Origin of the sequence: Chlamydia abortus, assembly GCF_002895085.1 — a bacterium.
In the GTDB taxonomy this organism is placed as follows: domain Bacteria; phylum Chlamydiota; class Chlamydiia; order Chlamydiales; family Chlamydiaceae; genus Chlamydia; species Chlamydia abortus.
Map to the genome: position 1 here is coordinate 288358 of NZ_CP024084.1, position 57671 is coordinate 346028.

A 57671-nucleotide genomic window follows, 5' to 3' on the forward strand; every position below is an offset into this window, starting at 1 on the left:
GATAAAATGCACATAGATGGTTTACGCGTCGATGCCGTAACCTCAATGTTGTATTTAGATTATGGCCGTCAAGAAGGAGAGTGGTCTCCCAATATCTATGGAGGTAGAGAGAATCTCCAGGCTATCGAGTTCATCAAACACTTGAATTCTGTCGTGCATAGAGAATTCCCCGGGGTTTTGACATTTGCTGAGGAATCTACAGATTTCCCGAAGGTGACCCAGGCGGTCGCCCAAGGAGGGTTAGGGTTCGATTATAAATGGAACTTAGGGTGGATGCACGATACCTTTCGTTATATTCAGGTCGATCCTCTATTTCGTTCGTATCACCATAAGGATCTGACCTTTAGCCTTTGGTACGCCTTTAACGAAAGGTACCTCCTGCCTCTTTCTCATGATGAGGTTGTCCATGGTAAAGGTAGCCTTTTACAAAAAATGCCCGGCGATACCTGGACAAAGTTTGCTCATATGCGTTTGCTGCTTAGCTATCACATATGCCAACCAGGGAAGAAACTTCTTTTTATGGGCGGGGAATTTGCTCAGGGAAAAGAATGGACCCCGGACAGCCCTTTAGATTGGCATCTGTTAGATCACCCCGATCACGCGTATTTACACAAGTGCGTAGCACGGATGAACGCGTTATATTGCGACCTGCCGTATTTTTGGAAAGGAGACGGTAAGCAAGGGTCGTTCCGTTGGGTAGATTTTAAAGATACTGAAAATCATGTGATCGCTTACTACAGATTTTCAGGAGAAGATCGAAGTAGCGCTTTACTGTGTGTCCACCACTTTAGTTCGGGATATTTTCCTTCTTATGTTCTATATTGTCAGGACATTCACTCCTGCCAACTCCTATTTAATAGCGATGATTGTTGCTTTGGGGGTTCAGGGAAAGGCAACCGTCAGCCAGTTCTTTGTCTAGATCAGCACGTCTCCTGGGGGATAGATATCGAGCTCCCTCCTCTGGCCACGTTGATTTTCCATGTTGATTTTGTAAATTAACAATCTTCTATTTAATTACGTTTTAAATAATTTTGTTTATTTTTGTTGTGGTTTATTTGTGAAATTGACCAGTGTTTGATATCTAGATTTGTGATTATAATTAATTAATAGTGAATTTTATTTTTATTTTTTAATTTATGTCGATTTCTAGGATTCCAGGCGATGATCACAAAAGTTTGGAGATTTTAGGGGCCAGAGGTCTCTCTCAAATATCTCAGGATAAACAGGTAAGAGCACCTTTACATGATGCTGTGCCTGCTAATGAAGTCGATCAAGATAAAAGGAGTTTTTCTCATTCTGTAGGGTTATTAGCGGGATTGATGGTCTTTGCGTTAGCTATGGTGGTGGTGGTTGTTGCTTTAACTTGCCTGGCGCCTGGAGTGCCTCAGAGTATTGTCTTGGCCATCGCTTTAGGAGGCGTTTCTCTTGGGGGTTTTTCTGTCATGAAAAACATCGTCAATAAGGTTCGTGATCTTTTTGCTCCGACAATGTCCGAAAAACAAAGGATAAAAAGTGCTGCAGGTATAGGAATCGGATTTATCGGATTAGGCTTAGCTATGAAGGTAGGCGCTCATTTTATTCCCGGAGGTTACGGTGGCGTTGTCGGGAATTTAGGTGGAGCGGCTTATTCTAAGGGTAGCCAATCCGGTTTTACAAGCCTAGCACATTATCTATACATCAAATTTGCACGTTCTGAAAAGGCGGCGTCCGGAGAGCCTTTAACACGTATAGAAATTATGCAAGAGGCTAAGAAGTTACATCGGATCAGTCTGAGTCTTTTAGTCGTAGGTGTGGGCTTTGCAGCCTTAGGGATTACTCTTGCTATTGTCGGTACGGTAGTTTTAGGCGGGGTGCCTGCCACAGCCATGCTTGTGCTTGCTCCTCCTTTCATTTCCATGGGGATAGGATTAGTTTTACAAACGTTACTGCACAGTAGTATCGGAAAGTGGAAGAGTTTTTTAGACTCTCAAAAAAATCAAGCTCTTTTCCTTGATACAGGGTTGAAGAATATTCGTGATGAAGATCTTAGAGCTCACGAGATTGCCAAAGAGCCGTTAAACAAAATCATCAAGAAAGAGATAGACATAGAAGAGGAAACCTCGACTTTCGTAAAAACTGAAAAGGTTGTAGAGGATCAGAGAATTACTGCTGAGGAAATAGATAAACGTTTATCGTTAACTCCCGGGCAAAAAGTGATTTTTGCTCTCTCTGTTTTGCTTGTGCTTGCGGGGTTAGCCGCTGTTGTTACTGCAGGATTTGTCGGCATGCCAGCATTACAAGTCCTCCTTGTGGCGACTACAGGATCTTCGGTAGCTTCCACCGTTTTGCCCATGGCCTCTTCGGGTTTGGTGTATAATGTATTTCAATGCAAGACCCGATTACGTATTGCTAAAGCCCGTTGGAAAGAAGCCAAAGCAAAATCTCAATTTAAAAAACAGCTCATTGGGGGAGCAGGTTTTTCTAAAACAGAGCTGAATAAAGCTTGGGTACATGTGGGAAAAGATACCATCCTGGAGACAGACCGTGCTATCCGTGAAGAAATCGCGAATTTTGAGAAAGGCCGCGGGGTAAACAGTGTGATCGTGGCTGGGATTTTTGTCGTTACTGGGGTGGGAATTATGCTTCTGACTCTTATTCCTACTTTAGCTCCGATTATGGCTGGAGTCTTGGCTATAGGATCGACGTTGATGATCATAGGAGCCGCTATGTATTTACAGAAGTTTACAGCGTGGCTGTATAATCGTCTGGTCATGTTAAGAGAGCGTTTATACTCACGCAGAAACTATTTAAGCGATATCTCCAGAAAAATAGACATTTCTACAGAAGATCTTATCGTTGATGCGAATTTAGATGATTTGGATGCGGTTATAGATCTGGATGGGGATGACGATGTCTTTGCCGATGCTTTTGATACTTAGAGGCTTATCTAAAATAGAGTTGCCGTATCATCTCCATCGAGTTTCTCTTTATCTAATTACACTATAATTATCCTTCCTATTCTCTTTACAAGAAAAATTTATCAATTTATTTTTTTAATAATTGGATGTTGATAAAATTAGAATAATAATAATTTATTTTTTATCTTTATACAAGAGGCACACATATGGCGGGGGTAAGCGGAATTGGAGGTAGTGGAGGACCAAGAAACATCCCTCCTCATGATCATGACGATGATAAGCGTTCTGATGCGCATCAATTCGGAGGGCATAACATAGTTTATGGGAATGAGGCCGGTGAACACAGCCCCAGCTCAGTAAAAGATAGAGCACAATTGTTAATGCAAAGTGGTTTTCAGGTACATAATCCTGAAGAAGTTGCATCGAGATCATCTGTTTCACAAAGTGAGGGCACCAAATCTGGGTTCTTCGGACGTATGTGGGATGCCGTAAAGGGAATATTCGGAAAGAAAACACAGAAGGAATCTGTGACAGAGATTTCTGGTCCGGAGATTTCTGGGTATAAAAAATATGGTAGACGTCTTCCCGAGGCGAGAGCTTTACGCACGCATTTCCAATCCCAAGAAGGGGGAATGCGGATTGATTCAGGAGACACAGATATTGCAGATGCAGAAGAAGTGGCTGTAGGGGAATTGGTCGATATAGAACATTCTTCAGATGCAGAATCGTCATCGAAGACTTCAGGCTCTCCAGGATTAGCCAAGCGTGTTCGCGGTTGGTGGGATTACGCTAATAGGAAACAAGAAGAGCCTGTCGATGGTAGAGTCGGTTTGAGTCTTGGTGAATTACAAGATATGGCAGACAGGTTCGCTAAGATGATGAATGAAACGGATAATGAAAGCGAGCGTGTTCTATTTGCGCAATATCGGGATACGTACGAAGGCTATATTCAAGATATGTTGTCTTCGGGAGCGACCTCGTCTTATGATAAATATAGCTTACTCGATGGTTCTTTTGATGAGACGGCTTCAGTACACCATAGGGATGAAATTGGAGAGGCGATATTTTTAGATAGCGATCAGGATGTATCCCAAGCTTCTGAAGCAGATCTTATGCGTATGATGGATACGGGACATAATGCTAATAGTATTTTAGGCGATCTCAGCCCTGAAGTACAGCAAGTCTTAAAAGAAGCGCAGAGCATGCGTGCCTCATTGGATGCTGGGATTTCAGACAATGTCACTCCCCAGTTAAGAGAACGCATTCTTAGCGCTATGCATAGGCTCCTCTCAGGAATCCAAAGCATTCTTACTGTGATCCGGAATAGTTTAATTGCTTTATCTCGTTTAGTAAGAAGTGGTTTAAGAGCGTTAGGCGAATTCGTCAGGCGTCGAGGTACTGTAACAGAGGATCATTATCATGTACCCATCAATGATGCTGATATCTATCCAGGAGCAAGAGAATTGCTTACACAGTACACCGATTCGAGCAGTTCAGATGGGTCCGAGGAGAATTTTGTTATTCCTAGGAGTGTAGTAGAGGCTTGGGCAGATGGCATTCCTGAAGTTGTCTATATGACTCGTGTTGGGGAGGGATTCAGAGTAGATGATGAGCAACTAGCAGAGAACAGAGACGACGTGGTGTATGAGGAGATTCCTGTGAGGAATTTTCTTCCAAGAACGCAGGAAGATGCGGTCTATGAAACGATGCATCCTAGGGGCTTGGGCAGTACGCCCGTAGAGGACGATGAAGTGGTGTATGAGGATATGAGTGGGCAACAAGGCAATACTCAGGAAGAGCCTGTATATGATACGCCACGATCTTCGCCTATATATGACGTTCCAGGAAGTGCTTCGGATCTGTATGATGTTCCTAGGCCTTTTCCTTTGTTGAATGAAGTAGATGATCAAGGTTATATGATACCAAGTGCTATACGAGGTGGCGGCGTTCTTGGCGTAACTCCTGGATTTGGCAATGCTTTAGTTGCTGTTTCTTCAGCAGCCTATTTTGATAGGTTAATTGAGGAAAATGACAGAATGCGCGAAGGCATATGGACAACTCAGAGTTCTGCAGATTTTGGTCTTGAAGAAGCGAGACGGAGTTACGCTCGGGAGGGTCGACCTTTACCATCGTTACCTCCTCTTGAAACACCACCACCCAGTCCTTATGGAAATAATCGGGTGATGCAACTGCTACGTCAGCTGCAAAGTGGTATTAGTAATGCCTGGAAAAGCAGACGTAAATAAGGACTTAACAAGGCTATAGAGTTGTTCTACAGCCTTGTTTTCTATTTCTAAAAGATTAACGAGCTTCCTGCTTTTAGGTAATTAGAGAAAGTAGAAGAGGAAATATCCCCTTGATAGTTGAGAAAGATTTTCAGATAGGGGAAAATTCGACTTTCATTTCCTATTTTGTATGCAAAAGCATGTCTTGAGATTGGCGTTCCTAAGGAAGACCATGTTCCCTTACTTGCGAGTAGTGTTGTCAATACCTTGGGGTGACGTTTCAATACAACGGGTTGATACGTCAGTTGCACTTGCCAGATAGTGGGAAGTTGAGCATTACGTGTCCATTGTATCATGAGGCCCGTGGGTAGGGAAATATTCGTTAACGGCCGTTTTACGGTGAATGCCCTGGGGAAATCACCATGTTCGACGAAGCTGGATAAAGTCGCTCTAAATGCTAGAACCTCTAGAAATGGAGTTATTGAAAAGTCTTTGGTAATGGGAGTGAGGTTGAAGATACAGTTAACACTTCCTGCAAAGCTGTGAGTGTAGAAATCCCCTTCGGACTCTTTGTCGTCTTTTACGTAGAAATGTTTTGCTGTATGAGATCCATAATTATAGGCTAGAGATGCTGATGTAATTATACTCTCATCCAACCAAGGCATCTGTATGAGCGTACCTCCGAAGTAATTTCTTGAAGAGAGCTTATTTTTTGACTCTTTTTCTTTTATATGAACGGATTGTTGAGCAAAGGATACAGATACCCTATGGTTGTTTGTTGTTGTTACTGTTGTTCCTGCGGAATATCCTGCGGACTCCATACGGAATCCTGGCACACCTAGGCGATTCGCTTGGTGGATAGCCGTAACCAAGCCTTGGCCACCCAGTTCGAAATAGGTAGGCGCAGTCATGGAAGAAGGTAGCGTACGTAGCCCCGAAAGAGTAGTATACAAAGTCCCCCAGAGAGCATTAGCAATCAGCGGGGTCATATATTTGGGATTGGGGATGTAGCCGGTAGGCGTCCAATTCGTATACAGGTATCTGTGATTTGTATTTGTAGTTTCAGGAGTTTTCCCATTTGCTGTAGTTTTATATTCCTCCCAATACGGAGACCAGACTCCTTGATATCCATAATGTTGTTTTTCGTTAATAGCCTCGATATCCAAAGCTGTAGTTGTAATTTTCGGAGTTGCGTTATCGCAAAGATAGAGGAGAGGGATACGCGTGATGCCAATGGAGAGATCTAGAGAATCGTAAGGATCTTCATTCTCGCTATCCAAAAGAAGCAGGGGTCCGGAAAGGGTCGCTGATGAAGTATCATCTTCCGAATATGTAGTTATGCCGTTACTCGTAGTCGCAGAGGGATAAATCCAAATTTTTGGAGCTTTAGCACCTTTTTGTAAAAGTGAAGGCAGGTTTAAAGCAAGACGCGTAATTTGAAGATCAGCATTTATAGATCTGGGTGCCGGCTCTTCTGAAGACTTCGGGGCAGTAGGTGCTGAACCAGGCTCAGCCTCTGATCCTTCTTCTGGAGAGGATATGATGAGGTTATTCACTAGACGTGTAGTAAAGAACTCATTAGTTTGAATTCCTGCGCCATTACCAAGACGTAAGATACTGTTATCTTGAGTAATTTTGTTTATGGCAATACAAGCACCGTCTTCAACAGCCAAGATGCCGTGTTTAATTTCTATCGGGTTACGGATATAGGTGGTATAATCCCTGACATGTCTAGAAGAAGAAAAGGGAAGGAACATCGATGAAAAGAGAACAGTTCCTTGTTGGTCTTCTTGCTCATTGAAAACAACACTTGGAGAGTAGTATTGGCATTCGATAGGGTCATAGAACTTTACAGCGTAATTTTTCTTGGCGCCAACTTTTAATGTTACGCTTCTGGTGCAATGCAGTGAGTTCTTAAACAAGTCAAAGTCTCCTATACCAGAGTTATTGACAAAGACGATATCGCCATAATCGGCTGATATATCGCAAGATCCGTTATGGTTGATGAGTATAGCTCCTCCCCATTTACTTTGATTATTAGCAAATTGAACGGGGCCGCTATTTTTAATTGTTACACGAGTACAATATATAGCTCCACCGTTACGGTATGCTATGTTGTTGTTGAAGTAAACTGGCCCGGGATTATCCTCTATATTTAAGTCTGTACAAGTAACGGCTCCTCCGGAGCTATTACTCCCTTTAGTGTCATTGCATGAACTAAAATTATTTGAAAAGACAATCGCGCCTGTATTGTTTTTAATTGTATGGGTGCGAGTGACGTAACAGGCTCCTCCAATAGGAGAAGAGTTAGAAATGAAGTATAAGGGGGCGGAGTTTGCAGAGATTTCACAATTTTGACAATATAGGGCGCCACCTCGAGATGTCATGCGAGCGTTACGAAAAAAAGCACGATTATTCAAGAATAAAATCGGCGAAGAATTTTCACTGATTTTGAGTAATTCATCTGAAGAAATGGCCCCGCCATTCATTTGTGCTATATTGTCTGCAAAGCAAATGGGGCCACAATTTTTAGTTAATTCAAATGTTTTACAGCATATCGCTCCACCGAAGTTGGTAGAGTTTGATTGTGCACTTTCGATGTTAATAGCATGGTTATTAATGAAGTATTGTCTTGATGAATTTTCACTAATATTGCAGCTGCCTGAAGTCCAGATCACGCCGCCTTTTGCATTTGTAGAATTACAGATAAATTTTATATCGCCGGTGTTGTTTCTTAAAGTAAGGGATGATGCATTGAAAACGGCCCCGTTGGATTTTGCTACCTGTTTTGTACAGGCAATATTGTTATAATTCTCAATGGTACAATACCCAGAAGAAGATCTCAAACCCTTCAGAGTATTTTGTGGTTCCGAGATATTTGAGAACATTTCTAGATCGAAAAGATGTTCATATCCGAGCAATTGCTCATTTAAAGCATCTATATCTTTTAGATAGGCTTCTGAGAATAGAGGTAAACAAGACAAGAGAGAGGTAAGAAGATAAGCGTTTAAGAGAGTAGATAATTTCATTTTCATAGAGATACTTATTTTCTAAGTCTAAAATTGTAATTCACTTGTTATGTTTAGGAAGTTGCATAATGTAGATTTTGAAAAGTCGCCCCGATAATTTATACTTAAGCTCATCTTGTTAAAGAAACTTATGGTGTTGTTTATAGTTACAGAACCTGCATGGTAATCCACAGGTGTTCCAGAGGTTATCCATGAGCCTTTACTTATCCATCGCCTGGTGAGAATTTTAGGCTTTTGTCTGTAGATTGTTGGAGTGTAAGCAAGTTGGAATTTCCAATCAGTTTTTAGACTTGCTTCATGTTGTGCATGACAAGAGATTCCTATAGGAAGAGTCACATTGATTAAGGGGTGTTGTGTTTCAAAACTACGGATATGGTCTCCAGTTTCTTTGAAACTTTCCTGGATAGCATGAATGCCAAGAGCTTTTATGAAAGGTCGGAATTGTAGATAAGACACACCGCCTTCTGGAAGCATACAACAGATTTCACTCCCTATAGTATGGCCGTGGAAGTGACCTTCTGAGGCTGTCTTGAGTGTCGGGTTTTTTGTCTTTACACGACTGTGAGAATAGACATAACCTAGAGAAGCAGACGTGAGAATATCTTCATCAAATAGAGGAATCTGTATTTGTGCTCCAGCGAAGTAACAATTAGAAGAGACCTTGTTTTTGAATTTAGATTCTCTTATTTCGCTATAAAATTGAGCAAAACTCAAAGTGAAATTGTGTTGTGTTTCTGTAGATCCTGCGACTTCTGTAGAGTAGCCTTTGGAGAATAGCTGGAATCCTTGTTGAGAGTTACGTGTTTTTTGTAAGACATAGGTGCCTAAACCGCCTCCAGAAATTTCTCTATTGGGTATTTTGTGAGAGCAATGTTCTAAAGTATGTAAGCCTGTTGCTATATTATAGGCGGCTTGCCAAAGAGCATTAGCCACAAGATCTCCACGATATATGGGGTTGGGAATGTATCCTGTGGGTGTCCAATTTGCATACAGGTATCTGTGATTTGTATTTGTGGTTTCAGTTGTATATTGTTCCCAATACGGAGACCAGATACCTTGGTAACCATAGTGATGTGTTTCATTTACGGCTTGGATATCTAGATTTTGAGCATCAATTTTGTTGGATTTGTTATCACAAAGATAAAGGAGAGGGACACGTGTGATGCCACTAGAAAGATCTAAAGAATCGTAAGGATCTTGGTTCTCGCTATTAAGGAGAAGCAGGGGACCGGAAAGGGTGACTTTTGGTTCGTTTTCAGTGATTGCATTTTCCTTACTTGTGTCATCGGGATCAAGCCAAATTTTTGGAGCATTCGCCCCTGGAGCAAGAATGGAGGGAAGGTTTAAAGCAAGTTTCGTTAAGTCTAAACTAGAACCTTCATAGGTCTCTGAAGTTGAACCCGATGTTGATGTACGTTTTTTTAAGGTTTTAATTACTGAATTATTCCCTAGGCGTAAAATACCTTCTTCTTGGGAAATGTTATAGATTCCCAAACCAGCTTTATCTTCTACAGCGACTACTCCATGGGCGATTTTGCATGTGTTTCTTAATAAGCTGAAATAGTTTTGGTCACTAGCTTCATCTGGAGAGACATCCGCCCCTGAGAATAACACTGTCCCTAAATGATGACTTTCAGGATTAAATACTAAACCCAAAGTCGATGGATGTTCATGTTCAACAGGATCATAAAATTTGACGCTATAGCCGTGTCGTGCACCTATTTGTAAATATAAGTTTACGGTAGAGCGTATGGCATTTCTGTTATTACTTTTTACAGATCTATTGTTTCTGAATACAATATCTCCTTGATCTGCTGATAGGTAAAATTTAGAGTTGCCTCCATAGTTTTGAATACCCGCTCCCCATGTGGAGACATTGTTTAAAAATAATACGGGACCATTGTCTTGGATCGTAAGATTTTTAGAATAAATGGCGCCTCCATTTCGTCTGGAAACATTATTTTGAAAAATCACTCCCTTGGAATTATTGGTGATATTGCAGTTAGAAGAGCAGATAGCTCCACCACCATAATCTTGGCTACTATAAATATGATTTACGCCAGAGTTGCTGAGGAATGAGACAATTTCTGAATTGTATGAAATATTACAATTTGTTGTTGAAAAAATACCCCCACCGTAACCAGATTGATTGTTTATAAAAGTTATAGGAGCATGGTTCGATGTAATAGAGCAATTGTTGCTATAGACTCCGCCCCCTTTACTTTCATTTGTAAGACATTTATTATTATTTAAAATGACCGGTTGGTGATTCTCGGTAATTTGTACATCGCCGCTAGAAGAAATCGCCCCCCCCCTGTATTAGGCTGACATTACTTATGAACTCACAAGAGCCTTGATTATTCGAGATGGCGAGTTGTGAGCACTGAATAGCCCCTCCAGCCTGAGTTGCTTCTCTTGCGTCGGGAGTTAGCATAGTCGCATTATTGATAAAGCAACACCGTTGTTTATTCTCTGTAATGTTGCAATTTGTAGAGGATACAGCCCCGCCATTCTGATAAGAAGTGTTTTTTCCAAATACTATAGGTCCGGTATTCTTGGAGATATTCAGATCCTTAGCTGTAACAGCGCCTCCATTGTCTTTAAAATACTGGTAGTTAATGTAGAAATACTTTTGTCCTGTGATATCTATGTCCGTCGTAGCATCATGCAGAAGTCCATAGTTTTCCAGAGACGTATTGATACTACCATCAATTCCAAGAAGCGTTGACAACGGATAACTATAGCCAGATGCGGAGAGGGTATAGGAAGAGGAGGTTGTTTTATCCTTAGCAAGGCAAATGAGCTCGTAAGAGCAAAGACTAAAACTGATCAAGTAAAATAAAGAACGACAATAGGGGCACATACTGGGACAACAAAGATCAGAGACCACACATATTTCTCCTATACTGCAATGAATGTAAGATTGTCTAGTGTTTTATAGATCTATGATAACCTGTACTTTTCAGTGTAGTATGAAAAGATCTCTACACTATGAATAAGCTCTTGTTATCAAGGATGGTGCTGTATTCATTTGAGATAGCGTGCCGGCAGAATAAAAAAGTTTGTTTTGGGAACAAACAAACTTTTTTAGACAGCCTGCATTTATATTTTTCAATACAGGCTAAAGACTTTGTATTTTTAGAGTTTCTAGAGACTTTAGAAGGAAAGTTTGCCCCCAGCAAGTAGATAATGGCTACATGTAGATGAGGAGACATCACAGTGATAATTGCAGTTGATATGCAAGTATTTTAGTAATTGGATCTCATTTTTGAAATTTATAGAAAATGCGTGGTAGCTTACGTCTGTAGGTGAAGAAATCCATACGTTTTTATCTGCAACTAATACCGAGCCAACTAAAGGTGTTCTTCGGACGGCGTTAGGTTTATACGCAACTTCTAATTCCCAAAGTGACGGACAACATCCTTGGAAAACTAGTCGATTATGTAATCCGAAGGGGAGGCTAATATCCACAAGATGTTCGGATGATACGAAAGTACGTATACGAGCGCCATGTTCTTTGAAGCTATTTAGCCTAGAGGACACAGTTTGATAGCCGAAAAAAGGAGTAACAGTGAGGCGGTGATTTGTTTTAGCTCTTAGAGGGAAGTAACAGGAAAGCGAGCTTCCTACCGTTTGGCTTTCGAAGGAACCATGACAAGCTCCTAAAAGCTTACGGTTTGTGTGATTTATCCGATGATTTCCTTCGGTGTAGAAACAATCTCCTGAGAGGATGAGTTTCCCTTGGAAGCAGTTGATTTGGAAGTGACTTCCTACAGATAGGTAAGATGTTGCGACTTCATTATGACTCGCATTTGCGTTAGCATTGGCTTCCTGAATTGCACAACGCACGTCTATTTTACAACGAGAAGCTGATTCTCCGGAGATTCCTAGGTAGTAGCCGCCCCCATCCATATGGAATCCTCGCTTTTCTGCGCTATCTTTTTGGTAAAGACAGAGACCTAAAGCGCCACCTTCAATATTAAAAGCTCGATCGCTCAGAGATTCTAAAGATACCTTAGTGGTATGCATTGCACACGTAGTTGCATAAGCAGATTGCCAAAAGATATTGCTTACGAAATCACCTTTGTGATCGGTTTTTATGTGATCGGTTTGTGTTTGTGTATCTTGAGTTTCTTGAATTTCGGAAGCGTGATCAGTATCTTCAGCGTATAGATTGGCGCATAATGCAAAAGTCAGACTAATAGATGTTAAGTATTTTGTAATTGTGGATTTCATATCGTTTTCTCAGGTCTTATGTAAGTTATCAACGTTATCCCCTTGGATAGTCGGGTGTTAGATAGTCGTACTTAGAGGGTCGAGGTAGTTTTGGGGGATTTCTCTTAGATAATCTACAGATAATCAAACATTTTGGGAATATATAGATTATATTTTGTTTATTCTCAGCCGCATAACTTATTAAAAGTTTTTTAAATTGCGTATATCAATGCGTTTAAAAGTCTCAGTTATTTTAGATATGTATGGATTGCAGCTGATTGTGGTGTGCATCTCAGGCAAGGCGCTACATTGCTCAGAGAACTGACAGATGTTAGATGGTTGACGTGTCGAGAAGAGAATATTGCGTTAGAAAACGCTTAGGATACGATTTTGAGGTAGAGGGCTATGTACAGAAGGAGTGAAAAAAGGAGAGAAATTCCCCTAGGGCAAAGAAAATTTCTCTCGGTAGTAGATTTAGAATGTTCCTTGCAAGCCTGTGATGACACGATGGCTGGCGTAAGATTTTTTTGAATCAAAGACGTAGTCTACAAATCCTGTTGTATGTTGGGAAAGTTCTACACTGTCATGGACCTGTAGATAGAATCCGTTACGGGAAATGAACGCTCCTGTTACAGGAATGCTTTCGTTGTTCGCGAGGATGGTGACTACGTTATGAGGATTCACACGATAAATATCCGGCTTGTAAGCGAGTTTTAATGTCAGTGTTGAAGGGGCTTTTTTAAATGGTGTATGCCATTCTGAAGTGAATCCTATAGGTAGTGCGATGTTATGACCACGACCTCGGGAAAAACTCCTTGGGAGATATCCTTGTTCTGCAAATGCATTTTGCCAACCTCCCATAAATTCTGCAGATATAAACCCTGAGAAATCAAAATCATGAGCCACTTTACGTGTGAGTGTGCACCAGGTTAAGAACGGATGTTCTACCGATACCGCAGCGTAATAGGTATTGTTGTGCCAACGTCCTTTAGATTTTCTAGTTCTTTGGGTGATAGGATTTAGATAGTTGGTTTTTATATGGTTGACTGCGTAACCATAAGCGGCTTCCCAGGAGATATTCGTGGCAGTATTTTCCGTAGCAAGGAGAAACTTTCCAAAGAAAGCGAACACACTGATTTGCTCTGTGCTGTGAGTATCGTAAGGTTTACTCTTGACTTGACCATAGAGCTGACCAAAAGCGAGCCCTATAGAAGCTTCGTCAGGATAGTTGATGCCGATAGAGGCTTGATATCCTCCGTATCGTCCTTTGAATCCTTCGTGAGACTTGTGTATAGGCTGGCGGATATAATTGCCTATAGCCTTTGCAGAAACAAGAACACCTTCGTTTCGGTTGAGGAAGTTTTTTTCTAGAGCTTCTGAAAATACTTGAGTTGCTAAGAAGGAAGTCCACAGAGTGTTCGATACAATTTCACCACGACGTTCGGGATCCAAAATATAAGGAGCACGATGTGTGGGTTCTGGTCTCCATACAACATAAAGAGTCTGATTACTTGTTCCTGATGGGATACCTCCGTTAGGCGTAGGCGCAAGTAGAGGTGTTGTCCATGAGGATGACCAAACTCCTTGGTAGCCGTAGTGCTCGGGAACATCGATAGGTCCTTCAGTGAAGTTATCTTTTGTTGGACCATTACTGTTAGCTCTGAAGTTAGCAAAAGGAAAAGATAAGGATTCTTGTAATAGGGGATTATCGTATAGTTCAGCGCTATCTTCAGAGACTATATCTAGAGAGCCGGATACCGTAACAGATTTAGTTCCCGAGTGTACCTGAGCTGGAGAATAGTCAGGATTTAGGTAGGAGTGTATATCACACCCCAATTTGCTAATCGTGAAGTTGTCAGGAGTTGGATTACTGTTTGTTCTTGACAATAACTCAATACCAGATCCGGAACCTAAAGTTAATCTTCCTGTTTCCGCAGTTAAACCAAGCACTTTCAGCTTAGCGTTGTTAGTTACAATCAGCTGTCCATCTTCGATAACAACCTTTCCGAAAAGAGATGACGTCGTGTTTGCAGGATTTAACTTCTCTGATATGGTCAGAGTTTCTGATGTAAATTTGACTGATCCAGAATAACCCGGAGAGTTCACAGTGATTGTATGTAATGACTTACCATTATTAGTGGGCCCTGTGTTTGTGATAGGATCATGGAAGATCAAATTGGAGAGGCCGGAAGCATTAAGAGCGGTGACCTTGCTATCTCCCTCCATATGGATCGCGTTACGTACTCCTGGACGGCCATCGAGCATATTGCCGATAAAGACCATGTCGCCAGATTTTGCTGTTAAACTTAAAGTAGAGGTCGCAGGATCGGAGGTATTGCCAACAGTGGGACTAATATAAACAGCTCCGCCTTTTTGTGCTCTGTTATTGAAGAACACCATAGGGCCTTGAGCGTTTACTGTCAGGGCTTTGGCACAAATGGCTCCACCATTTTCTTTGGCGGAGTTTTTCGTGATATATGTAGGGGAGGTATTTGCGAAGGTACATGTGGTTGCGTAAATAGCCCCGCCATCGTTTTGAGCGAGGTTGCTGCTTATGTTACAACCGCCAGTATTATCTACAAAAGACACGGATTTTGTTGGTACACAAATGGCGCCTCCACAACCTGAGCCTATGGGTTTAGCAGGATTTGGAGTTTTAGATTGCAAACCTTTGGCTGCGGTATTTCCTAATAAGGCAATAGGGCCGGAGTTATTTTTAAATGTGACAGTTCCATCATAAATAGCTCCACCGCCGCAAGCAGCAAAGTTTTGAGAAAACGAGATAGCCGCAGAGTTATTTTCGATATTGCATGAGGCATTTGTATCATTAAGGAGCGCTGCACCAAAGTTTCCAGAGTTGCTGCCAAAGGTAATTTGATTACGAATCTTCGTAATATTTAAGCTTGTTGTTGTATGAACTGCAGAGCCACAAAAACAGTTTACCGTAACTGAAGTAGGCACAGATTCAGTAACTACAGGAGTGTAGGGGGTTCTGTTATTGGTCACGGTTACTGCTTTTGATGAGGTAATCGTGATGTCTTTTCCTGAGATAAGGCCATGCTTTCCTATAGAGATGTTTTCATTAAGTACAAGCTTGGAAAGATGAGATAAGGTAAGAGCTTCTGCAGCTGAGATTAATGAAGCACCTTCTTTTACAGGGGCATGACATTGTGAAAATGTCAATGAACGTTGTTTCCCAAATATGGTAAGGTTCGAACTCGATCCTAAGAAAGATGAAGGGAACTTCGCTCCATAGACATCTTTGATGAAACAATTAGAGGTAAGGTAAAAAGCTTCTCCTATATCATACAAAGGAGGTGTAAGGTTAGTTTGATTTATGGTTTGGGCAGCAACCCACCCCGAGCTGCATAAGCAAGCCAAAAAGCAAAAAGAAGAAGATCTTAAAGAAAGAGGCATGCCTCAACCCTATCGTTAGTAATATTTAGAATCGAAATTTACTTCCTACATTTATATTGTAATTGCGCGAAGATTCACGTAGTTCGCAACTACCATGGCTAAAGATTTCAATATTATTATTTACGGCTGTGTGAGAAGACCCTTCAATTAACAAACCTTGTCTATCCAGGTTTGTCGCAGGAGTTTTCCACCTAGCTCCGTTTGCTAATAATAACGTTGTACATCCGGGGTTTCTCCTCCACACATCAGGAACATAGGATACAGCTAAGCTGTAGAAATCCGGGTAGGAGTGAGAACGTCTATCTATTTTAAAACCACAAGGAATCGCTAGGTTAATTAAACGAGAAGAACAGAAAGATCGTGCTTCAGCGAGCTGTTCTCTGAAGGAGCCATGTTCTGCGTAACCAATCTGAACGTTCACAAAAGGAACGAATTGATTTAGGTGTAATTTAGTCGTTTGCAAAACAATAGGCAAGCTTCCACCTACTTCTCCTAACCAGCAATTGTTATCCCAATTACCGCTTGCTTCAGGGATGAAGGTATAGCGTGTTTTCATATCTTCATTCGTATGGCTGTAGTTGATTCTTGCAGCGAACGTAGTGAAGATCGTGTTGCTTAATGGGCGTTTTATAGATAGATAAGCACTACCTGCTATAGCTTGTGATTTTGTTGTGGAGACCACGTAGTCTTTAGATTTTCCGAATACCTGAGAGAAAGCTACTCCAAATACAGAATCCGATAGTGTTTGTGAATTTGCTCCGATAACGTAGCCACCACTAATACGGCGGAAACCATGAGATACACAATTGCGATCATGATGGAAAACGTTCGAAATTCCCGCTACCCATAATCCTTTGCCGTAGCCAAAGCCGTCGCAGCTTGCTGTAGCGAGTGCGTTCATAGAGCGTAGATCTATGAAGGCGCCCCATAAGCTATTAGGAACTAAAGAAGCTTGACGTTCCGGGCTGGGAACAAATCCAGTTTTTGTCCAAGTAGCTTTTAATACTTTCTTTTTCTGAGCATCTCCATTTGTTCCGTTTTCCCAACTCAGTTTCCATGAGCCTTGGTACCCATATTGAGGATCTGCATCTCCTCTTGGGGTGAGCTGGAGATCACTTTCCGTGATTTTATTATCACCTGCTGTGGATAGAGAAAGGACTTTGAGCGTGACTGTATTTCGATTGAAGATGTCGTGATTTTCATAAGCATTCCCAGAAACATCGTCTAAAGAAATGTGTTCAGAGATTGTAATTGTACCACTTGTATTTTTTGTTTCAATTTTTGCTCCTTCTCCATCTTGTGTCAGCGAACCAAGATTGATATGGAGATCCTTTATGGAAACAACTCCGTCGCTATTCGCTTGATTGGTTACAGAGGCCGCAGTAGCTGCAGTCGACGAGGTAACGCTACTTACCTCAGCAGCAGTCACAACAGAGGCAGCTGCTGCAACTGCCTCACTAGAAGTAGCATAGGAATGCTCTGTAATAGTTAAGGAGGTCCCATTATCCATGAGGAGGATAGAATCAGATTGTTGATCAAAGGAGACCACAGATAGGCTAGCCTTATCTGCTAAGACGAGTTTCCCACCACCTAGAATCACTTTTTGATAAATAGTTGATGCGTTGGGAGCACTTTCTGCGTTTGCATGAGCTCCAGAAAAGAGCACTGTTCCAATATAATTAGTAAAGGGAGCAGAATTTCCTCTATCTGGGTTGATCGTTAGGGTGTTACTGCCATTAGGAGCTTTTTCAGGAAGAGTAGTTACAATAGGATCATAGAAACAGAGTTTATGATCTCCAGAAGCGGCAAGTAATTTAATGGTCGCTCCCTTTCCTAGAGTAACGGCATTTCTTTTGGGAGATCCACCATTGGTGTTGAGGTTGTCATAGAAAGTCATATTGCCGTAGTCAGCGGATAGGCTTAGCTCTCCATTATCAGCAATATAGATTGCTCCACCAGTTTTTGCGGTATTGTTAGTAAACACCGTTCTCCCTGAAGAAGTGATGCTAACTTTTTCTCCATAAATGGCTCCGCCAGCATTTGCTGCGAAGTTATTAGCAAAGAAGATATCGTGTTGGTTTGTTATAGTTAACCCAGTGAAGACGGGGGCTGCTTTCTTTGTTGCCGTTGCCTGAGTACAATAAATTGCTCCTCCTTGTCCTAATACTTCATTAGAATCTCCGATTTCAGGAGATGCAGTGTTGTTCTGCATGAGCAATTGTACGTTGTTCGAGAAGTTGATATTCCCTTTAGAGTAAATAGCGCCGCCAGATTTAGCGTTATTAGAGTCAAATTGTACAGAGCCGTTGTCTGAGAAGTTGACCACAGTGTTTATAACCCCATTTCCAGGAGGTGGTGGAGGTGGCGGGGTTTGTGGATTCACGGAGTGGATGGCGCCACCGAGCCTGCTTGCAGAATTGGATCTAAAAAGAATGGATGGGCAACGCGTGACATTCAGACTTGTAGAAGCTCCTATAGCACCTCCATTGGCGCCCACGTTACTTAGAAACTTTAATGATTTTGTTACATTGCTAATGTCAACTACTTGTCCCCATAGAGCTCCACCATTGTCCGCTGCACAGTTATCCTTAAATATTAAGTTTTGGATGTTTTTGAAGAATATAGGTGACTTAGAATATACCGCACCGCCTTTGGGAGATAGAATACTGTTTGAATTGTTACGTCCGAGTAATGCGGAACAATTAGAGCAGGAGAAGGTCTTGACTCCTGTGATGGTATAAGAGAACGATTCAGGACTCGACGTAATAAGAGAGCTTAAAGCAGCACCGTTTACCGATGTGCGAAGATTAGTAAAAGTTACATCATGGCCTTTTCCGATAATGGTCATTGATCCAGCGGAATTGAAAAAGCAACTTGAAGGAGTTGCCGCCATGGAGTTGTCGAGATTTAAAATATTCAAGTTTCCTGAGAGGATCGCTGTTGTTCCTTCTGGATTAGACGTTATCGTATAGGGAAACATTTCTCTAAGATCGCCGTTATAAGTTCCGTTAGGAACTACAATTTCCAAAGAAAAGGCTTGGAATGAACAAGGAAGAGTCAGCGTTGTAGAAACTAAGAACTTACGGAAAGACGCTTTCATTTGCTAGACAGGATGCAACAAGATTGATTTTGCTAATAAACAAAAATCATTAAAAAAACAATAGGATAGGGAAAAAACGCAAAGAACGTGCTGGGATTCAAAGCTTTAAATCTTTGTCTGCTAGTTTTGTGTCATACAAGCAGATCTACTTCTCGGAAAGAAAGCAAAGAGAGCCACCGAGATTTTTCCAAGGAGAGAGTACGTTGGTGATGAAAGAAATTCAGAAAGCTCTTTGTCTAGGGTTTCTGAATTTCTTAAAGTTACGTGTTCTCCTAGCGCATCAAAATAAACATTGGCTACCAATATCTCCTGAATAGTATTGCGAGGATTTCCGTAATTCTGTGCAAAATTTTGAAAATAGAGAGACGTTATCTAAAATCGCACAATGTAAGGAAATCTGTGCGGATAAGGCTTGTCGTGAGAGATTTGTTCCTGAGGTCTCCCATACGGCGAAAGGATCATAGGTAGCTGTAATTGTCGCATACGGATTTTTACGATATATATCCGAGATGAACACTACAGAAGTTGTATAGAAAATAAGGTAGCGTAGGGTGTGGCCTTCCAAACGGATGCCGATAGGTACAGAAAGATTCGCTAATGTACTACTGGTAATTTCGTGTTTTTTCACTCCATCTTCTTTGAATTTCCTTTGATAGGCATAAATTCCCTGAAGATTCATGAAGGGGAGGATGTGCTGGAATATATTATGTTCTTCATGGAAGTCAAAGGACAGCGAGGACCCGAGTTCTACACCTATACCATGGGTATTCCAATACCCCTGGGTGATTTCTGAGGATTTTCGATTGATTGTGAGGGTGTTTTTACTATGACTATAGGTTACTTGCGCGCTTAAAATTAGAGGAAGATCTGAAGAAACTTTAGACAAGGACTGAGGATGAACAAAAAAGTTTCCTAAAGACCAATGTATAATAGGTTTTATGGGTAGGCTATGTTGGAGGTATATAGATCCTGCGAGGATATTTTCGTGGTTTTTTGCTAAGGACGCATCTTTAGAAACTCCAAACATTTGGAAAAAGCCTATCGAGAAGATATCTTGGGATGATGTTTGTTGTGAGATCCCTAAAGCATAACCTCCGCTAGTATGGCGAAATTCTTGGTCATCTTTATGATGGTCCTTATGGAAGTATCTCGAAATTTCTGCTACCCAAAGGCCATTACGGTATAGGCTGCCATCAGAGATGGTGTCCATAAGGTTATGTATACCGCGGATGTCTACAAAAGCATTCCATAGGCTATTAGGAACTAGGGAATTCCCTTGACAATCTATCAGGCGTGGTCGGTAGCCTTTCGGCGTCCATACAAGTTCTCCTAGTTTTTTGCAGGTGATGTTGTATGCGCACTTAACTCTCGTGCTGCCGTTTCTACCCATTCAAGATTCCAAGATCCTTGATACCCGTAAGGTTGAGTTGGAACGTCAAGATGATCTACTTGGATACGTGTATTTTCTAATGTTTTAGATTCGATTTTAATTAGGGGAATTCTAAGAGATTGGGCTAATTCTCTGTTTTCATAAAAATCTTCATCTTGCACATCGATGTGCATAGACCCGGAAAAAGATAGTTTTTTGTCTGCCGACAAAAGCACGATTTGCCCGGGGTCTCGAGAAGATAAGGAGCGGTATTTTATTTTCGCATTCTCTGGTAAAGAATCTAAAGCTGAGAGTTTTAACGGTACGGTAATGTTGGAGAGCTCGGCATTGTCTTGGATTCTCATCATTGTACTATGATCGAGAATGAGTGTTAAGTTAGGACGTTGGACAAAGTTCAACACTCCGAGGATGACGCCGTTGTTTAAATTTAGAGTTCCTCCTGCCAGGATAACGTCTTGTAAAATTCCGCTCATATTTACGGTGGCTAGAGTAGAACAGGAATGCAGACAATTTGTCGAAGAGAATAACACGGTGCCATGATGTACAGCCCCATCGGAGATTTGATTGATAAATAGGGGTATTGTGGATTTCGACGTTGAAGTAATCGCATCATAGAATTGTACGGATCTGCCTTTTTTGGCGCCTATATAGCTGATGAAGGCTTGGTTTTCTAAATGGATAGCATTTTTTTCTATATGCCTTCCTCTGATTGTACTATTTCCTGCGAAGATATATCACCCTCTTCAGCGAATAGCCCTAACTCTCCTCCGGAAGCAATAGCAATTGCCCCACCCCCAGGACGTGAATTTTGATCTCCAAAAGCTGTATTATCAATGAATCGGGTAAGGCCCATAGCGGTTAGGTAGAACTGTTTAGTATAGATGGCGCCGCCGCCGTTTACTGAACTGTTATTCGAGAAGGTGATTTCTCGATTTCCATAGAAGGATAGAGGATAAGAGAGTTGATCACCTGGATGAGGTATACAGCAGATAGCCCCACCTTTGTCAGATGAGTAGCATCCTGAAAAGGTGATTGTATCATTAGATCGAAACATGAGAGATCCTCGAGAGACAATCGCACTTTTCCCTTTTCTCGAGCTTGTTGGCTCTAAAAACTTAAGATGAGAAAAGCACGAAAGTGTACAGAAGGTTTCCGACTGGAAAATCATTTTTCCTTCACTACTTGTCGTGATTTTATCGAAGGTCAAACTGCGGTTGTTCCAGTTAAAGAATAGATCTCCTTTGGTATTTTTAAAGCAGCTAGAGTTGGAGGGTGTTGTAGCTGCTACATTTTGTATTAGAACGTCATCAGATAAGATGTACGTGGTACCTTGCTCATTATCAGAAGATTTAATAGGGAAAGCCGCATTATTTATGCCGTTAAAGTTATCCGCAGAGGAGAGTGTTTTTAACACAGCAGCATCTGCTGTGGCAAAACACATATAGGACATAGCATAGCAGCAAAAAATCCATAGATTCGGTCTTTGCGTCATACGTTATTTCGAATGTATATTTTCAGAATATTTTTTTGCTTAGGGGAGGGAAATAGAGAAAAGCCTTTTACCCTATAGAAAAATTTTTGAAATTAATCAAGATCAATCATGGATGTTCTTTGGAAGGTGTTTACACCCAAAGGAATCGAGAGAAATAGATTTCCCATCGAGATGCTCCCTGCTCATAAAGAGCAGGGAAAAGCATTTAGAAGTGGATAGAGCTTCCTGCGTTGGCGTGGTAGCCTCTTGCAGATTTACGTAGTTCTATACTTCCTTGAGTAAATAGATGGATATACGAGGTTAAAGCATAATCCCCAGAACATGCGAATTGTGCCGCATGTCTTTGTAGATTTGTCGCTGTTGTTAACCAGGGTGTAGTCACAACATGGGTCACAATAGGCATCGTAATGTTTTTAGGATTATGGCGGTAAGCATCTCCTACATAGGCAGCAGAAAGTTTATAATGGAGATCTTTAGATAGAGAATCTCCATGAATTTTTATTCCTAAAGGTAGAGAGATATTCGTCAAATAGGTATGACTAAATGCTCTTCGTCTTAAGCCCTTTTCATGGAAGCCTTTTTGATAGATGTATACGCTTTGCACTTTTACAAATGGCGTGGCCTTTTGCAAAAGGCCATCTTTACTTTTTATAGGTAGAGTGATCGATGTGCCTATGTCTCCTGAATAACAATGATTTTCCCAGGAGCTGTGCGTTTGTGTACCATCAGAGTAGCGTACCTTCATGGAGTTATCCCCATAAAAATACCCAGATTGTGACTGGAATTTGACTTGGAAATCCTCAGGAACTTGTTTTAAAATTTTCGGTTTGAACACTGAGGTTCCTGCAAGGAATTTTAGAATAGGCAGCAATTCTGTAGAATATTCAGTATATAGCGACCCCGAAAGAATTTTTTCATGAATCCTTGTCTCTCCATAATCTTTAGCTTGTCCAAATAGCTGGCAAAAACCAAAGCTAAATTTAAAATTATGAAGAGATTGCGAGCTGACTCCTACAGCATAGCCAGAGCTAAAATTACGGAATTTCCGGTTTCTATGTGTTTTCTTTCCTTGAAAGAAGTTGGACAATCCGGCACCCCAGATATCCTTACCAGTAGCAGAGTTGGCTTCACCTTCGATGAGTCTTTGGATTGCTGTGACATCGGCAACCATACCCCAGAGACTGTTAGGTACCAAAGAAGTGTAGCTTTGTGTATCGTCCATAGTAGGAATGTACCCTAAGGGTTGCCAATTTAAATTCGCAACCTTTTCATTTCCAGAGCCTCCTGTTGGAGAATCCTCCCAGGTCAATTTCCATATACCTTGATAACCTAGGTGTGTTTCCTCTTTGTCATTGGTTATATTGCTATTATCAGAAACAGTGACCTGTCCTCTTGTAGCTGATATTTTTAAAAATTCTCTACTCAGTTGTTTGCAAGCTTAGGGTTGTTATAAAAATCAGGATCAGAAACAGTAAAAATAATTGGACCAGAAACATTAACATTTCCAGAACTTCCCGTAGCACTGACTCTTGCAAATGTGGAAGAGTTTAGGTCCTTAATGTTTACCCACAAGTTTTTCAGATCCATGGAGTTTGAAGCTTGTAGCTGTGTGTTTTGTTCCAACATGACGCACGAGTCTGCATCTTTCTGTGTGAAGGATGTTGCAGAAAATAAGGCGCCATCGGAAAAACCAATCTTCCTGCAGTAAGTTCCACGGGAGAGCGAAACAAGAAGATATTGGTTACCTCCTTAGCCTTGGTAGTACTTTTCCCAGAGAAAACCACCGTCCCCGTATAGCTTTTGGATGTTGGTTGGCCATCACCTTCAGCTCGGATCATCAATCTTCCCATGCTAGGAAGAGATGATTTTTCGGGTAATGGGTCTGGGGCATTGATTTTTAGTGTTCCGTCAGCTTCAGTAAGTGTACCTCCAGTCCCAGCCTCCGGTTGAAATGAGATGGGATCATAAAAAATAATGGATCTTCCTTGGGATGCTCGCAAGTCGGTAATTTGAGCTTTTGATCCTATTAGCATTCGGGGTCCCACCATTACTCGTGTTACCTTTGAAGATAATGTCTCCAGACTCTGCGGTTAGGGAGAGAGTCCCGCCGTCAGCAATCGCAATCGCTCCGCCTGTTTTCTTAGCTGTATTATTGGTAAATACAGTTGGGCCACCAGAGACAATCTTGAGGTTTTTAGCGTAGATCGCTCCACCGCATTTGTCTGAAGAGTTCTCAGAAAATGTTAACCCAGAGTTTCCCTCAAAGGTAAAGACACTATTATCAGTGGTTTCCGAGGATTCAACGCTTGAGTGCATTATCCCCATGGGGGATGGAATTGACCCTAGATTAGCGTCCTTGAGTTTAGTTAAAGAGGTTGCTCCTTCTAAAGGAGGTTCCGGTTCCGGCTCAGGTGCGAGGGGGGGGGTGTATAACATATAGCCCCGCCGTTCTCGGTAGAGTGGTTACTTGAGAATACAACGTTCGTGTTATCCTTGACTTGTAGTGAGGAGCCTTGGCAAAAAATAGTTCCCTTACCCTCGGCTATAGCTCCAGGAGAAGGAGCTGAGGCGAATGTAAGGTCAGAGATATTAGATAATTTTCATGTTTTATCTTTTGCTGTATGGCTAATAGCCGCACCCTGTCCTTTGAGGAAGATATTGATAAATTCTAGAGAATGAGAATCACCAGCAAAGGAAAGATCCCCCTTGGTATTGGTAAAGCAGTTGCCTTCGGAATTGCCACTCACAGTTCTTGGAGGTTGTTCTGTTGCTGTAGTCAGAGAGATAATGTTCGCAAAGGAAATATCTGCTTTGAGGGTATATGTAGTTCCTGCCTCATTATCTGTATCTTTTGATGTAAATCCTTGCTCTGGTTGTGTAAATCCATCAAAACTGTCTGATAATTCTGTTTCTGTGGCTGCTTTAGCAACTGCGGATGTTACAGAGGTAGCATCCGGAGACGAATCAGCGAATATAATATGGGTAGAGAGTAGCGACGATGAGAGTAAAAACCCATAAACGGAAAGTTTCATGAGGCATCTTGGATTACAAATGTCTAACCCGCGACATAGAAAAAAATAAAAAATTTCAAGTTTATCAGAGTGTATAAGGAGAGGTAGGGGATACTCCCTGCTCTATAAAGAACAGGGAGAGAGGAAGATCTAAAAATGTATTTTAGCACCGAAATCATAGTTATAACTATGGGAAGAAGAACGGAGTTCGCCATTGCCTGAGGCAAAGACTTCGATGTTAGGTCGAACAGCGAATCGTCCAGAACCTTGAACAACTAGAGCTTTGTTATCGAGATGAGTCGCTGGTGTTGTCCATGGAGCTAATCTTCCAATTAAGAATAACGTCATAGTTTCAGGGTTAATGCGGAAGACATCATGAACATACATGGCAGAAAGATCATAGGCAAGAAGTTTTCTAGGGCAGATACCTTGGATTTTTATCCCTACGGGAAGAGCAAGGTTAGCTAAATATGTACTTGAGAATAAGCAGCGACGCAAACCTTCTTCTGTGAATTTCCTTTGTTCAGAATACACCCCTTGGAGTTTGATAAATGGGGATACATTTTTGAGTATAGAGGGACATTTACTCAAAGTATACACGAATGTAGATCCTAATTCTGTAGCTACGGAGTAATTCGACCAGTTGCCTGTCGTTTTTGTTTGATCTTCGTGAGCAATGGTAAGATTGTTATGGCTATGGCTATAGCTGAGTTGAGCGTTGAAGATCACAGGAATACAAGGAGATGCTTGCAGTTCAGGAACACACTGTTTAGAGTCACCACAGAGGAAACGTAACATCGGTATAGTACCTACGTGATGCGCATACAAGGATCCTGAAAGTGTTTGGTGTTCTACCTGACCTTGAGCATTATCTCTATCTTTACCAAAGAGTTGAGAAAATGCTGCAGAAAATACATTTTCTGACAGCGTATGTTTATTTATGCCGATGGCATAGCCAGAATTGTTATGTTGGAAAACAAAGTTTTTTTCTCCACTCTGAGTATAGAGAAAGTTTTTAATTCCTGTAGCCCAGAATCCTTCAGAACACAGAGAATTCGTAGCTAGAGATTCTATAGTTCTTTCTAAATTGCGGATATCAGAGAAATTTCCCCATAGCGTGTTAGGAACTAAAGGTGTAGTGATTTCTTGCGCACCACCAAAAGGAATGTATCCTGTAGGTCTCCAATGTACAGTGGCCGTTTTCGTGCCAAGAATGGTGACCCCTCCAGATGTAGACCCAGGAACCGTTTTCCAATCTATAGTCCAACTGCCTTGATATCCACGATGGGCGTCAAGGTTTTCTCTTACAGATTCAGGAACATCAACTAAAGAGATTTTTGTGATGTCTTTGTCAGCAAGCTGTAGTAGCTCTTGATCGACGTTATGCGCAAGAGCATGGTGATTATAAAAAGTCTCTTGATCAGCGAAGATCCCCAAAGGACCTGTAATGGTGACGTTATGCGCATCTCCTGAAGAGGCGATATGTGTTGCTGTAGGCTCCACAAACTCATCAAGGCTTAACCACAGGTCTTTAATATCCACGTTTTCTTGGACTTTTATGCTCGAAGTTTGATCTAGGATAATTCTAGATCCTGCAGTTTGTGTGAGCGATTTCGCTTCTAAATGCGCACCTTTTTCTAAAATTAAAGATCCTGCAGCTAGAGTCAAAGGCTGCGTGAATTTAGAAACGTGTTTCATTTTTTTATGAGGACTATGAATGTGCCTGCCTGAAAAAATAATAGAGCCTGTATACGTTGTGGCTCCATTGGCTTTGTTGATTTCTAGGTTGTCAGCCGCTGCGCCTTCAACAAGAATAGGATCATAAAATAGAATAGATTGTGCTTCTTTCGCTTCGAGTTTTGTAAATTTCCCATTTGCCCCTACATAAATCGCATTGTTGACTCTATTCCCTGCGTCTGTGTAGGTATTCCCTCTAAAGATAATGCTGCCTTCATCCGCAGATAAACTCAGCTCCCCAGAACCCGCAATGGAAATCGCCCCGCCTTTTTGCGTGGCATGGTTATTTTCAAATAAAGTATACCCTCCAGCTGTAAGTACAAGATGATCAGTATGTATAGCTCCGCCGGTAGTTGCCGAGGAGTTATTCCTAAAGATCATAGAAGCATTCTTCTCTAGAGTGAGTGTTGTTGCTGTTGCCCCAGTCTTTAAACAATGAATAGCGCCGCCCGCTGCCGTAGAGTGGTTTGTGTCAAAAACTAACCGATTGTTTTCTTTGATGGTGATAGAAGCGATACCATAAATAGCCGCATTGCCAGTGGTAGCTTGGGGAGCAGCAATGAAAGATAGAACATTAAACCCAGACATCGTGATGGTTTTGCCATCCGTATTTGTACTGATAGCAGCTCCTTGAGCTGTAGAGACGATATCTTCAAATATTAAGGAGTGGTTGGCTCCAGTGAATGTGATATCGCCAGTAGAGTTTTTAAAACAGCTGGTATTTGCGGGATCGGTGGATTTGACATGTTGGATAATGACGTCTGCAGTTAGATTGTAGGTAGTTCCTCCTGCTTGTGTAGATTGCTTAGCAGTAAATTGATCGGTCCCTGTAGAACCGTCAAAACCCGCCGAAGAACCTAAGTTTTCAGCGTTTGCAAAAGCTATAGATACAGTAAAAGATGAAAGGATTAAAACCCCATAAATAGAGTTTCTCATAATACATTCCCTGTTGTTTTATAGGAAAAAATGTTTCTCCTTTTAGGAATGGTGATAACTTCGAAAGGTATACCAAATCAAAAAAGCAGATTAATTCAGTGTTTAGTTGCTATTCCTCATGGACACCCCTGCCTTAGAGGTAGGGGTGTACACTGTTAAAAATGCACCCTGCTGCCAAAATCCATGTTGTAACTATAAGAGGAACGGCGGAATTCCACAGTTCCTTGCGCAAAGATATTGATGTGTGATGTAAGAGAAATGTTACTCGATCCTTGCAACAGAGCAGCTTGCTTACTAAGATTTGTTCCTGTTGTTGTCCAAGGGAGTAAGCCTCCAGAGATTAATGAAGTCACGCTCTCAGGATTGCAACGATATAGATCAGTAATGTACATCCCAGTAAATTCATAAGAGAGACGACGGAGTGTTTGGCCTTGAATTTTAAGACCAAGGGGCAATGAGAGATTTTTTAAATTACTGTTGTTAAAAGAACGTCTTTTGATTCCCTGTTCTTGAAATTGTACCTGATGCGCATAGATCCAATGCAGTTTGATAAAAGGAGATACATACTGGAAAAAGGTATGCGATACATCTAAAACAAAAGGAATCGAACTACCGATTTGTGCACTATACCCATAGGTATTCCATGACCCTCGGGTTTGTGTACGGTTAGAATTTTTGACTTTCATGTGGTTACTGTCATAGCTGTAACTCACAAGAACATCAAAATTGATAGGAAGATTCTTGGGAATACTCAGTAAGAGTCGCGGTCTATATGTTGATGTTCCTGCAAGGAATCTCATTATAGGAAGTAAGCGTCTCGAATGCTGAGCATAGATAGAGCCCGATAGGAATGTATCCTTAGATGTGGCAGATCCAAAATCCTTAGATCTCCCAAATAGCTGAGAAAAACTGACACTAAAGATATCATCTTGAAGTGTTTGTATTTTTCCCCCTGCGGTATATCCTGAACTCTTATGACGAAAGCCGTGGTTGTTGTTCGTAGAACCTTGAAGAAAAGAATTGGTCATGGAGGAAATCCATATACCGTTACCTGAAGATACAGCATGTTTCTCAATCGCTTGTTGAGAAAAACGTGTATCTAAAAAGAGATTCCATAAGCTATTAGGCACTAAAGATGTCGTAAACTCTCCAGTTCCCCCTGAGAAAGGAACGTAACCAGAAGGTTTCCAAATAAGGTGCATCTGCTTATTAGGCGCGATAGTCGCCTTCCCAAAGGTAAGTTTAGGTTGCTCTTTCCAAGAGATTTCCCATGTACCTTGATAACCACGATGCGATTCTAACGTCATGATAGGCACTGCGGGAACGTCATCAATAGTGATATTATCGAGATGTGGAGAACTGAGATTTAAACACTCTACAGACAACTCATTTGCTAATACTGTCTGATTATAGAAGATCTCATCATCTATATGCATAACTACAGGTCCGCAAATGTCCACACTAGAAGCATCGTCTGTTGTGGTGATATACGCCGGCTCTTCTGCTATTCTATTAAGATTGAGATGGAGATTCTTTACCGAGATGTTCTGGGTAGCTTGTAACTTCGTCCCAGGATTCATGAATAGTTGGGAGTGAGCACGTTGATCAAAAGACGGAGCTTGTACACATACCCCCTCTTCTAAAACTAATGATCCTGCCGCTAAAGTAAGACCTTGAGAAAATGAAGAGAGTTTACATTCAGGGGAATGAGTGAATAAGTTGAGACTAGAAAATACAATCGCCCCATCGTAAGTCGAGGCTTCTCCTTGCGAGTTATTAATAATTAGCCGATCTGCCACAGATCCCGTGGTTGTAATCGGGTCATAAAAAAATATGGCTTTGTTGTTAGCAGCACGTAATTGAAGAAATTTCGCATTGTCTCCTAGGTGAATGGCATTGGGAGTATTTTGTTTGTTGGCAATTTTAAGGTTTCTTTCAAAGACGATATTTCCTTTATCCGCGGAGAGACTAATTTCTCCATTAGGAGCAATGGCAATGGCCCCACCTTGATCATAGCTAACATTGGATTGAAATTTTGTATATCCTCCTGAGGATAAGATCATTTTCTCCGCATAAATCGCTCCTCCAGAGCTAGTAGCTGCATTACCTACAGTAAGAAACTCTCCGTTATTCCGTATGATTAATGTCGGTGATGTAGCTCCCACATCCGTACTTTTCTCACAACAAATAAAGACGCCTTTCCCTGCAGACTTATTCAGTCCCGAGCTACCTTGAGAATTGTTCTCGATGAGTACAGAGCTATTAGAATAAATGACGCCATTTCCCGTGGCCAATCTTGGCGACATGTAGAAAATCAGTTGTAGAGCCCCGGATATTGTGAGTGTCTTACCATCCGCAGTTGTGCTGATAGCGGCACCTTTCGCTGTTGATGAAATATTATTGAAATAGAGAAGTCGTCGATTCCCAGTAAACGTTAGATCTCCAGCTGTATTAGCAAAACAGCTAGTGTTTGCTGGTTTTAATTGATTTATGTGTTCAAAGGTGATCGCGCTGCCTAGAATATATGTTGTCCCGTCAGCATTATCTGTTTGTTTAACATTGAAAGTTTCACTAGTGGAGCCGTTGAATCCAGTTGCAAGGTTGACAGAGTCGGCATCTGCAAGAAGTTTGGTAGCAGTGGATAAGGCAAAAGAGGAAAACAGTAAAACCCCATAAATAGAGTTTTTCATTAGTATTCCCTGCATATTTTGCGGCTCTACCTGACATAAGGGAAAGAGGAAAATAAAGCAAGAGTTGCTGTATCTTGATGAGGAAAATGCCGAGGCCTATCTTCTGGTTAGATGACCATCTAAAATAAAAAACTTCTAGAAGATCAAGGTTTTAACGATTCGGATAGTTGACGAAATTTACCTATATCTTGCGTGTCTTGCAGGTGATCAGATTTTTCTCCAAAATAAAGAAAAGGGAATAGACCAGAATCCTATGAGACGTATTTTTTTGACTCTTTGTTCGGGATATTCCAAGGAGAGTCAAGGTTATAAGGCCCTACCCCGTGGGAACGGGGTAGGAGAGGTGGATGAGATTAGAACTGGATCTTCGATCCGAGATCTACGTTATAGGTTCGTGAAGATCCCCTGAGCTCGAAACCGAACTGGCTGAAGATTTCTATGTTGTGACTTAAAGACAAGTAGTTTCCTGCTTGTAGCATGAAGGCGCTTCGCGCAAGGTTGTTGGCTTTCGTTACCCAGACAGCAGAGTCGGGGCTTACTAACAGAGAAGTAGTACAGTCAGGGTTACTTCTTACGATATCAGGAGAATAAGCAGCAGTGACATGATAAGAAGCTGTATCGTTGTTAGCAAATCTCTCAAACTTGATGCCGATAGGCAGAGAAAGGTTGGTGAGATTGCTGCTTTCGAAGTATCTTCCCTGATCGCTATTGTTTTCCTTAAAGTCATCTTGGTGCGTATGCACAAGTTGAAACTTCAGGAAAGGTGAGTACATATCGAATAGGAGAGAAGATTCTGTTTGGATAGGCACAGTTGCACCAAGCTCGACTCCGAAACAATCGTTACCCCAATCACCCTTGATTTCTGCATACGTTGTTTTACGAGGAGCGTAAGTAGTCGTCATGTTGGTTTTCATGTCGTTTGAAGCATGACAATAAGTTAACTGTGCGTTAAGGACTAACGGAGCTTCTGCACCGATAGTGTTTTGTAGCAGATTCTGCCAAGCGCTCCAATAGGAGATATGCTGATAATAGAGAGAACCTGCGTAAATGTTGGCGTTGTTTTTCGACACTAAATAGTCTTTGTCCTTTCCGAAGAGTTGGCAGAAAGCCGCACTGAAAATATCATCAGAAGGAGTTTTTGCGTAGACGCCTAAAGCGTATCCGGCGCTATTGTGACGGAACTTGCGTTTAGTATCAGAGCCACTTTTGTGTAAGAAGTTAGCTAGACCGGATACCCAAAAACCTCTATGGTAGTCAGCGCCATTGACGCTAATATCCATTAAGTTTTGTATAGCTCTGAGGTCAGAGAATGCACCCCAAAGAGTATTCGGGACTAAAGGTCCTTGACGTTCTGGGTTAGGGGAGTAGCCAGTTTGTTCCCAAGTTAGAGTGGCTGTTTTTGTAGCTGTTTCGGTGTCCCAAGTTACTGTCCAATTTCCTTGGTAACCGTAATGAGTAGGAGGGACATAATTTGTTAGATTATCTGTAGGCTGTGTGACTGTACTAGCGTTAGTTGTAGCTACTATTGCTGTGAAAGGTTTAGACGTAGCAAGAATAGGATCTTCATAAGCATTGCCATCAGCATCGACTAGATTGACAGCGTTAATAGTTATAGCTTGACTTGCTGTATTTGTTGCGAGTTTAGCAGGAGAGGTACCCCCCCCCCCCCAACGAGGCGATGTTAATATCTAGATTAGTTAGGGTGATGGTTTCTCCACCTGAAGAAGGCGTCTGTAATGTGGTCCCTAGATCCATGACAACGGTAGATCCCGCTTCCTGCGTTACTTGTTTTGCGGTTACAGATACACCATCTTTAAGTACAAGAGATCCTGCTGATAATGTGATGGGTTGGTTGAAAGTAGAAGCTAGGTTTTCCGCTCGTGCTTTTTCTTCATCGGATAATTTTTCACCTGAGAAGACGATCTTTCCTGTATAATCAACAGTTTCTTTTTTATTAATGTTTAGTTCATCAGATCCTCCCCCAGTAATAGGGTCATAGAAGAAAATTCCGAAGCCGTCTTTAGCACGTAGCTTTGTAAATTTCCCTGTGCCGAGATCTATGGAATTTCTTGTTACTGTAGAACTTCCACCACTAGTTTTGATGATTTTGTTCCCATCGAAGGTAATATCTCCGAGATCAGCGGTTAGGCTACATTCACCACTTGAATCTTTTATGCTAATAGCTCCGCCTTTAGGGGATGAACCGTTGGATACAGAGTTGTTAGAAAATAATGTAGGCCCACCTGAGACAATGGTGAGTTTATCAGCATAAATAGCCCCGCCTTTTGAAGTGGAGGAGTTTTCTGAGAAAACCAGATTCTGATTATTTTCTATTTTTAATTCAGCATCACTGCTTCCTTTACACTGGATAGCCCCACCTTCTGCTGTTGAGCAGTTTTTATGGAAGACAAGACTAGAGTTATCTTTTAAAGTTGTGTTGCCTTTAGTCTGTATAGCTCCGTAACCAGTTGTGCCTGGAGGACAATAAGCACATGAAAATAAAGAAAATCCTGAGATGCCTAAGGTTTTTCCTTGACCTTGAACATTAATGGCTCCGGGGTTACTAGCTGTAGTAGTAATATTATCAAAGCAAAGAGTATACCCGTTTCCTAGGAAGGTAAGGTTATCAGTAGCTGAGAAACAACTTTTCTTTAGACCTGAATCTTTCCCTGCAAAGGAGATACACACATTGCCTTCACAAGTATACGTTGTTCCTGATGAAGTTTCTTTTACCTGGAACTCCTCAGAGGTCACATTTCCATTATAGCTATCGGAGGGAGTTAAGGCTGTTTGAGCGTCGTTAGCGAAGCTCAAAGAATTCGAGGCAAATAGGCTCGAGGATATTAAGAACCAGTAGACTGGATGTTTCATAAATTCATGCTTTGGGTGATTTGAGATATCCTAACTCGATCATAAAAATAATTAAAAGTCAAGGTCACCAGCTAGAGTAGACAAAGGGAGGCCCTGCTCCGTGTCTACGGAGCAGGGGAGGTGGATGAGATTAGAACTGGATCTTCGATCCGAGATCTATGTTATAGGTGCGGCAAGAACCTCGGAGTTCGAAACCGAATTGACTGAAGAGCTCCGTGTTGCGAGTTAAAGCCAAGTAATTTCCTGCTTGTAATATGAAAGCATGCCGCGCAAGGTTATTAGCTTTAGTTACCCAGACAGCAGAGGTTGGGCTCACTAACAGAGAGGCAGTACAGTCAGGGTTGCTTCTTACGATATCTGGAGCATAAGCCAGGGTAAGGTTGTAAGAAGCGGTATCCTTGTGAGAGAATTTTTCCAATTTCACACCTATGGGCATAGATAAGTTGGTGAGGTTATTACTTTCAAAGTATCTTCCTTGATCGCTATTGTTTTCCTTAAAGTCATCTTGGTGCGCATGCACAAGTTGTAGCTTCACGAAAGGTGAATACATATCGAAGAGGAGAGATGCCGTTTCTATGGGCGCTTTAGCTCCGAACTCGACTCCGAAACAATCATTTCCCCAATCACCTTTGATTTCTGAATATGTTGTTTTGGGAGGAGCGTAGGTGTCTGTCATGTTTGTCTTCATATTATTAGAAGCATGACAATAAGCTAACTGTGCGTTAAGGACTAACGGAGCTTCCGCACCGAGAGTATTTTGTAGCAACGTATTCCAGGTATTCCAATAAGAAATATGTTGATAATAGATGGAACCTGCATAGACAGTGGAACTATTTTTAGAGACTAAATAGTCTTTGTCTTTTCCGAAGAGTTGGCAGAAAGCCGCACTGAATACGTCTTCTGAAGGAGTTTGCGCGTAGACGCCTAAGGCGTATCCGGCACTATTGTGGCGGAATTTTCGTTTAGTATCTGAGCCACTTTTATGTAAGAAGTTTCCTAGACCGGATACCCAAAAACCTCTATGGTAATCAGCACCATTGACGCTGATATCCATTAAGTTTTGTATAGCTCTGATGTCAGAGAAGGAACCCCAGAGAGTATTCGGAACTAAAGATCCTTGACGTTCTGGGTTAGGGGAGTAACCAGTTTGTTCCCAAGTTAGAGTGGCTGTTTTTTCTTGGGCGCTTGATCCTTGTTTCCAAGTGACCGTCCAATTACCTTGATAACCGTAATGGGTAGGAGGGGTATAGTTTTCTAGATTGGTTGTGGGTTTAGTAATAGAGCCGCTAGACCCAGATCTTACTTCTATTGCTGTGAAAGGCTGAGATGCAGCAAGTATAGGATACTCGTAGGCATTGCCATTGTCATCGACTAGATTGACAGCATTGATTGTGACTGTTTTACTTTCAGTTGTTGCTTCGACTTTAGCAGGATCTGGAGCGACCCCCCCCCCTCCCAATGAGGCGACGTTAATATCCAAATTAGTTAGGGTGATGGTTTCTCCACCTGAGGAAGGCGTTTGTAACGTAGTCCCTAGGTCCATGACAACGGTAGCGCCCTCTGTTTGCGTGAAGGATTTCGTTTCTAGAGTGACACCATCTTTAAGGATTAAAGATCCGGAACCGATTTTTAAGGGTTGTTTGAAATCTGATTTCAGATTGGCCGCAACCTTTTTTTCTTCATCTGATAATCTTTCACCAGAGAAGACGATCTTGCCTGTATAATCAACAGTGTCTTGTTTATTAATATTTAATTCATCAGATCCTCCTCCAGTAATAGGGTCATAGAAGAAAATCCCGAAACCTTCTTTAGCATTTAGTTTTGTAAATTTTCCGCTAGAGCCGAGATCGATGGAATTTCTTGTTACTGTAGGACTTCCACCATTAGTTTTGATGATTTTGTTCCCATCAAAGGTGATATCTCCGAGATCAGCGGTTAAGCTACATTCACCACCTGAATCTTTTATGCAAATGGCTCCACCTTTAGGTGAAGAAGCGGATACGGAGTTATTAGAAAATAACGTAGGTCCACCTGAGACAATGGTGAGTTTATCAGCATAAATAGCCCCGCCGCTTGAAGAGGAGGAGTTTTCTGCGAAAACAAGATTTTGATTATTTTCTATTTTTAATTCAGCTTCACTACTGCTTGCTTTACACTGAATAGCCCCACCTTCTCCTGTAGAGCAGTTTTTATGGAAGACGAGACTAGAGTTATCTTTGATAGTGGTATTCCCTACAGCTTTGATGGCTCCGTAGCCGGTTGCTCCTGGAGGGCAATAGGCACATGAAAATAAGGAAAATCCTGAGATGTCTAAGGTTTTATTGGTACCACTAACACTAATAGCTCCGGGGTGACTAGATTGTGTAGTAATATTATCAAAACACAGTGTGTAACCATTTCCCAAGAAGGAAAGGTTTCCAGCAGTATCAGTGAAACAACTACTGGATAAGCCCGAGCCATCTAACCCCGCATAGGCAATACATATATTCCCTGTACACGTGTATATTGTACCGTTTGAATTGCTAGTTGATAATGGATTGAATGGCTCACTATTCGTGTTTCCATTGTAGCTATGCGCAGAGGTCAAGGTTTTTTGATCTGGTTCCTCGGAGTATAATGAGTTCGAGACGATTAAGCTCGAGGATATTAAAAACCAGTAAACTGGATGTTTCATAAATTCATGCTTTGGGTGATTTGAGATATCCCAAACCGATCATAAAAATAATTAAAAGTCAAGGGGATTGTCTAGACTAGAATAAGGAGAACCCTGCCCAGAGCTGGGCAGGGGGGAGCTTTTTAGAACGCGACCTTAGCGCCAAGATCTACGTTATAATTTCTTGAAGAGCTTCGTAATTCGAAACCAAACTGACTGAACATCTCAACACCAGAGGTTAAGGCAATATGGTTACCCGCGCGAACTATGAAAGCTTGTCTAGCAAGATTCGTAGCTGTGGTTAACCAGGAAACGTCATTGATCGCCAATCCTGTCATACAGCTTGGATTATGACGGTACACATCAGGTATATACATCAGTGTAAGATCATAAGCACTTCTCTCTCCATAGGAGAGTTTCTCAAATTTTATACCTATAGGTACAGAAACGTTGAGAAGATCGCTGCTTTCAAAGACCCGGCCTTCTGTTGTTGGTTCTTTAAAGTCATCTTGGTGCGCATAGACAACTTGTAATTTTGCAAACGGTGCATAACTATCAAAGATAGAAGAACTAAATACCGGGATAGGTACGCTAGTAGACAAAGTTAAGCCCAGGGTATCATTACCCCAAGAACCTTTCACTTCAGGATAGTCTGTATAGGACGTTGTCATGTTGTTGGCCGTGTGGCAATAGGTAATTTGTGCATCCAAGAAAATAGGAATCTCTTTAGAAAACCCTGAACAACACGTGTTAGGCCCATTAAATAACCGCGTGAGATCATCAAACTTGCTCACATGCTGATAATATACAGAACCCGCATAGACGTTTGCGGCGTTCTTGCTTACAAGGTAGTCTTTATCTTTTGCAAATAACTGACAGAAAGCCACACTAAGAGAATCCTCTCTCGAGGTATTTGTTGTGGCTCCTAACACATATCCCGAACTGATATGACGGAATTTGCGATTTTCAGCATTCCGATCTTTATGGAAGAAGTTCCCAATTCCAGAGACCCACAAACCACGACGTGTCTCAAGAATACTATCAACACTACGTTCCAAGACATCTTGAATAGAACGTAAATCTATAAAGGATCCCCAAAGGCTATTGAGTACTAGCGGAGCACGACGTTCAGGATTTGGAACATATCCTGTTTTATTCCAGGTAAAGATTGCTGTTTGTGTTTTAGGATCAGAGTTATTATCTTTGACCCAACTGACAGACCAGTTTCCTTGATAACCATAGTGGGTTTCAGCAACACCAACAACATGACTAGGCACGTTGGTTGTTGTCACCGAACCTTTCCCAGAAAGTTGAATTCCTCCTAAAGCTAACGTATCATTTAGCTTATGGTTTTCATAAAACTTCCCTGTAGGATCAATAACGCCAATAGCACCTGATAAAGTCACATTCTTCCCAGCAGCAACGGCATCGACTACGGCGAATTTTTTCCCATCTAAGGTATTCGGATTAATAGCCAGATTCGTCAGTGTAGCATCTTCTGTTTTTGCGGATAACTTTGTGCCTGCATCCATCAGAATCAAAGATCCTGCTGTTTGCACGACTGTTTTTGCTTCTACTTCCACACCGCTGCGTAACACAAGTTCACCAGCAGCTAAAGTGATAGGCTGTGTAAATGTTGTCTTTAGGTTATCCGCAACAGCAGCTTGTTCTTCAGTGAGCTTTTCTCCTGAAAAAATAATTCTTCCATTATACGTTTTATCACCCTCAGCTTTATTCAAAGTGAGAAGATCAGCAGCATTACCTTCAACTGTGATAGGATCATAGAAAGAAATCGTCTTTCCAGACGCTGCACGTAAGTTGACGAATTTACCATTGCCTTCAATGTTAATGGCATTTCTTTTTATTGTAGCATTGTCTTGTGTGGCCATCAGGTTATTATCAAAAGTAATATCCCCATGTTCAGCGGTTAAGCTACATTCTCCATTGGCAGCAATACCAATAGCTCCACCCTTAGGTGTAGCATGGGTAACTTTGTTATTGATAAATGCCGTAGGCCCACCAGAAGTCAATATGAGTTTATCGGTGTAAATCGCTCCACCTTTTGCTGAAGAAGTATTTTCCTCAAAAATCAAGACTTTGTTATCTCTTATAGTAAGGGTCGGTGCTGAACCTGTTTTGCTACAATGGATAGCTCCACCGCAACCATCAGATGAACCGGAAACAGCATTGTTGCTAAAAGCAACGTGGTTGTTACCTGCAATCGTCATAGAAGCTTCTGAATATACTGCTCCCCCAGAATTCACAGCAGTGTTCCCAGAAAATCTGATTGTGCCTTGGTTGTCCGAAAGATGAGCTATTCCCGTAGCAGCAATCGCTCCACCTTTTTTCGCAGTAGAGTTAGTGGTGAAGCTGATTTCTTTGCTCGAGCCGGTTAGAGAAAAAGCTTTGCAAGAGATGGCTCCACCATTCTCAGCGGAATAGTTCTGATCAAACAGAATACTGGCATTATTCGCTAAGTTTAATGCTCCTCCGGATTTCATAGCCCCTTTTCCAGTATTCACTAGAGAAGATGGGCATTCCTTAAAGCTCAACTTAGAAAAATCTGTCAGCGTAAGAATCTTATCGGCAGTGTTAACGTTAATTCCCGCAGGATTAGCTCCGGCATTCGCGTTCGTTATGGATAAGCTATGGTTGTTCCCTTTGAAAGTTAGGTTGTCTGCAGTCTGAACAAAAGCTGAGGAAGCAAGAGCCGCTGTCTGTCCTACATCTACAATAGAAATATCACTCTCGACGTTGTAAATCGTTCCTCCCGCAGTGCTTGTAGATTGCGGACTGAATGCTCCATTTGCATCGAGAATAGATTCTTGAGTTAAAGCCACTTCTGCATGCAATTGCGAGAAGTGAAAAGATATTGGTATCGTCAGCGTCGACGATATTAAAATCTTATATAAAGAAGGCCTCATTTTATACACTTGTGGTGAAATGAAAAAAACAGTTTCGTTAAATACTCAAAGATACAAAAGAAAGCAAGTCTAATACAGAAAAGACTTGACATGTTTTTGTCATTTTTGGTAAGAGGCCCCTGCGTTCTAGAGAGGACTGCTTGTTAGAATTTGTATCTACCCCCTATGTCCACGTTGTAATTTCTAGACGATCCTCGGAGTTCAAAAGCTCCATGGCAAAATACTTCTAGGTTGTCTGTTAAATGGTGATGATCAGAACCATCAAGGATCATGGCTTGTCGCGATAAATTTGTTGCTCCTGTAGACCAAGCAGTATGTACAGAAGGTAAAAAGACTTTAGATTTTGGAGCATCGCGATAAATATCCGGTTGATATGCAAGCCTGATATTGTAGGTGTTGAGCTTGTTTGTTTTTTCAAATCTCACACCAAGAGGCAAGGAAACGTTGACAAAGTGCGCACTTTGGAAGTTCCTATTTTCAGTTCCTCCTTGGGTTTCTTTGAAATCTTCTTGTTGTACAAAGACTATATGCAGCTTAACAAAAGGAAAGAGTTCTTCAATTGCCGGATGATCCACAAGTATAGGAAGGTAACTTCCAAGTTCACCAGCTACGCAGTGGTTGTTCCATTTTCCTCTCGATGAAGGATTGGGTGTATGCTTTGTCGTCATAGAGTTATGACTTAAGCTATAACTGAGTTGTGCATCAAAGATGATAGGGGACTTCTCAGGCTTGCGTGCAAGTATAGCTCCTTTTCTCTTCGAAAATGTATAGTGGTTAACTAACTTCTCGCATTTTGTATGGATAGAAGCTGCATAGACATGAGATCGAGCATCTGCAAGGCGGTAATCTTTAGATTTCCCTAACATTTGACAGAAAGCAAGATCCATCACTTTATTAGAGATAGGTTGTGTGCTTACACCAACAACATATCCAGAGCTGATATGACGGAATCCTTCTTGTACTTTCGTAGAGTCTTTATGAAAGAAGTTCGAAATCCCTGAAATCCATAAGCCTCTGTGGAAGTCTTCACCTTCGGTGCTAACTTCAACAAGATTTTGAAATGCACGCATATCAATAGCAGAACACCATACGCTATTAGGGACGAGCGTAGCACGTCGATTAGCTGTCGGTATGTAACCCGTAGACACCCATTTCATTTCGAATGAGACTTTTCCACTCGAGTCTTTAACTTCAGTAACTTCCCATTTTCCTTGATAACCAAGATTAGAACTTGTAGCTCCTTGAGGGATGATATTGAAGCCCTCGGTATGGATTTTCTCTGCATCGGGCGCAGAAATATCTAAGAAGTTTAATGTGAAATTCTTATTTAATAAGGGGTTGTCATAGAAATTTTGGCTACTATCTTGGAATTGTAAATCCCCAGTTAAGGTAACACTACCGCTTCCTCCTTTAGCTGCTAGGGTAATGACTTTTCCATTCTCTAAAGAATCTAAGTTCACAGCAAGGTTGGTAATGGTAATCGAGCCATCGGGACTTTCTTCTATTGTAGGAACCACAGCTCCTGCCCCAGAATCGGCTCTTTCTCTGAGGTTGATTAAAGAAGACGCTATGACTTTGGATACAGCCCTGATTACAGGAATCGCATTTTTAGGAGATGGCGGTGTAGACCGACTTTGTAGACCTTCGCTTGCAGGAGTCACATTAGTGATGATGGAGGTTCCTCCATCCATCACGATTAAAGAGCCTTCTTTCTGAGTGAAAGAATCCACAAGAAGACCTGCACCACTGCTTAAAACAAGAGTTCCGGCTTCAAGAGATACATCGTTATGAATAACACTTGTTGCATTTAAAGGATTTTTAGCATCTTCACTTGAGAGCTTCTCTCCTGAAAATACAATTTTTCCGTTATACACTGCAGATTGTTGGGCTGCTTCAGCTGCAACTTTCTGTATTTCTGGATCTTGTGTGTCTGGAGCGTTGATTTTTAGAGGAGTTTTTGTTGGAGCAGGGGCGGGCACAGATACTGCAGACGCTGAAGCGGGGATCCCAGAGGTCGCTTTAGCAAGGGAAGCCTCTGGTTGTTTTGCGGTAACAACTGCAGCAGCAGCCGGTGCTGTAGTTGTGATAGGATCATAGAAAAAGATGGTTTGTCCTGTTTGCGCACGTAGCTGTGAAATTTTAGCGCCACTACCTAAATGAATCGAGTTACACGTAGGTTTACTATTTTCTTTAGCTTGTGATTCAGCTGGTATTTCTGCTTTATTCGCCAAAGTGAAAAATGCTGAGGTCATGCCTGCAGATGCACTACCACTTGCTTGAGAAGGATCTGTTTTCTCTTCAATAGATTCAGCAGCTATGGCTATTTCTTTCTTTGTAGGTAGCGTAATTGAATCAGCTGCTGTAACTTTATTGCCTTGGAAGATAATTGATCCTGTAGTAGCAGTGATGCTGATATCACCACCATCGGCAATATAAATCGCTCCACCTTTTCCCGAGGAGTTATTGGAGAAAGTCATGTTTCCACTAGAGGATAAAACGACTTTCTTAGCATGAATAGCCCCGCCTGTAACTGTAGAAGAGTTATTATCAAATATAACTGAAGCATTGCCTGAGATAGTTAAACAGGGATCAGGAGAAGGTTCTTCTTTTTGTGCGACTTTCGCATGCGTTTCTCCTGATAGTGCGGCTGATTTTAGAGATGGAAGCGTTTGTTTAGGTGGTTGGATAGGCGTAGCAGGAATAGAAATCGGCGCTTTTACGCAATAAATTGCCCCACCAGATCCTTTAGCCTCTACTGGTTCCTCGACAGCAGCTTCTTCCACAGTAACTATTGAAGGCGCGGGGATTTCTTGAGCTTGGTTGCCAGAGAAGACAACGTTTTTATTCCCTGTGATATCGCAGTTGCCATTAACAGAGATGGCCCCGCCTTGCTCTTTAGCATTATTGTTCGAGAAAGTGCACGTGCCAGTGTTATTTTCTATGGTTGCTGATCCGGAAACACGGATAGCTCCACCCGCTGTCTTAGAGGAGTTGCTACTAAATGTGATATTTACATTTTGTTTAAGGATAATGTCAGGAGAATTCGCAGCCTCTTCTTTTTCCGCGCCACCTTGAGTGGCAGGTGCGACATTTGTAGCAGGATCTTCTTGAGATTCTCCATTTGTAGCAGTAGCATCCGCGGGTATTCCTGCATACTTGATTAAAGCCGTGTTAACACTACCTTCAGTATGTGAATTTGCTTTGCTTCCCTCTGCTTGTACACTGAGTTCACCATCACCACTAGTTGCTTTGGGGCCTACATAGATTGCACTATCCGCTTTTGTTTGATCTTGGTTTGTAGCACAAACAAAAGACAGGTCTTTAAATCCTGAAAATGTGAGAGCAGATCCCGCACTGTTGTTTATAGCAGATCCTGGAGCTGTTACGCTAATGTTACTAAAAGTTAACGAGTGATTGCCCCCAACGAAAGTAAGAGAGCCATCCGTATTGGAGAAACAACTTTTGTTAGTTTCACCATTGGCTTGCGATGCTACCGCAGTCGGTGGTGTTTTGGTTTCAGGACTTGGAGAGCCATGCTCATTGGCAACATCCGATGATGCGGTGAAAGATAAGGGGGTATGGGGTAGTGAACTTTCTAAAGTTTCCTTTTCTTTTTCAGTTTCTTTAGCTTCGTGATCTGCTTCTGTCTTTTCTTCTACTTTTGTACTGCCTGCCTCTTCAGAAGATTCTTTATCTTGTTTGTCTTCAGGTGCTCCTTGAGTTCCAGAAGCTCCTGGAGTTCCAACAGTTTCTATAGTTTCAGAAGTTCCTGGAACTTCAGTAGGAGCCGTGACCTCTTCACCTGTATCCACTGTCGGGGAATGTTCTGGTAGAACATGGGGTGGATGATTTTCTTCTTCTTCTCCTTTAGAGTCCTTATTATTTTCTATATCAGAGCTTTGGTCTGTGGTTGGGGCGGATGGAGAATCCGTCTTATCTGTATCTTGAGAGCTATTTTGTGATTCCGCGGTGGATTGTTGTGATTTAGGATCTTGAGTTTTGCTTACGTTGGTAAAGGATACATCACTGGTAAGAGTATAAGTAGTTCCTGAGGCAAAAGAGGAATTTTTACATGTGAAAGGCGTGTCGGATGAACTGCTTCCATCGTAATTATCGCTAGAGCTTAGTGTTTGTTCCCCTGTGTTTTGAGGTGCAGAGGATAGCGCAGCTTTTTCAGTAGCAAGAGATGATAGAGGGAATGTAATCGCTGATGAGATTAACAACCAAGGAACAGAAGACTTCATAACAAGGTTCTTTTGGTGATAAAAAGGATTGCTCAACGCAATAGGTAGTGGAAATTAAAAAATCAAGAGACATTAGACGAGAGGAAACAGGGGAATAACTGGAGAGATATTGGAAATGAAAAATATCAAAAGCTACGGAAAATCTCGCAGCTTTTGATTTTTCTCTTTAACTTCTATAAAACTAGGAGAATTATTTTAGGAAGAAATCTCGATTTGCTTAAGAAGGGAATTTAATTTTTGGGATCACAATGATGAGATGTGTGTCCTTTAGGACAGCAATCTCCATTTTGGTGTTTTCTAGCACGACAACTACAAAAACTGACTAAAGAAATCACCCCAGCGATTCCAATAATAATGTAAGTAATTTGTGTTGCTGTTGCACTTGCGCCCCCGCATAGTCGAGCAATAAGGTTTACTTTATGATGAGTTAATCCTATAATTCCTACGTTCAATGCACCAAGAACAACAATAAGAGAGGATAGTCCCCGAACGAGTTTGCCTAGCATTGCTTTTCTCCTAAGTGATGTATACTTAATTCCATCTTTTAATCTTTTTTATAATTTAATAAAGTTTTTTTTTGTTCTCAGGCTATTGGGGAGACATTGACTTTTTGTATACAAGGAGTTAAGTTGTGCAAGAAGTTTTTTGTTATAAAAACTCAAAGTGAATATTAGCTTCATCGGAATAAACTACCGGGATTAGAAAAATGACACAACCCTATGTAACTAGAGAAGACATTATACTTCTGGCGAAGAGTTCAGCTCTGGAATTAAGCGAAGAGTTTATTCAAGAGTATGAAAGTTCTTTAAATGAAGTCATTAAAACTATGGCAGCATCCATCGCTATGGATGTAACCGACGTGGTTATTGAGGTTGGTTTATCCCATGTGATCAGTCCCGAAGATTTACGAGAAGATATCGTTGCCTCAAGTTTCTCTCGTGAGGAGTTTCTAACTAATGTCCCTGAATCCTTAGGGGGATTAGTAAAAGTACCCACAGTCATTAAGTAGAGATCACAGTTTTAGGAAGATATGTATCAGAAGAGTGCCTTAGAGTTAAGAAATGCCGTAGTGAGTGGAGAGTCTTCAGCTACAGCAATAGCAAAGTATTTTTATAATAGAATAAAAACAGAAGACAATCAGATAGGAGCTTTTCTTTCTCTTTGTGAAGAAAGAGCTTATGAGAAAGCAGCTATCATAGATGCGAAAGTGGCGCGAGGAGAACCTTTGGGGAAACTCGCAGGTGTCCCCATCGGGATAAAAGATAATATTCATATTCGGGGTTTGCGCACCACTTGTGCTTCTAAAATGTTAGAAAATTATATAGCGCCTTTTGATGCTACAGTCGTCGAACGGATAGAAGCTGAAGATGGGGTCATTTTAGGCAAACTCAATATGGATGAGTTTGCTATGGGATCGACAACGCAGTATTCTGCTTTCCATCCTACGAAAAATCCTTGGGGTTTATCCTGTGTGCCAGGAGGATCTTCAGGGGGATCCGCCGCCGCAGTTTCTGCAAGATTTTGTCCTATAGCGTTAGGTTCGGATACCGGTGGATCTATACGTCAGCCAGCAGCATTTTGTGGAGTTGTGGGGTTTAAGCCCTCCTATGGAGCCGTCTCCCGTTACGGTTTAGTCGCTTTTGGGTCTTCATTAGATCAGATAGGCCCTTTAACAACAGTTGTCGAAGATGTCGCCTTAGCTATGGATGTATTCGCAGGTAAGGATGATAGAGATGCAACTTCTCAGAAGTTTTTTACAGGATCTTTCCAAGAGGCCTTGTCTTTAGACGTTCCGAGTTTGATCGGCGTGCCTATGGGATTTTTAGACGGTTTACGTGATGATGTTAAAGAGAATTTCTTTGCCTCTTTAAGTATTTTGGAACGTCAGGGTAGCCGCATTGTTGAAGTGGATCTTAACATCTTAGATCACGCTGTCTCTGTTTACTACATTGTCGCTTCTGCAGAAGCCGCAACAAATCTTGCAAGATTTGATGGTATTCGTTACGGCTATCGTTCTCCAGAAGCGCATAGTATAGAAGATATTTATACGATCTCCCGCGTACAAGGCTTCGGTAAGGAAGTCATGCGTAGGATTCTTTTAGGTAACTATGTGTTATCCACTGAGCGCCAAAATGTCTATTATAAGAAAGGCTCCGCAATTCGAGCAAAAATCATTCAAGCTTTTCAAAAAGCTTATGAAAAGTGTGATGTGATTGCGATGCCTGTATGCTCATGCCCAGCATTCGCCGATGGCGAAATCCTTGATCCTACCTCTCTATATCTCCAGGATATCTATACCGTGGCTATGAATTTAGCCTACCTCCCAGCTATCGCCGTTCCTTCAGGGTTTTCTCGAGAAGGGCTGCCTCTAGGATTCCAGGTGATTGGACAAAAGGGTAAAGATCAACAGGTGTGCCAGGTAGGCTATAGCTTCCAAGAACATTCAGGAATTAAGAATTTATACCCTAAAGGATGTAACAAACTTGTTGATGGAGAGGTGAAATAATGAGCGACGTTTATGCTGATTGGGAATCCGTCATAGGTCTTGAAGTCCACGTAGAATTAAACACAAAATCTAAATTGTTCAGTTGTGCACGCAACCGTTTTGGAGACGAACCTAATACAAACATCTCTCCTGTATGCACCGGCATGCCGGGGTCACTGCCAGTACTGAATAAAGAAGCAGTGAGAAAGGCTGTTTTATTTGGTTGTGCTGTTGAAGGCGAAGTAGCTTTGCTCAGCCGTTTTGATAGAAAGTCCTATTTTTATCCCGATAGCCCAAGGAATTTTCAAATTACCCAATTCGAACATCCTATTGTGCGAGGAGGACATATAAAAGCTATCGTTCACGGTGAGGAACGTCATTTTGAACTGGCTCAAGCGCATATCGAAGATGATGCCGGTATGCTAAAACATTTCGGAGAATTTGCTGGAGTAGATTATAACCGCGCTGGTGTACCTTTAATAGAGATTGTGTCTAAGCCGTGCATGTTTTGTGCTGATGATGCTGTTGCTTATGCCACAGCTTTGGTATCCTTATTAGACTACATAGGCATTTCTGACTGTAATATGGAAGAAGGCTCGGTACGCTTTGATGTAAACATATCCGTACGTCCTAAAGGTAGCGAAGAACTACGCAATAAAGTAGAAATTAAAAATATGAACTCCTTTGCTTTTATGGCCCAAGCTCTAGAAGCCGAGCGTTGTCGTCAGATCGATGCATATTTAGACAATCCAAATGCAGACCCCAAAACTGTTATTCCAGGAGCGACATACCGTTGGGATCCTGAAAAGAAAAAAACAGTGTTGATGCGTCTTAAGGAACGAGCTGAAGATTACAAGTATTTCATAGAGCCTGATCTCCCAGTATTGCAATTAACAGAAGCATATATTGATGAAATTCGTCATACGCTTCCCGAGCTCCCTTTCAACAAATACCAAAGGTATTTGCACGAATATGCTCTTGCCGAAGACATCGCTGCCATTTTAATTAGCGATAAGCATAGTGCGCACTTCTTTGAATTAGCCGCTCAGGAATGTAAAAACTACAGAGCCCTTTCTAATTGGTTAACTGTTGAGTTTGCCGGACGTTGTAAACTCAAGGGTAAGAATCTCGCTTTCTCAGGTATCCTGCCCAGTAGTGTAGCTCAGCTTGTGAATTTTATTGATCAAGGCGTGATTACCGGAAAGATCGCTAAGGATATCGCAGACATGATGATGGAATCTCCTGAAAAGAGTCCTGAGACTATCCTCAAAGAAAATCCTGAAATGTTGCCCATGACAGATGAAAGTGCGTTGGTGGCGATCATTTCCGAGGTGATTACCGCAAATCCGCAGTCTGTCGTAGACTACAAAAGTGGTAAGACCAAGGCGTTAGGATTTTTAGTTGGGCAAATTATGAAACGTACCCAGGGCAAGGCCCCTCCAAATAGGGTAAATGAACTTTTGCTTGTGGAATTAAGTAAATAATAATTGAAAAATCTTATCGTTTGTCTTATGCTATTGCGTATCTAAGGGAACGGAGGCTCTTTTGACGTTTTTAACGTCAAAAGAGCTCTTTTATTTTGCCTACGTCGACGTCCAAAAAACTTAGTTTTTCTTCTTTCGTTTTTTCCTATCGCGTGGGTTTTCTAATTCCGAACCTTCCGTATCAGAAGATTCGTCATCGCTATGACTCTGATCTCTACTTTGTTGTTCTTCGTCTCTACTACGGGATTTTGTTGAAGTTACCGATTCTACGCGACTTACCCTCCGTGGTGTGGAGGTAAGAGGCCCTGGCCTTACAGGCTCGCTAGTCACAGCCTGACCTAAAGGAAGGTTCTGTACAGCAGATGACGACTCCTCTAGAGGTAATGATGACGAGGGAGCTTGGTAGTTAGGAGAAAATGGATTATATAAGTCATGAAGGAATGAGAAGTCCCTAGGTGAAAATAGAGAGTGTTCTTCATTTTCTAAGGATATAAAGTCAGAATCCGCTTCTGAGGCTTCTAGGTGATTGCCAGATGTATGATGCAGCACTCCTTGGGAGTTTTGTCTGACGTATCTATGCCGGGCATTCGTGCGATTTTCTTGATCTGCATGCTCACGTCGAGCCTCGGAAGCAAAATCTCGTCTTCTTTCCTGAGAAACACGTCTGGCATCTCTTTCAGAAGGTGCATTGGGAGTGATAGACTGCTCGGAAATGTCTATAACTTTTTGCTGAGCCTTGATTAAAGCTTGAGTTTTAAAGTGTTGGAACGTGACCTTACTCAATGATACTAACGCCAGACCTATGGTCATAAAGCCCATAAGGAATTGAGGATTCGTCAGAATAAGCGTACTACCTCCCGCAGTGAAGTAGGCAGAGGCAATTAAAGCCGAAGCAATGCCTAGAAGAATAAAGGGTAAAAGAACAGCTGTGATCGTGTCGGCAATTTTTTGTGACTTTGGTGTGTCGGCAATATCAGAAACGAGCATAGTCAATCCCAAAGCACCAAAGATAAACCCGGGAATTAATCCAAAGAGTAATAAACCTTGCCCCTGAGAGGTGACAAGAATACCAATGATCGAGATCACAGCAATAGCAATTATCCCTATGTCAAAGATGTAACGCATCTTGGGATTACGATCAGGAAGAGAAAGCAGCCTGCCAAAAAATCCTGTGGAAGTCGCTCCGATACGCTTACCTATGCTTGTAGGCGATGCAGGTACGTGATTTCTTGGAATCGGTTGGTGTGATTGCCCTAAAGGATCTAAAGGATTGCCCATGTATTCAGCTCTATTTTTCTTTGTATAGTCTTTAGTTGTTAAAACAGTTTTAAATGTGTTAGTTAACAACTGGTAAATTATATTATAAAAGTTATCTTCGTTTAGTTGTGATAGTTTTATTCTTTAACTATGTTAATTTTAGGTAAAGATCCTCTCCTTAGCAAAACTTCAGGTGAGGATTTCCCGAGATATGACCTAGTAAGAACAAAATGAAAAATTCAATATTTTCGTTTTCTGGAGTTTACGCATCGAGGTTTGCGGCTTCAGAAGAATTTTGCTGGTTCTGTGTCGGTGAGAGTTCTACGACGGATGGAGACGAGGTGTTTTCTTCTAAGCTGGCAGTTCTTTTAATCTCTGGAGTTTGTAAAGATCTTACAGGAAATAATTCCCGGTGAATGTTTAAAAGGGTAGCGCTGGCACCCAGAGCTCCGAAGACACCGATCATAAAGAAAACTACTTGTGGAGAGATCATCACTAAACCGAAAACAGTACAGATGATCACCGCAGAAATTAGCAAACTCATCACCCAAGCAGTGAAATAAGAAAGAGCTTGGCTGCAGTCTCTTGATCGGATGGCTGTGATTATGAAGGTAAGGGGAATGGATAATAAGTTAGAGAATGTCATTAAAGGGAAAGTAATAATTTTAATTGTCCCAAAAACAACAGCGGCGAATACTTCAATGGCCATGGCTGTTTTGGGATATTGCTCCGCTTTATTTTGACAACGACGCGCTAAAACCCTCTCAGGAAAAGTAGAATCAAAATAAATCTGTGAGCTTTCTTTACAAACTTCACGACAATTCATTTTCACCTTAAAAATGCGCCTACATTTTAGAATGCGAACATTCTAGATAGTTGTAAAATTTACTACAATCGAAATTCCAACTTACACAGAGGATTCTGGCAGGGCATCGGTAACAGCCCTGTGATTTATACGGTGAAAAATAAATGCTGGGGATTTTCTTCTAAAAAGAAAGTACAGCAGATCCACTGAAGAAAGCCGAAGATTTAAACGGATAACTCGTCACGTTATTGTTGTGGCTATCAGCGAGTGAGATATCACTACCGATAGACCACCCATAGAATAACTTCACGAAGCTGCCTGGCCATGGATAGAGTTTAACATTGCCCTCGATTTCCCGGCCTTGGTATTCAAAGATACCCCGAGAAGAAGGAAGATCATTGGGATGGAGTTTTTTTCTTAATCGCGTGAGGCGATAGGCAGCACCAAAATCACAAACAGAGGTGCAATTATACTCTACAGAGAAGTTGACCGGATAGATGCAGTTGATGGTAAGTTTGTCACTAGGCTTATATGTGGCACCCAGTAAAGGCCAGGCCTTTTCTTGATGCAATCCTGTTTCATTAATGACACCAAAAATCACAGAGAGTTGCTGTGTAGCTTGATATTTCCCAGAGATTACCGCTTGGTAGAGGCTATAGCCCGCCTCAATATTTTCCGGATCGATCAGGCTGGATACAACTGCAGACCATTGCCAATTTTTTAATGACAAGGTGTACACTCCTGCAGACAGCAAGATATAACTATAATACGATTTCTTTTGGAAGGTATAGTACCCTAAAGAGTTAGGATCTCCAACTACAGGCTGAGCATTATCCCAAAGGATACGCGCTCCTACATACCCTGTAGAAAAGATGGCTCCAGTTTGTGATGTGATCGGGAGAGTACACAGTACAGTCGTGTCAAATTGACGGTAGCCCAGGGATTGATTGGCTAATTTTTTAAAGTCAGCTTTTTCTACTTGTAGGTATTGAGTTTGTAAGGAAAAAGGATGGGGCTTAGGAGAAGCTTCACGGGTTTCTTTGTCGATACCGCAAGCATCATGAATAATGTAGATGGGTGTGGAGAGAAGATGACCAGCTAGAGTCATCACATGAAATAACAACTTCAACATATCTCTATTTACAACTCCTACAAGAAACTATCCTCTCAGTAATGTTTTTTAAGAAGGAGAGGTTGTCTTTTTTGAAGACGGGCGTTAGCCATTTTGACCTATCTTAATGAAAATTAGACTATACTTTCATAGGATAGATTACTACTCATTTTCACAAGAGCATGGGATCCGCCGATCTTTATTTCTACAGTTTGTGTTGGTTTTCCATAACGCCTTGTCATATATCTGTAGAGTCACAAATTTCATAGAATGTTTTGAAATGCGTCTTACAAACAAGCGATAAAATCTCTTTTCCCTGGGTGTTTAATATAGTTTTCCCTGCAGATTTCACATGAGCTGAGGCTCCTTTAGGTAACTTTACAGAAAAACGTTGTTCGAGTTTGGTGATAGTATGAATGAAGGCTTCTCTTGCTAATATAGAAGCTGCAGCCACAACGATATCTTGCTCAGCACGGACTTTTTGAATTACCGAGATATCCGTGCTTTTTTTTCTTAGTGCTTGAAGTAAAACACTTTCTGATGAGGCAAATTGGTCTGAGATAGCGAAGACTTCTCCAGAGGGACGCGGAGCAAGTTGATCGATAATCGTCGCATGAGCCCAGGCTAGAAGAAGATTCAGATTATGGAACTTTGCATAGAGTTCGTTGTATTTCTCAGGATAAAGAATCATCACATCATATGTAGAACATGCTCGAATGGTTTTTGCTAATGCTAGGATTTGGTTGTCATTGAGCATTTTTGAATCTTGGATTTTTGTTTTATACAGATTTTTCAAAGTCTCCGCATCGCGAGCATAGACTCCCGCAATACATAGAGGACCAAAAAAATCTCCTTTCCCGGATTCATCTACACCTAGGCGAGGACGCAGATCCTTCTCCATACGGTTGTGGGTAAAGGTTAATAAAATTTCCGGTTCTAAGAAAAAATCAATGAACTCTTGTGCACCTTTTCCCTGAACAACGAGTTTCCCCGAGTTATAGAGAGTACAGCTTACCGAAGGAGAACGTGCTTGGAAAATCGTGTGCTGGGGTTGCGTGAAAATAAAACCCTTTTCCTCAAGGCGATCTTTCAGTAAGCCGTGGAGAGAAGGAGAGAGTGTAGTAACAAACGGTGTGGACATAAGCGTCGAATTCTTTTGGCATACTTAGGATGGGCAATCTCTATCCCCATGTATGTTTTTACTAGGTATATTTATTGTTATGCTATACATAGCATAAGGATATATAGTGTATAATGCGGTTTTTGAAGTACAAATTAAACGTGAATCCTGTATATTCCCGCAAGTGAGCAGGATCTTGAAACAGAGGAAAGAGTCTTATTGTACAGAAAATAAGGCGAGAAGACTCTAGAAAGATCTAGAGTTTAGCATTTAGGTACCCGCAGAGGAATCTCTATGGCAGAACAAATTCATAAAGAGCTCTTACATTTAGGAGAGGTGTTTCGCACAAAACGCGAAGAACAGTCCTTATCTTTAAAAGATGTAGAAGCAGCGACATCCATACGTTACTCCTGTTTAGAAGCTATAGAAAACGGCTATTTAGGCAAGCTCATCTCTCCCATTTACGCTCAGGGATTTATCAAGAAATATGCCGCCTACTTAGGGCTAGATGGCGAGCGCATTCTCCAAGACCATCCTTATGTTATGAAAATCTTCAAAGAATTTTCAGAGCATAATATGGAGATGCTGCTAGATTTAGAATCTATGGGAGGGAGAAATTCCCCAGAAAAAGCCATTCGTAGTTTGTCTAATCTTTGGTGGGCTGGACTTATCGTCTTCAGTGGTATGGCGATTTGGTGGTTGGGATCCCTACTTTCTCTTTTCTAATAGGTAGATAACCTCTGCTCAAGTACAAGGGGACAATTCGCCCCCGGATTTCTACCTATCTTCAAATTGCTACCCTAGAAACGCTATGGAGCTGGAGACTTTATTACATAATCCGAGTAATTGCTCCTGATAATGGTTTGAACACCATCCGTTCTCATCCTCGTCCTCATCTTCATCCCCCGGACCTGCTACATTGGCATGGCTTTGTTCTGGATGGCCTCTGGACCCCGCTCCCGCTCTTCCACCATCTATCTTTACGTCATCGTCATAAGGATCAGTATCATCTCCTGGGATAAACGATTGACCGTGCGCATCCCATTGCGTTTTGAAGAAATCCGCTACTTTTTTTAATGTATCCAACGTTGCGGAAGGAATTTCCCCTTGACTACTGGCAGGGGCATAACCTAATGCGAGAAGTGCAAGAATAATCAGCTTTAACAAGGCCTCGGGTGATAAACTCAGGCCATAACCTGGAATTCCAAAAGTGAAGCATGGGGCGTGTCCAACTAAACAAGCTATCGTGTTTTTCAATATCTGTAAGGCATTTTTCCCCTCTTTTCCTCCTAGAGGGAACTTATCTCCACTACCTAGATCCACCACGGTAAGATGGTAGAGCTGAGAGCGCAGTTTGAGATAATCGAGGTGTTTAGCATAATGTATTTCACTTTGTAGTGATCCTGAAGGCTCTCCCTGAGCTTCCCCCTTGTTATAGATAACCCAACATGGTGGAGGTGTATCGCATTTGTGACGGCGGAAATTACCATAACCACGTTTTGCCATCATGGTATCGACGTCGTTTACTTCAGGAACTTTGTTAGGGTCATTAGCCAGATCAAAGAGATCTTGTTGTATTCCACCTGCCAAGAGTTTCTTTAAAAGTTTTTTTGCTTCAATGCACAAACGATCAAAATCTTCTTTTTGCTCACCAGTTAAGGTGAGTCCTTCAGAAAGAAGAGCAGTCCAATCAATACCGCTTTTCTCCATTCCGAGCCCTAAAACAATCGGGCCATGCTTCTGTTTCATACTACCTAAGAAGTCCAGAAGATCACGATTAGCTCCTGATGGTTCCTCGGGGGGATTGATGATGCAGGTACATAGGCATTGAAAGCAATGGGAAAGCCAATTCGGGCAATGGCTATCACACCAAGGGCTACAATGTTTATGGCAATAACTCGCACCGCGTTGTGTTTGCGGTGCATTTAACACAGAGGCTGCTATGGCGCCTGCTTTTTGTATGGTTTCCACTAGGGATGCGTCTCCAACTTGAACATCCAAGGAAACCTGCTTTCCAGGTTGTTGGGTAATCACCCTGTGTTGTAGCGGTGTATTTTCTTGTGAAGGACCACCGACTCCTTCTGCACAGTCAACTTGCAACCGCATCCAGCAGGTGGGCAGCACATACGATATCTCCTGATAATAAAAGAGGGGGAGCTAAGATGCTTACATCTTATCTCTTGTGATTAAAACAGCCTTCCATGTTTTCAAAAAGTGCTGTTTTTTGCCAAGAGTTTCTTTTTTTTAGGTATCTGAATATAGGGGGGGTAAGGTGAGAGTCGGTAGAAGTTGTGGTTGGTGCGGAATCATGTAAAAGTTTTCATGTTTTTACTTAGTCAAGATTGTGAGATCTCTGTATAAGTTGAAGGACGTGTTGGGATAGTAGAGGCGGAGGAAGCCGCCCCTAATCGTGTGTTGATGATTATCTTAAAAATAGACTTGAAGTCATAGCTGTGATGTTTTTAGCCGTTTTGAGAAGAGCTTCTTGAGATTTAGGATTTGTGAAATCCCAAAGGTGAGCACCACTTGTGTCTCCAGGTGTGACCCCGTCAACACACGATGTTCCAGCATTTTCAGTCAAGCGACCGTTAAGAACAACTCTTTGTCTGTATTTAGGCAGAGGATGGAGTGTTCCTGCGTTGACTTTGACTTCCGTTCCGAAAGATCGTGAATCTACAGAAGATACAGGCGTATGTTTCTCTTTTGTACGAAGTTCTTTACTTGTATTTTCTAGTTGTTCTAAAGACGTAGGGACCTCTTGTTCTGCACCTAAAGGAACAAAACCTAAAGCTAGTAAGGAAAGAAGAAGTAAAGTACGGTATTTTGATTCTTCGATGCTCAATCCAAATCCTGGGTGATCAAAGATATTTTTCTCCTCATTTACATACTTATTTAAAGTGAGTAACAAAATATTTACAGCAGCCCGAGCTTGAAATCCTAAGAAACCGGTCGTTTGAGAATTCATATCTAAAACTTCTAGTTGGCTAAGTTGGTGCTGTAACCTTTGGATATTCAGAGAGTACCCAGATCTTTGTTCATGAGCAGCTGTGTCATGGCTTTCAGAAGGATAAAGAATTAAACATGTGGGAAGAGAAGGAGGAGTTGAGATGTTGATAGACTCTTCTAAAGAGTTTTTCACATTTTCTAGCTCTGTAGAACCTTTTGAAGGAAGTTGATGCGCAGCATTAGCAACTTTGAAGAGTTCTTGTTGAGAGCCTCCTTTTAAGCATCTACCTAACTGATTTTTTGCTTCTTCACATTTTTCTGAAAATAGCGTTTTCTGCTCTGCAGATAAAGTAAAACCTTCTGCGAGTAGTTTAGAAATATCCCAAGGGCCGTTTTTCATTGCGATACCAACGCAAATAGGACCAAACTCATCTCTTTGCTGTTGGATAAAATCAGTTAAATCATCGTATTTTGCTTCAGATCCTAGATTTTCATCAGGAGTAATCATGCAGGTACAAAGACAATCGAAGAAACAGAGGAAAGGACTCCAGCAATTGTCTGCACACCAAGGCCTGCAAGAATCTTGGCAGAATTGGCTGGTGCGTTGTATTCTTGCAGAATTTAAAGCATCAGAGACAAGGTCTCCAGCAGCACGAATGGTATCTAGTAATGACGGATCACCCACTTTTAAATTAAATTCTGAAGTGGATCCAGGTTGTTTTGTAATCCCATTTAAAGACATAGTTTCTTCTTCATAGGCATCTTGACTTGAGCGGCAGCTCATGCTAATTCCAGGGCAGCACATAATTTACTCCATAAATAACAATGTGATTTACTAAGAACCGTTATACTGTTGATGGTTCTTATGCTTTTGCTAAATGGCTTTATGCACTTTTGACATTTTGTGGAGAGGGTAATAGATAGATGACATGGTTAATCTTGGAGAAAGTTTGAAACAACCAATGTGTGAATTATCCTCATTTTATGTGCTAAAAAGCATTTAGGGGGCAGATGTTCTTCAAAAAAATATTTTAAGTCTATAAAAAATTTTTGAATGTAAGCAGGCTTTCTAAGGTTGTCCATCCTCATTTTCTGTCTACCATGTTGTTCTCGCAGAAAGTCATCCACTGACATTGGCGGTGTTCGGCACCCAGATTCTTTGTGCTGCACTATCCTCATCCTGAGGATGCATGTTCTTTACACCTTCTGTAGGTACAGAAACAAAGACTATGAGGCGGATCTCTATAGGACGCTGTTCTGAATTTTTTTTTATAAGTACCGTATGGACAGGCACGGGTGAACAAGGAAAATACGGAATTTTCCGAAGGAATTCCGTGGTTATCATGAACGGGGAAATAGCGTTGAAATAGGAGTGTGGGACGAATTTTTTCGGCGGATAAAATCTTTCTTGTTGATTTTATTTCAAAAAATTATTATGACTTTTTCACTTATATAACCAAGATGTGACAAACGTGACAAGTCTGCTGAAATATCTTCCTAAGGTGTCCATACTTATAGTAGCTATCTTAGGTACATTGACTACAGCTGAGGCAGCAAAGAAAAAACATGTGCCGATGACAATGGTTTATTCTTTTGACGAGGTTTTTACACATTTAGAAAAAAACAAAGAGGATACTTTATTTTGTATTAACGTAGATAGTGTAATTCAGCATAAATATCTAGGTTCTCCGGGCTGGTATCAAAACAGGTTGTCAAAGCTTTCTAAGCGTTTTGGAGATTTTTTTAAGGCAAAAAAACGGGTGGCTGAAGAACAGGTGCTCATAGATACAGTAATAAGTAAAGAATGTTTAGAGTTAAATGTGGCAGAGCGGTTTGCTCAGATACTTGCTGAATGTTCATGTTCTTTATTGGGGATGTCTTCATTAGGTATCGAATCCGTTTCTTCCACATTAAAGAGCTTAAAAGAATGCGGTATAGAATTGCATTCGCGAGCATTTCCTACAGAAGACTTTTTTTTGGAAACTACACAGAGGTGCAGTACATCTGCATTAGTACAAGAGGGTGTTTTATTTTGTAGTACTTTAGGGTTTTCAGAAGCGATGAAGCTGTTGTTTATCTATGAAAATAAAATGCCAAAGAACATAGTATTTTTAACTGATGATCCTGAAGAAATCAAAACTTTAGGACGAGAATGTATAGATTTGGGGATCAAATTTTTTGGCTTAGTATATTATCCTGCTGCAGAAAGCATATTTTCCTATGTTTACCCTTATTCGGCAGCGGTTGAGATTCAAGAAGAACATGCGTTGGCGGTGATCTCCGATGCTACAGCGCAATTATCGCTAGATTCTCTTAATCAAAAGAGTTAATATTATTTACTTGAAACAAGCCTTATAGTATCCTCTCTGTCCCCCTGAGAGGGTGCTTAGGGCCCTTTTTTAGTTTTACGAACATATTGAATCCTTAGATTGCTTTATATAAAAAACTATTTCTTCCTAAAGGGATGCTCCGTACAATAAAACAATTTTTTGTCTTTGAGAGCATTGCTATGAAGGTAATATTTTTTATCTCAGTTTTCTTTTCAGTATTTTCTTTAGAAGCAAGTATTATCAAAGTATCTGATATACACGCTGTGAATAAATACGCGAGAAAAGGTTCGTTGGTTTTATTAGGCTTGGACGAAACGCTCGTCTTCCCTAAACAAATGCTGGGAACCAGCTCTTGGTTTAACGAGCGTTTAGAAAATCTAAAAAAAGAACAGTCGGATTATGATCCTCTTGCTAAGGCTTTTTGCGAAAGAATCGCTGTGTCCTTTGCTGTAGAGTATGAGCTTATTCATCCTGAAGTTCCTAAAGCTATAGAAAGTTTAGCTTTATCCGAAGCTTGGGTCATGGGAGTGTCTCAATTTCCTATCCCTATGGCGAATCATTTTCTTCGTTCTGCCCAAGCTTTAGGTCTAATGTTTTCTTCCTGCTTACCCGCCCGGAGTGATGGGTGGATGCCACATCTTAAAACACTCGGTAGACCTCAACATGCGATGTTTATAGAAGAGCAAATACTCTTTACTGGAGGGCTGGTTAACGGCATCACCATGGAAGAAGTTCTTTCCACTTTATTTTCAACTTTAGACACATTGCCACAACAAGTAATCTATTTGGATCAGAATCAGGAGAACCTGATTTCTGCAGAAGCCGCATGCAAACAAGCCAATGTGTATTTTATAGGGATGCTCTATAATCCAGCTGTAAAACGCGTCAAGAGCTATAAATCTGAAGTTGCTCACCTGCAATGGGTGCAATTGTGTAACCAACTCTCCGATAGGTATTTTCAGTCTTTGCTGACCTATGTCCTGGGTCCAGAGGGGCAAGGATAGCATCTTAAAAAAGTTAGGGAAAAGCCCTTAGAATAGACTACAGGGCTGATTCCCTAAAATTGCATTCTTTCAAATGACGGAAGAGAAGGGATTCGAACCCCCGGTTCCTTTAAGAGAACTTCTGATTTCGAATCAGATGCATTCGACCACTCTGCCACTCTTCCTTGAGAGTACTAGTGTAGGTATTCCTCGCTAGGAAATCAAGCCCAACCATAATTTTCTTATATTCTTAAAACGTTAAACACCAGCCAGTGGGCCTCGCTATCTTGTCACGTTGGTGGAGCCGCTCTAAAGTCAT

At 41.4% G+C, this 57671-nt stretch carries 31 protein-coding genes, 1 tRNA gene and 3 pseudogenes (1 of these 35 running past the window's edge); 9 read left to right on the forward strand and 26 right to left on the reverse strand.

The features are described from left to right. From glgB to CHAB577_RS01435, 3 genes are all read left to right on the forward strand, one after another. On the forward strand, window positions 1-999 hold the final stretch of the coding sequence (gene glgB, locus CHAB577_RS01425) for a 1,4-alpha-glucan branching protein GlgB (RefSeq protein WP_086393196.1). Its footprint begins 1167 nt before the window's first position; the window shows 999 of its 2166 coding nt (coding positions 1168-2166); the start codon falls outside the window, past its left edge; the stop codon is at window positions 997-999. 137 nt (window positions 1000-1136) lie between these two features. Further along, window positions 1137-2918, forward strand: coding sequence for a hypothetical protein (locus CHAB577_RS01430; protein WP_011096943.1), 1782 nt, complete (start codon window positions 1137-1139; stop codon window positions 2916-2918). 185 nt (window positions 2919-3103) lie between these two features. Continuing rightward, a complete protein-coding gene (locus tag CHAB577_RS01435; protein ID WP_011096944.1) occupies window positions 3104-5143 on the forward strand; it encodes a hypothetical protein in 2040 nt (679 codons plus the stop codon). A gap of 47 nt (window positions 5144-5190) precedes the next feature. Here the strand turns inward: CHAB577_RS01435 and CHAB577_RS01440 are convergent, their stop codons facing one another. From CHAB577_RS01440 to CHAB577_RS01520, 18 genes and pseudogenes are all read right to left on the reverse strand, one after another. Then, complete coding sequence (locus tag CHAB577_RS01440) at window positions 5191-8157, reverse strand: polymorphic outer membrane protein middle domain-containing protein (protein WP_011096945.1); 2967 nt, start codon at window positions 8155-8157, stop codon at window positions 5191-5193. Window positions 8158-8178: 21 nt separating this feature from the next. Continuing rightward, window positions 8179-11041 (reverse strand): annotated as a pseudogene (locus CHAB577_RS01445) (polymorphic outer membrane protein middle domain-containing protein). 266 nt (window positions 11042-11307) lie between these two features. Further along, window positions 11308-12387 (reverse strand): autotransporter outer membrane beta-barrel domain-containing protein, encoded by a 1080-nt coding sequence (locus tag CHAB577_RS01455; protein ID WP_011096947.1) that lies wholly within the window; start codon window positions 12385-12387, stop codon window positions 11308-11310. A 453-nt stretch (window positions 12388-12840) separates the two neighbouring features. Beyond that, the gene (locus CHAB577_RS01460; RefSeq protein WP_011096948.1) at window positions 12841-15783 is read right to left on the reverse strand and encodes a polymorphic outer membrane protein middle domain-containing protein; all 2943 of its coding nucleotides are present in this window, start codon (window positions 15781-15783) and stop codon (window positions 12841-12843) included. Between the two features lie 25 nt (window positions 15784-15808). Next, window positions 15809-18883 carry a polymorphic outer membrane protein middle domain-containing protein gene (locus CHAB577_RS01465; protein WP_011096949.1) on the reverse strand — a complete coding sequence of 1025 codons (3075 nt, stop codon included), beginning with the start codon at window positions 18881-18883 and terminating at the stop codon, window positions 15809-15811. Window positions 18884-19163: 280 nt separating this feature from the next. Next, window positions 19164-21714, reverse strand: a pseudogene (locus tag CHAB577_RS01475) (polymorphic outer membrane protein middle domain-containing protein). A 256-nt stretch (window positions 21715-21970) separates the two neighbouring features. Further along, the gene (locus CHAB577_RS05195; RefSeq protein ID WP_232500309.1) at window positions 21971-23074 is read right to left on the reverse strand and encodes an autotransporter outer membrane beta-barrel domain-containing protein; all 1104 of its coding nucleotides are present in this window, start codon (window positions 23072-23074) and stop codon (window positions 21971-21973) included. A 268-nt stretch (window positions 23075-23342) separates the two neighbouring features. Beyond that, entirely contained in the window at window positions 23343-23798 is a 456-nt protein-coding gene (locus CHAB577_RS05200) for a hypothetical protein (protein WP_232500310.1), read from the reverse strand. Beyond that, window positions 23728-24081, reverse strand: coding sequence for a hypothetical protein (locus tag CHAB577_RS05205; RefSeq protein WP_041461315.1), 354 nt, complete (start codon window positions 24079-24081; stop codon window positions 23728-23730). Before CHAB577_RS05205 ends, CHAB577_RS05200 begins: the two co-directional genes overlap by 71 nt. Window positions 24082-24149: 68 nt before the next feature. After that, a complete protein-coding gene (locus CHAB577_RS05210) occupies window positions 24150-24353 on the reverse strand; it encodes a hypothetical protein (protein ID WP_314735635.1) in 204 nt (67 codons plus the stop codon). Between the two features lie 12 nt (window positions 24354-24365). Continuing rightward, entirely contained in the window at window positions 24366-24797 is a 432-nt protein-coding gene (locus tag CHAB577_RS01485) for a hypothetical protein (protein WP_232500311.1), read from the reverse strand. 129 nt (window positions 24798-24926) lie between these two features. Further along, the gene (locus CHAB577_RS01490; protein WP_011096950.1) at window positions 24927-27449 is read right to left on the reverse strand and encodes a polymorphic outer membrane protein middle domain-containing protein; all 2523 of its coding nucleotides are present in this window, start codon (window positions 27447-27449) and stop codon (window positions 24927-24929) included. A gap of 155 nt (window positions 27450-27604) precedes the next feature. Then, window positions 27605-30139 (reverse strand): autotransporter domain-containing protein, encoded by a 2535-nt coding sequence (locus tag CHAB577_RS01495; protein WP_041461316.1) that lies wholly within the window; start codon window positions 30137-30139, stop codon window positions 27605-27607. Window positions 30140-30492: 353 nt separating this feature from the next. Continuing rightward, window positions 30493-33010, reverse strand: a pseudogene (locus tag CHAB577_RS01500) (autotransporter domain-containing protein). A gap of 130 nt (window positions 33011-33140) precedes the next feature. Beyond that, window positions 33141-35684, reverse strand: coding sequence for an autotransporter domain-containing protein (locus CHAB577_RS01505; protein WP_011096952.1), 2544 nt, complete (start codon window positions 35682-35684; stop codon window positions 33141-33143). Between the two features lie 122 nt (window positions 35685-35806). Further along, complete coding sequence (locus CHAB577_RS01510) at window positions 35807-38587, reverse strand: autotransporter domain-containing protein (protein WP_011096953.1); 2781 nt, start codon at window positions 38585-38587, stop codon at window positions 35807-35809. 143 nt (window positions 38588-38730) lie between these two features. Then, window positions 38731-42831 carry a polymorphic outer membrane protein middle domain-containing protein gene (locus CHAB577_RS01515; RefSeq protein ID WP_173024153.1) on the reverse strand — a complete coding sequence of 1367 codons (4101 nt, stop codon included), beginning with the start codon at window positions 42829-42831 and terminating at the stop codon, window positions 38731-38733. Between the two features lie 230 nt (window positions 42832-43061). Then, the gene (locus tag CHAB577_RS01520; RefSeq protein WP_011096955.1) at window positions 43062-43337 is read right to left on the reverse strand and encodes a DUF378 domain-containing protein; all 276 of its coding nucleotides are present in this window, start codon (window positions 43335-43337) and stop codon (window positions 43062-43064) included. A 200-nt stretch (window positions 43338-43537) separates the two neighbouring features. Here CHAB577_RS01520 and gatC point away from each other — a divergent pair, with 200 nt between their 5' ends. The 3 genes from gatC to gatB are packed head-to-tail and all read left to right on the forward strand — an operon-like array spanning window position 43538 to window position 46800. Continuing rightward, window positions 43538-43840, forward strand: a complete 303-nt coding sequence (gene gatC, locus CHAB577_RS01525; protein ID WP_011096956.1) for an Asp-tRNA(Asn)/Glu-tRNA(Gln) amidotransferase subunit GatC — start codon at window positions 43538-43540, stop codon at window positions 43838-43840. Between the two features lie 21 nt (window positions 43841-43861). Further along, entirely contained in the window at window positions 43862-45337 is a 1476-nt protein-coding gene (gene gatA, locus CHAB577_RS01530; protein WP_011096957.1) for an Asp-tRNA(Asn)/Glu-tRNA(Gln) amidotransferase subunit GatA, read from the forward strand. After that, the gene (gatB, locus tag CHAB577_RS01535) at window positions 45337-46800 is read left to right on the forward strand and encodes an Asp-tRNA(Asn)/Glu-tRNA(Gln) amidotransferase subunit GatB (RefSeq protein WP_011096958.1); all 1464 of its coding nucleotides are present in this window, start codon (window positions 45337-45339) and stop codon (window positions 46798-46800) included. The genes gatA and gatB overlap by 1 nt, the downstream gene beginning before the upstream one ends. Before the next feature lie 120 nt (window positions 46801-46920). On the opposite strand, the gene CHAB577_RS01540 is transcribed toward gatB, so the two are convergent. The 4 genes from CHAB577_RS01540 to rnhC form a co-directional block, all read right to left on the reverse strand. After that, window positions 46921-48078, reverse strand: coding sequence for an IncV family inclusion membrane protein (locus CHAB577_RS01540; protein ID WP_173024154.1), 1158 nt, complete (start codon window positions 48076-48078; stop codon window positions 46921-46923). Between the two features lie 241 nt (window positions 48079-48319). Continuing rightward, complete coding sequence (locus tag CHAB577_RS01545; RefSeq protein WP_006343941.1) at window positions 48320-48883, reverse strand: DUF5422 family protein; 564 nt, start codon at window positions 48881-48883, stop codon at window positions 48320-48322. 160 nt (window positions 48884-49043) lie between these two features. Next, window positions 49044-49994, reverse strand: coding sequence for a hypothetical protein (locus CHAB577_RS01550; protein ID WP_011096960.1), 951 nt, complete (start codon window positions 49992-49994; stop codon window positions 49044-49046). Window positions 49995-50211: 217 nt separating this feature from the next. Then, the gene (gene rnhC / locus CHAB577_RS01555) at window positions 50212-51114 is read right to left on the reverse strand and encodes a ribonuclease HIII (protein ID WP_006343943.1); all 903 of its coding nucleotides are present in this window, start codon (window positions 51112-51114) and stop codon (window positions 50212-50214) included. A 273-nt stretch (window positions 51115-51387) separates the two neighbouring features. Between rnhC and CHAB577_RS01560 the strand changes: the two genes are divergently transcribed. Further along, complete coding sequence (locus CHAB577_RS01560; RefSeq protein ID WP_006343944.1) at window positions 51388-51819, forward strand: helix-turn-helix domain-containing protein; 432 nt, start codon at window positions 51388-51390, stop codon at window positions 51817-51819. Window positions 51820-51888: 69 nt separating this feature from the next. Here CHAB577_RS01560 and CHAB577_RS01565 read toward each other — a convergent pair whose 3' ends face one another. From CHAB577_RS01565 to CHAB577_RS01580, 3 genes are all read right to left on the reverse strand, one after another. Next, entirely contained in the window at window positions 51889-53199 is a 1311-nt protein-coding gene (locus CHAB577_RS01565; protein WP_086379996.1) for a hypothetical protein, read from the reverse strand. Between the two features lie 316 nt (window positions 53200-53515). Continuing rightward, the gene (locus tag CHAB577_RS01570) at window positions 53516-54844 is read right to left on the reverse strand and encodes a hypothetical protein (protein WP_011096962.1); all 1329 of its coding nucleotides are present in this window, start codon (window positions 54842-54844) and stop codon (window positions 53516-53518) included. A gap of 315 nt (window positions 54845-55159) precedes the next feature. Further along, a complete protein-coding gene (locus CHAB577_RS01580) occupies window positions 55160-55384 on the reverse strand; it encodes a hypothetical protein (protein WP_006343946.1) in 225 nt (74 codons plus the stop codon). 127 nt (window positions 55385-55511) lie between these two features. Here CHAB577_RS01580 and CHAB577_RS01585 point away from each other — a divergent pair, with 127 nt between their 5' ends. Together CHAB577_RS01585 and CHAB577_RS01590 are read left to right on the forward strand one after the other, a co-directional pair. Next, on the forward strand, window positions 55512-56369 hold the full coding sequence (locus CHAB577_RS01585) for a DUF2608 domain-containing protein (RefSeq protein WP_041461319.1): 858 nt from the start codon (window positions 55512-55514) through the stop codon (window positions 56367-56369). Window positions 56370-56548: 179 nt separating this feature from the next. Beyond that, window positions 56549-57373, forward strand: a complete 825-nt coding sequence (locus CHAB577_RS01590) for a DUF2608 domain-containing protein (RefSeq protein WP_070009792.1) — start codon at window positions 56549-56551, stop codon at window positions 57371-57373. 77 nt (window positions 57374-57450) lie between these two features. Here the strand turns inward: CHAB577_RS01590 and CHAB577_RS01595 are convergent. Beyond that, window positions 57451-57537: transfer RNA gene (locus tag CHAB577_RS01595), tRNA-Ser, on the reverse strand. Window positions 57538-57671: the final 134 nt, after the last annotated feature.

Excerpts from the sequence above, each read along its gene's own strand:
- CHAB577_RS01430 (WP_011096943.1), top strand. The coding sequence starts at position 1,137 with ATGTCGATTTCTAGGATTCCAGGCGATGATCACAAAAGTTTGGAGATT.
- CHAB577_RS01435 (WP_011096944.1), top strand. The coding sequence starts at position 3,104 with ATGGCGGGGGTAAGCGGAATTGGAGGTAGTGGAGGACCAAGAAACATC.
- CHAB577_RS01440 (WP_011096945.1), bottom strand. The coding sequence starts at position 8,157 with ATGAAAATGAAATTATCTACTCTCTTAAACGCTTATCTTCTTACCTCT.
- CHAB577_RS01455 (WP_011096947.1), bottom strand. The coding sequence starts at position 12,387 with ATGAAATCCACAATTACAAAATACTTAACATCTATTAGTCTGACTTTT.
- CHAB577_RS01460 (WP_011096948.1), bottom strand. The coding sequence starts at position 15,783 with ATGCCTCTTTCTTTAAGATCTTCTTCTTTTTGCTTTTTGGCTTGCTTA.
- CHAB577_RS01465 (WP_011096949.1), bottom strand. The coding sequence starts at position 18,883 with ATGAAAGCGTCTTTCCGTAAGTTCTTAGTTTCTACAACGCTGACTCTT.
- CHAB577_RS05200 (WP_232500310.1), bottom strand. The coding sequence starts at position 23,798 with ATGCTAATAGGATCAAAAGCTCAAATTACCGACTTGCGAGCATCCCAA.
- CHAB577_RS05205 (WP_041461315.1), bottom strand. The coding sequence starts at position 24,081 with ATGCACTCAAGCGTTGAATCCTCGGAAACCACTGATAATAGTGTCTTT.
- CHAB577_RS01485 (WP_232500311.1), bottom strand. The coding sequence starts at position 24,797 with ATGAAACTTTCCGTTTATGGGTTTTTACTCTCATCGTCGCTACTCTCT.
- CHAB577_RS01490 (WP_011096950.1), bottom strand. The coding sequence starts at position 27,449 with ATGAGAAACTCTATTTATGGGGTTTTAATCCTTTCATCTTTTACTGTA.
- CHAB577_RS01495 (WP_041461316.1), bottom strand. The coding sequence starts at position 30,139 with ATGAAAAACTCTATTTATGGGGTTTTACTGTTTTCCTCTTTTGCCTTA.
- CHAB577_RS01505 (WP_011096952.1), bottom strand. The coding sequence starts at position 35,684 with ATGAAACATCCAGTTTACTGGTTTTTAATATCCTCGAGCTTAATCGTC.
- CHAB577_RS01510 (WP_011096953.1), bottom strand. The coding sequence starts at position 38,587 with ATGAGGCCTTCTTTATATAAGATTTTAATATCGTCGACGCTGACGATA.
- CHAB577_RS01515 (WP_173024153.1), bottom strand. The coding sequence starts at position 42,831 with ATGAAGTCTTCTGTTCCTTGGTTGTTAATCTCATCAGCGATTACATTC.
- CHAB577_RS01520 (WP_011096955.1), bottom strand. The coding sequence starts at position 43,337 with ATGCTAGGCAAACTCGTTCGGGGACTATCCTCTCTTATTGTTGTTCTT.
- gatC (WP_011096956.1), top strand. The coding sequence starts at position 43,538 with ATGACACAACCCTATGTAACTAGAGAAGACATTATACTTCTGGCGAAG.
- gatA (WP_011096957.1), top strand. The coding sequence starts at position 43,862 with ATGTATCAGAAGAGTGCCTTAGAGTTAAGAAATGCCGTAGTGAGTGGA.
- gatB (WP_011096958.1), top strand. The coding sequence starts at position 45,337 with ATGAGCGACGTTTATGCTGATTGGGAATCCGTCATAGGTCTTGAAGTC.
- CHAB577_RS01540 (WP_173024154.1), bottom strand. The coding sequence starts at position 48,078 with ATGGGCAATCCTTTAGATCCTTTAGGGCAATCACACCAACCGATTCCA.
- CHAB577_RS01545 (WP_006343941.1), bottom strand. The coding sequence starts at position 48,883 with ATGAATTGTCGTGAAGTTTGTAAAGAAAGCTCACAGATTTATTTTGAT.
- CHAB577_RS01550 (WP_011096960.1), bottom strand. The coding sequence starts at position 49,994 with ATGTTGAAGTTGTTATTTCATGTGATGACTCTAGCTGGTCATCTTCTC.
- rnhC (WP_006343943.1), bottom strand. The coding sequence starts at position 51,114 with ATGTCCACACCGTTTGTTACTACACTCTCTCCTTCTCTCCACGGCTTA.
- CHAB577_RS01560 (WP_006343944.1), top strand. The coding sequence starts at position 51,388 with ATGGCAGAACAAATTCATAAAGAGCTCTTACATTTAGGAGAGGTGTTT.
- CHAB577_RS01565 (WP_086379996.1), bottom strand. The coding sequence starts at position 53,199 with ATGCGGTTGCAAGTTGACTGTGCAGAAGGAGTCGGTGGTCCTTCACAA.
- CHAB577_RS01570 (WP_011096962.1), bottom strand. The coding sequence starts at position 54,844 with ATGTGCTGCCCTGGAATTAGCATGAGCTGCCGCTCAAGTCAAGATGCC.
- CHAB577_RS01580 (WP_006343946.1), bottom strand. The coding sequence starts at position 55,384 with ATGATAACCACGGAATTCCTTCGGAAAATTCCGTATTTTCCTTGTTCA.
- CHAB577_RS01590 (WP_070009792.1), top strand. The coding sequence starts at position 56,549 with ATGAAGGTAATATTTTTTATCTCAGTTTTCTTTTCAGTATTTTCTTTA.